The following is a 54,162-nucleotide window of genomic DNA, read 5'->3' as shown; positions in this document are numbered from 1 at the left end:
CCACGGTTGATCGGGTTTATCACCGCCTACGCCTCCGGGACACAGCGGCCCGGTTCGTCCAACGTGAACTTCCTCGCCGGCCAGACAGTCGCGAACTCCGTCACCGTACCGGTCGGCGCCGACGGCAAGGTCACCTTGTTCAACCGCTCYTACGGCACCACGCATCTCATTGCCGACGTCTCCGGCTATTACCTGCCCGGGGCATCCAGAAACTCGGCTCTCACCTGGGGCGACAACCGCTTCAGCCAGCTCGGCAACGGCACGACGCCCTACCGTTCCACCCCGGCTGCCGTGAGCGGGCTGAGGGGAGTCAAAGTCCTTGCAGGGGCCGGGGGTACGAGTTACGCGCTGCTGTCCGACGGGACCCTGCGTGCGTGGGGCTCGAACGAGTACGGCCAGCTCGGCAACGGCACCACCAGCAGCAGCACAACGCCTGTCCAGGTCAGCGGCCTCACCGGCGTAACGTCCATCGCCGCCGACTGGTCCACGGCCTATGCGCTTCTGAAGGACGGGACCGTTCGATCCTGGGGTTCCAACACGAGTGGCGAGCTCGGCAACGGCTCGGTCTACGCGAGCAGCAGTCCCGTCCAGGTCAAGGGCCTCACCGGCGTTACCGCCCTCACCGCAGGCTCCGGCGCCGCCTACGCGCTGCTAAAGGACGGGACCGTCCGGTCCTGGGGCTACAACTGGGGCGGCCAGCTCGGCAACGGCACCACCGCCAACAGCTACGTGCCCGTCCAGGTCAAAGGGCTCACCGGTGTAAGGTCCATCGCTGTCGGGTCGTCCACGGCCTACGCGCTGCTGAACGACGGAACCGTTCGCGCCTGGGGGTTCGACAACGGGGGCCAGCTCGGCAACGGCGGCGGCGCAGACGACGGCCGCACTCCGGTCCAGGTCCAGGGCCTCACCGGGGTCACGACGCTCACGGCTGACGGTGGAGTCACCTACGCGCTGCTGAAAGACGGGACCGTCCGTGCCTGGGGCTATGGCTCGAGCGGCCAGCTCGGCAACGGCACCACCGGCAACAGCAACGTTCCCGTCCAAGTCAAAGGACTCAACGCGGTCGCTTCCATCACGGCCGGAGGAGGTACTGCCTACGCGCGGCTGTTGGACGGGACGGTCCGTGCCTGGGGCGGCAACTGGTACGGCCAGCTCGGCAACGGCACCACCGGCGACAGCAACGTGCCAGTCCAGGTCGACGGGCTCACCGGCGTTAGCGCCGTCACTGCCGCCATCGGCACCGCATACGCGCTGCTAAACGACGGGACAATCCGCGCCTGGGGCGGTAACCGAGTCGGCCAGCTCGGCAACGGCACCCACGCCGACCGCAACATCCCCGGCCCGGTCAAGACGATCTCCGGCGCCACCTCCATCACCGCCACTGCGTTCTCGGTCTTCACTCTGCTCGCGGACGGGACTGTCCGTGCCTGGGGCGACAACTACGACCGGCAGCTCGGCGTCAGTGGCACAGCGCCGTTTAGCAGCTTGCCTGTGGGCATTTCGGGGTTGTCGGGTGTGGCCATGGCCGCACAGGGCGCCGCTACCAAATATGCACTGCTGGCTGACGGCACAGTCTGGGCGTGGGGCAGCAACTCGTACGGCCAGCTCGGCAGCGGCATGGCCATCTACGACTCGAGCGTTCCGGTCCGGGTCCGGGGCATCACCGGAGCCGTGTCGGTCATGGCGGACGGCGGCACTGCCTATGCGCTGCTGGCGGACGGGACCGTCCTGGCGTGGGGAGAGAACTCCAGGGGCCAGCTCGGCAACGGCACAACGACCGACAGCAGCACGCCCGTCCCGGTCCAGGGCCTGGCCGGCGTCAGCTCCATCACGGCGAGCAACGGCACCGCCTACGCGCGGCTGTTGGACGGAACCGTCCGCGCGTGGGGCGGCAATCAATTCGGCCAGCTCGGCGACGGCACGACGGAGCGCCGCAGCATCCCCGTCCAGGCCAAGGGTCTCAGCGGGGTGACGTCGTTGAAGGTCAGCCTGTCAGAGTATGTGGTGGTCTATGCGGTGCTGCGCGACGGTACCGTCCGCGCCTGGGGGAGCGGCACTTCCGGTGAGCTCGGCACCGGCACGATGACCGACAGCACAGTGCCGGTCCAGGTCGCCGGCCTCGCCGGCGTGGCCTCCATCGCGACGGGCAAAGGCACCGCCTACGCACTGCTGAAGGACGGAACGGTCCGCGTCTGGGGCAGCGGCGGGTACGGCCAGCTCGGCAACGGCACCAACGACGACGCCGGCACGCCTATCCCGGTCAAGGGCATTATTGGGGCCGCCTCCATCGCGGCAGGCGAGTCCGCCGCCTACGCGCTGCTGCGCGACGGCACCGTCCGCGCCTGGGGCAACAATAGGCTCGGCGAGCTCGGTGACGGCACCACCAGCTACACCGGTGCCCCCGTCCAGGTCAAAGGACTTACGGGCGTCACATCCATCACGGTCAACGGACGCGCAATATTCGCTTTGATGAGCGACAAATCCGTCCGGGCCTGGGGTGCAAGCCCCCATGGGCAGCTCGGCAACGGCACCACTGCCGGCACGAGCACCCCCGTCGAGGTCCCCGGTCTCGCTGGTGTTGCGAGCCTCTGGCCCTAGGTGAAGCCGCGACGGACGTTGTCAACGGCCGGCCCGCCATAGGCGGTCTGGTGACCGATTCGCGCAGAGCCTAGAATCGGGCTAGGCGCACCGGGCCAAGGCACCGGCCGGACACGCCCGCCGGAGATCATGTCCATGTTCCAGCGGTGCCGATAGGGGAGGCCCGCCATGGCGGTCATCAACAGGCCCATCAGTTCGCTGCCGCGGGAACGCGCGTCCCGCGGGGAGTCCTGACCGCCATGGACACCACGGGAAAACTTGAAACGGAACAAAAGTACGACGCCGGGACCTCTGCGGCGCTGCCGGATCTGCAGGAAATCGAGAGTGTGGACCACGTCGCGGAGCCTGTGACGGATCAGCTTGAGGCTGCGTACTTCGATACTCCGGCCCTGGTCCTCGCGGCACGGCGCATCACCCTGCGGCGCCGCACGGGCGGGGCGGACGAGGGCTGGCACCTCAAGCTTCCCGCCGGGGCGGACCAGCGGGAGGAGATCCATGCGCCGCTGGGGCAGCCGGAGACCGTTCCGGAAGAACTGTCCGACCATCTGCAGGTCCTCATGCGGGGCGACGAACTCGTGCCCGTCGCCCGGCTGAGTACGCGGCGCACCACCTACCGGCTTTACGGGCCGGGCGGTGAGCATTTGGCCGACTTCGCCGACGACCACGTTCATGCCGAGGCCCTGCGGCCGCCGGGGCCGGCCGTCGACTGGCGTGAATGGGAGCTCGAACTCGTCCACGGCACAGCGGGGCTCTTTGAGGCTGCCGCCGCAACTCTGACGGCTACCGGAGCCGGCCACTCCGCTTATCCTTCCAAGATCGCCCGTGCCCTGGGCGATGCCTGGCCGGCCGAGTTCAGTCCCCGGACTCCAAAGCCCCGGAAGAAGGGACCGGCGGTCGACGTCGTGACCGCCTATTTAGACGCGCGGATTGGCGACTTCATCGCCAATGATCCGGGTGTGCGGACGGGCACACCGGATTCCGTCCACAAGATGCGCTCCGCGACCCGCCGGGCGCGCTCCGCCCTGGCCACCTACCGCAAACTCTTCAAACGCTCAGCGGTGCGGGAACTCCAGGCTGAACTGAAGTGGCTGGGCCAGGTCCTGGGTCCGGCCCGCGATGCCGAAGTCATGCTGGAGCGGCTTCGCCAGCACATCCTGGAGCTCCCGGAAGAACAGAGGTCCGGCCTCTTGGCCCAGATGATCGATCAGGAGCTGGTCGCAGCCCACGACGCAGGCTACAGAAACGTCCTGGAGACCCTCCGGACCGGCCGCTACTTCCGTCTCCTGGGCTCCCTGGAGGACTTCCGGGACCACCCGCCTGCCAAGCCACGCGCCTTCCGGCCCGCGCGCAAGGTGACGGCCAAGCTGGTCAACAAGGCCGCAAAGCGGGTGGAGCGTGCCCGGAAGGCCGTCAAAGGCTCGGCCGACACGGCCGCGCGCGACACAGCGCTGCATGAGGTCCGAAAAGACGCCAAGCGCCTCCGCCACGCGGGTGAGTCGGTCTTGGAGATCCACGGCAAGCGCGCCGCCAAACTCACCAAAGCGGCCGGACGGCTCCAGACAGTGCTCGGCGACCATCAGGACAGTGTCATGGCGACCGCCCTCCTGCGCGGACTCGCGGCCACCCCGGACCGGCCCGCCGATACCGACCTCGGCTTCGAGGGTTTGCTGGAGATGGAAGAACGCATTGCCCGGAAGACGGAGAACAAAGCCCGCAAGGCAGGGAAGAAGCTTCGCCGCTTGCGGCTGCGACCCTGATCCTGGACGCGTCGAGTGCTGCATCGCCGTCGATGAAGCTGAGGACCTCGCGGCCGTGTTCGTTCATGCCCAGTGCCTGGGGGACCTCAGCGACGCCAGCATTACTTTGTGCCCTCCGAAGATGGACCGTGACGTTCCACCGCCAGCGGGCGCATCCGTGTCAGGATCAGTCATGACCGACCGCCTGATGCTCCTCGACACCGCGTCGCTGTACTTTCGCGCGTTCTACGGCGTGCCCGACACGATCCGCCGCGCCGACGGCACCCCGGTAAACGCTGTTCGCGGGCTGCTCGACATGATCGCACGGCTCACCACCGACTACGGTGCGACGCATCTCGTCGCGTGCTGGGACGACGATTGGCGCCCGCAGTGGCGGGTAGACCTCATCCCGAGCTACAAGGCGCATCGGGTCGCCGAGGAGGTGGCAGGCGCCCCCGATGTGGAGGTGGTGCCGGACGCGCTCGAGGCGCAGATTCCGATGATCCGCCGCGTGCTCGAGCTCGCCGGCATCGCCGTCGTCGGGGCTGCCGACCACGAGGCCGACGACGTCATCGGCACCTACGCCAGCCACGCCGAGCTTCCGGTCGACGTGGTGACGGGCGACCGCGACCTCTTCCAGATCGTCGACGACGCCCGTCAGGTGCGGGTGGTCTACACCGCGCGCGGCATGAAGAACCTCGAAGTCCTGACCGACGCCGACGTCGTCGGCAAGTACCGTGTGCTGCCCGTGCAGTATGCCGACTACGCGACCCTGCGCGGCGACACCTCCGACGGGCTGCCAGGCGTCGCCGGCATCGGGGAGAAGACGGCCGCGTCGCTGCTCGGCGAGTACGGCACGCTCGACGGGCTGCTCGCGGCTGCCGCGGACGCAGCGAGTGGGCTGTCCACCGCAGTGCGGTCCAAACTCGCCGCGGCGGCGGACTACCTCACGGTCGCGCCCACCGTCGTGAAGATCGTGCGAGACCTGGAACTGCCGACGCTTGAGGAGGCAGGCGCGCAGTTGCACCCTGTCTCCGGCGGTTCGCGGGCCGAGCTTGAGCGTCTCGCCAAAGAATGGAACCTCGGCGGTTCGGTCAGCCGGCTCCTTGAGGCATTCGACCTGCGTCGCTAGGGAAGTCCCTGGGGTGTGTGGGCGAATGCCGGGGCGAAGGCGCGATCCGGACCGCACCTCCGCCCTCCGGCGGCCTGTTTTCAGTGTTTCTTGAAAGCGTCCTTGACCTTTTCGCCGGCCTGCTTCAGGTCTGCTTTGACCTGATGGCTCTTGCCCTCGGCCTTCATCTTGTCGTCGCCGGTGGCTTTGCCGGCCGCCTCTTTGCCTTTGCCGTGGAGTTTCTCGGCGGCATTGTGGATCTTGTCACTCAGGCCCATGATGAACCTCCTTATTTGTGTCGCCCCCGCGACGTGAATGCCATGGAGGCCACACTTAATTGTAGGGACGGAACCGTGGAAAGCGGGGGCCGTTTGGGTTGGTCCGGGCCATTCCCGGCGTCGGGACAGCAATCCAGGTCAGGCGATCACGGTTCCAGAGTACAAATGCCGAGATCCGGAGTTATTCGGGCACGGACCATTGGCAGCGGTGGCAGTGCGCCGGCAGAAGCGGCGGTGTTAGTCGGCAAGAATGCGGTAGAGCGCGCGGCGGGTGTCATCGATTACCGTCATTGCGGCACTGCGTTGTTCCTCGGTTGCCGAGAAGCGGAATTGGTGGATGACTCCCATGAGTTTTCCGACGCTTTGGTGAAACGCCGGCCCGGATCCCTCCGGGTCGGTGTTCCAGGCGTTCCCCAGCTCCTCGGCGTGATCGGCCACGTAGGCCTTGCCCGCATCGGTGAGGGTGAACTCGGTGCGCCGGCCATCGCCTACGGGCGCAATGAGCTCTTCATCGACGAGCTGCTGGAGCGTCGGGTAGACGGACCCCGGGCTCGGACGCCAGGCGCCCGAGGTTTTTTCCGCAATGGTCTTGATCAGCCCGTAGCCGTTGGACGGTGATTCGGCCAAGAGGGACAGAATCGCCGAACGAACATCGCCCCTGCTGGCCCGCCGCGACCCGCCGGGGCCAAAACCCGGGCCAAAACCCGGTCCGAAGCCCGGTCCAAACCCGCGGCCCGGTCCGAAACCACCGTGTCCGTGGGGGCCGCGGCGGCTCCTGCCGCGCCCGAAGCGTGCCTGGGCGGGTCCGCCGTCCGTGAATTTTTCGTCATGCATGCCTTTCATAGCGGCATCGACCTTCCCAATCAGTTGAAATCAATAATGGTCGCCGATTGTTCGGCGATAATTAACGATATATCGGTGAGTATCGGCGGTCAAGAGTCGATTCACCCCGGCGTCCGTTGACGCCCGGACGCTGCCAGCCGCTGCCAGCCGCTGCCGTACAGGTCACGGATACAGCAGGTCATCGAGCAGCCGTTGCACATGCTCGGGCCGTTCGATGTTCGCGAAGTGGCCGCAATGCGGGAGTGTCACCATCTGGACGCGTGGGATTATCGCGGCCAGCCGGAGCAGGTCAGAGGGTGGAGTGAACACATCGCTGTCCCCGCGAGTCGCGAGCACTGGACACAAAATGCCCCGCCACTGGCCAAAATCGTAGTGCGCCGCGGCCCGGGCTGCCGCGGAGAAACCGGCCGGCCGGGCGTCCTCGCCAAGCCCTCGAAGCACCCCCGCGGAGATGGATGCGGGTTCTGCGAAAAACGGGGACAACAGCGGCCGCATCACGGCGGTGGACCCGATTGCACGGACCAGTGCGGGCCCTGCCGGGCCGAGGGCTGCCGCGGCGCGCATGGCCAGCAGCATGCCCAGAAACATCGGGAACCGGAACAGGCTGCGCAGTGGCTTGCCGGCCGCTTCGGACACGCCGAACGTGGTCGCCGAAATCGCGGTCACGCTGGCGGTCCGCCCGGGCCACGCCGCGGCGATGTGCAATGCCAGGAAGCCTCCCATGGAGTGGCCCACCAGGTTCCACCGCCGGTAGCCGAGCGAGGTCAAAGTACCGGTGACGGCGCGTGCCATGGCTTCGATGCTCAAATTCGCCATCCGGGCGTCCTGCGTGGACTCGCCCCAGCCCGGCAGGTCTATCAGCACCCGGTCATGTGCCACTGCCGGGTGAAGAAGCTCCCGGAAGGACGTCCAGGAGCCCGCGGCGCCGTGGAGGTAGACATCCGCCGTCCCGGATACGGCGTGCGGGCCCCCGGTGCCTTCCTGGACATGCACCGTGCAGGGGCCCAGCTCGGTGGCAAGGGTGCGCCGCCGCAGCGTGGCAGCCCCCGTACTTGCGGTTTCCTGCTGAACACCCATGGTCACCTTCTGTTCGTGGTCTTTGAAGGTGATTCGGAGCGGCGGGGGTGCAGGACCGGACGCGAGGCTCGAGGCGGTGGAGGCCGGTGCGGATCAGGGCCTCCGAGGCCGCCGTTATCCGTGGCTCGGGGGAGGCGGTGGTCCGGCCGTCGCGGCCTGGCCGAACGTGGGGACCGTTGTCACGGATCCCAAGTTCGGGAGTGCGTGGCGGGTGGCGTGCTCGATTTCGTCGTGGATTGTGGCAAGTTCGCCCAGGTCGGTGATCGTGGTCAGGGGGATGGAGACCTCGACGTGAAGCCGGTGGCCGGACCAGCGCAGCCGGGATGTTGCGCCCGCGGGGGCGTGGGCAGTGACAACCGCCGCCAGGCGTTCCGTAAGGTTCGGGTCCACGCCGTCCATGAGCCTGCGCCCGATGTCGCGAATGGTTCCCCAGAGGAGCACGGCGATGGCTGCGGAGATGAGCAGGCCCACGATCGGATCTGCAAGCGGAAATCCGAGCCATATGCCGATGACTCCGGCGACGACGGCCAGCGAGGTGAAGCCGTCGGTGCGGGCATGAATGCCATCGGCGACGAGCGCGGCGGACCCGATCCGCCGTCCCACGCGGATCCTGTAGATCGCGACCAGTTCGTTGCCGGCAAAGCCCACGAGGCCGGCGGCGAGCACCCAGCCCAGGTTCTGGACGGGTTGGGGTTCGAAGAAGCGCCGGATGGATTCGACGGCGGCCACCACGGCGGAGAGCGCGATCATCGCCACAATGAACAGCCCTGCGAGGTCCTCGGCGCGGCCGAAACCGTAGGTGTACGTCCGGGTCGCGCGGCGGCGTCCGAGCAGAAAGGCGATCCACAGCGGAACGGCGGTCAGGGCATCGGAAAAATTGTGGACCGTGTCCGCCAGCAACGCCACGGAGCCACTGATGAGGACGATGACCAGCTGGAACAGCGACGTGGCCCCCAGTCCGAGCAGGGAGACCTTGACGGCGCGAATGCCCTGGGAACTTGTCTCCAGGACGGAGTCGATCGAGTCGGCCGAGTCATGGGAGTGGGGCACGAAGAGCTCCTGCAGCCACCCCCTGAAACCGGTCGCGTGGACATGGCCGTGCGGGGCGTGGTCGTGGTGATGGCCGTCGTCGTGGGCATGTCCGTGCGCGTGCGGGTGGACATCGTGGCCGGGGTGCGGGGGCCGGTTCATGCGCCGGCCTCCCTTGTGGGGCTGTGCGGGGCTGTGCTGTGATGCGGGGCCGTGCCGAGGGTGTGTTCGGCCTGGTGGATGGCGTCGGCCACGAGCTGCCAGGCGTGCCCGTCCTGCAGGCGGTAGTAGACCTTGGTGCCTTCCTGGCGGGTGGCTACCATGCGCGCCAGCCGCATCTTGGCCAGATGCTGGGAGACCGCAGCCGCCGATTTCCCGGCCTTTTCGGCCAGCACGTTGACGGGCAGTTCACCGTGGCGCAGAGCCAGGATGAGCCTGACCCGGGTGGCGTCGGCCAGCATGGCAAACACCTCCACGGCCAGCTCGACGTACTGGCTGTCCGCGGTGAGCGCGCAAGCCTTATTATCTGCATTCATACGCAGATACTTACATATAACCCCGCTCCACTCAAGACGATCGAATCAACGGGATACCGTTAGTGGCCATCAGGACGATTCCGGCGCGTCCGGATGCCGAAGGCTCAACTGCTTGGCGTGGAAGTCGAAATGAAGCGTGGGGTAGGCGTAAACATCGTTGAGCGTCATCAGCGGCGTGAAGAACGGGTCCCACCTGTCGGGGAACGGCATCGACCTGGCGAGGGACTGCGGGTTCTCATGGTCGAGCCGGCGGGAGAGCGCGGCGATGGTTTTATCCAGTTTCCGGCTCATCCTGCGCCTGTTGTAGACGAGGGCGGCGGCCCGGGAGCCCCAGTAGTTCACCACATCAAAAGGACCGGTGCCCGCGTTGAGGACAGCAGCGAATGCCCGGCCCGCCGGGCGGGGGAGCCGGCTGACGACGTGGACCAGCGGAAGCAGGGCACGGACCACCATGTAGCCGAAGACCATGTGGAAGAGCAGTTCCTCGTTGGTCCAGCGGGTGCCCGTACTTTTGCGGCCGAGGTCCTTGGGCGCCGCGTCCTGCAGCAGGGCGTCGAGGTGGCGGCGGGCGCGGCTGTACCCGGCCAGGATTTCGTCCATCGTCGGCTCCACAATGTGCCCTTCGCAGTCTCACGCCTTCAGTCGTGCCCTCATTATGTCCCGCGTCGATCAGCCTCACGGGCAGCGGGTCTCTCAGCTGGTTCTGGAGGGCCTGAGCCTCCGAATGCCTCCGGCAGCGGCGAGGATGGCGGCCGTGGCGGCTGCAGCGGTCATGGCGTACGCCATGCTCGTGTATGTCCCGAGCCAGGCAGCCAGCACGGGTCCCGCCGCCGGGGCGACGGCCGTGACAGCTGTGAGGGGTGCCGCGAACAGTCCCTGCAAAGTGCCAAGATTCTGGGTTCCCCAGCGGTCAGCCATGATGGTGGCCTGCAGCACCAGGCACGGCCTGCCACACCATCCAAGCGCCGCCTATCTCAGCGACAGCGGCCAGGATGAACAGCGGCACCGACTTTGCAATGGTCATGATCCTCATCATGCCGCACGTTTGTAGACAGCCCACGACAGCCCAGACCCTGGAATCGCATACGCCTCTCCGAGGAGGTCGCTCAGCCAGCGTGGAATATTCACCAGTCCCGCGTGATCCCCTCCACACCGCTGAAAACGGGCTCAACTACGGCGCCAAGAAGTCACGGCGTTCACCGCAGCAGACGTTAACATCATGCAGCTGTCGCCGCCGTCGAGCTACAGCGGGCAAGCCGGCCACTCCCAATTTTCGACCCCCACGGCGCGGAGACGCCCCTGGACCGCTGAAACTGACTTCAGGGTCCTTCTACGGGCCGGGCAGTGGACTCCCGGTTGATTCTGTTCCCGGCCCCGCGTTCGAGCAGAGTCGGGATACAGGTCCGGATCCGGCCGGAAGCCAGCTGGTCATACTCTTCCGTCGCGACTCTGGCGACCAGGGTACGGGGTGCGTCGGGGTGCCGGGCGATTATCCGGGCTGTGATGGCCTCGATGGTGTCCTGCTTTTCCGCGTCGTCTATGAAATCAGTCTGACGCCGGGCATCGGAGGCGTCTATCAGCTCGCTTACAACGATGTGTATGGCACGGTGTGTCGCCCCGTAGCGACTCGACCCTTCCTCGAAAACTGTCGATCGTCGTCAACGTCACCTCCTCCACTCTTTTGTGTATCGATGATTGTCGATATACTGAGAAGAGAGTCGCAATCTCGCTGGTGGTGTCCGTGTCGGATGAGCGCCTGAATGAGTGGGGCTCCGTGTTTCGGTATCGCATCGAACCACCCCGAAAGCCGAGGAGAACAACATGCCTGCTATCCGAATCTACGAATCCGCTCTCTGCTGTGACACCGGGGTCTGCGGGCCTGACGTGGACCAGTCCCTGGTGGATGTGACCGCGGATGTGCGACACCTCCAGGGCCTCGGTGCAGACATTGCCCGCCACAACCTGGCCAGCGAACCTTCTGCTTTCGCGGAGGACGAAACGGTCCGCGGGTTCATGCACCTGGTCGGATCCAAGGGCCTTCCGCTCACTATCGTCGACGGCGTGACGGTCGCCACCGGAACCTACCCCAGCAGGGGACAGTTGTTGACTTTCGCCGGACTGGGCGAAGCCGCCGTTGAACCGCAGTCCCGCCCGGAACTTGGCCTGAGTGAAAAGTCCGGCGGCTGCTGCGGCGGCTCAGCGAGCTGCGGCTAGGCCACGGCGTGAAGTTTCTTGAGAACGCCCCCCGTTTCCTGTTCTTCACCGGCAAGGGCGGAGTGGGCAAGACCTCCGTGGCGTGCGCGACAGCGCTCACACTCGCCAAGTCCGGTAAGAAGGTCTTGCTGGTCAGTACCGACCCCGCATCCAATGTCGGGCAGGTCTTCGGCGTGACCATCGGGAACACCGTCACGCCCATCCAGGATGCGCCCGGCCTATCGGCCCTGGAAATTGACCCGGAGCAGGCCGCCGAGGCGTACCGGGAGCGGATCATCGCGCCCGTCCGGGGCCTCCTGCCCGAGTCTGAGCTGGTCGGCATCGCCGAGAGTCTCTCGGGCTCATGCACCACGGAGATCGCCTCCTTCGATGAGTTCACCAACCTGCTCGCCGACGACAGTTCCTATGGGGAGTATGACCACATCGTCTTCGACACGGCGCCGACGGGCCACACCATCCGGCTTCTTCAGCTGCCCGGTTCGTGGACCGATTTCCTGGCCGCCGGCAAGGGAGACCCGTCCTGCCTGGGCCCGTTGTCCGGACTGGAGAAGCACAAGCAGGTTTACGCCAAGGCGGTCGATGCCCTCACCGACCCGGCGAGGACCCGGCTTGTCCTGGTCAGCCGCGCGCAGACATCGTCACTGAGCGAAATTGAGCGGACGTATCTCGAACTCAACCAGATCGGGATCGGTGGAGGTTACGTCGTCGTCAACGGCGTCCTCCCGCCCGCCGCCGGCGACGAGGACCTGGCACAGGCGTTGCGGGCCCGGGAGGCCGCCGCCATCGCGGCCATTCCCGAGGCGGTCGCCTCACTTCCGCGCGACATCTTGGATCTGAAGCCGGGCAATATGGTCGGCATTCCGGCTCTCGAGTCCCTGTTCACGGCCACTTCCGGCGCCGACATCACTGATGACGCCGCGCTGGCCGCCGAGGTTGAAGACGCCCCGCTGGCCGCCCTGGTGAACGAAGTGGAGCCCGACGGCCACGGCCTGGTGATGTGCATGGGCAAGGGCGGCGTCGGGAAGACCACCGTCGCTGCCGCCATTGCGGTTGCCCTGGCCAAACGCGGGCATGCGGTCCACCTCACCACGACCGATCCCGCAGCGCACCTCACCGAGACACTCCACGGCTCGATCCCGGGTCTGACGGTCTCCCGTATCGATCCTGAAGCGGCCATCGAGGAATATCGAAGCCACGTGATGGAGACCAAGGGCCGGAACCTGGACGATGACGGTCGCGCGGCCCTGGCCGAGGACCTGTTGTCGCCCTGCACCGACGAGGTGGCCGTGTTCCGGCAGTTCTCCAAGGTGGTCCAGGAATCCCGCCGGCACTTTGTCGTGATCGATACGGCACCGACCGGCCATACGCTGCTGCTCCTGGACGCCACCGGTTCGTACCACCGGGAGATCTCCCGTCAGGTCGGCGACACCATGGGATTCGTGACGCCGCTGATGCGGCTTCAGGACCCGGCACAGACCAAGGTCGTTCTCGTCACGCTGGCCGAAACGACGCCCGTGCTCGAAGCCGAAGAGCTGCAGGGTGACCTGAAGAGGGCCGGCATCCATCCGTGGGCCTGGGTCATCAACAATTCGATCGCCGCCGCGCACCCGCAGACGCCGTTTCTGCAGGCCCGCGCCGCGAGCGAAATCGAACAGATCGCGAAGGTGCACACCCTGGCGGACAGGGTGGCCCTCATTCCGCTCCTGCCCGAAGAACCCACCGGTGAAGAGAAGTTGTCTGCCCTGACCGCACTCAGCACCCAGCCCGCCTGACCCGCCTCAGCGGCCCCGCTGCACCGTGTGCGGCGGGGCCGTTGCCCTCCCGGCTAGCCGCCCAGGCGCTGAGCCAGCAGGGCTTCGATGTCCCGGGCGGTAGCGTCCAGCCTGGCGATCGTGTCGCGCTGGATCGATCGCAGGTACTCGGCATCCGACTCGCCGTCCTGCACCCAGTCCTCGTCGCCCGGAGAGTCCATCGCCTGGCGCGTGTTGGCAGTTGCCGTCCTGATGTTCTCCAGCATCGCGCGCAACCGGGCCTCGGTGGCGGGGGTCTCGGCATTCATGATGTCCTCCTTGGTTGCGGTCGCGTAGTCAGCTCCCACGGACTACTTTCGCCGCCGCCGCCCTGGCAGCACAAGAACTAAAGGACCCGCGTGCGCCGTTCGATCAGCACGGTGTCCTTCCATTGGCCGGCAGCAGGGCCGTGGGCCATCCGGGCAATCTTCTCCCGCCGTCCCACCACCCTGAAGCCGTGGGCAAGGTGCAGCCTCATGCTCGGCTCGTTCTCCGGAAAAACGCTCGCCTGGATCGTCCAGATGCCCCCGCTTTCCGTCGAGTCGACCAACGCCTCGAGCAGGAGTGTCCCTATCCGCCCACCGCGGGCTGCCTCGGAAACGTAGATGGAGTGTTCCACGACACCGGAGTACGCCGGGCGCCCGGAAACGGCGGAGACCGCCGCCCAGCCGAGGACCCCGCCGGTGAGCGCCTCCGCCACGATCCGGTGGGTGGGGAGGCGGGATTCGTCGAAACGGCGCCAATCCGGTGCCTCAACCTCGAACGTGGCCTGACCCGTCGCGATTCCCTCAACGTAGATCCGCCGGACCTCGGGCCAATCGGATTCCCGCAACGGCCGGACAATGACGTCAGGCGCCGAACCCTGATTCACAGAGACGCCAGCAGGCCGGCCGTCTGCTCCAACGCCCCCGGGACCAGGGAGTAGTAGGCCCATGTGCCGCGCTTCTCGCGATGCAGCAGGCCCGCATCAACCAGGATCTTCAAGTGATGAGAAACGGTAGGCTGGCCCAGATCCAGCGGCTCGGTCAGGTCGCACACACAGGATTCACCGGAGGCTTCGGCCTTGACGATGGAGAGCAGCCGCAGCCGGTTCGGATCAGCCAGCGCCTTAAAAACCAGGGCCTTCTGCTTCGCCTCCTCAGCGCCCAGGGCAGGCGTTCCCGCCGGGGCGCAGCAGGTTTCATCCGTGGCCGGTTCGAGGATAGACAGCGGGTTCATATACCCATTATGCCCCGATATTGACAGTCATCAATATAAAGCTGCACCGGGCCTTGTTCGGGTGCGGGCGCAGATGGTCACTCCTCCAACTTCACGCGGATGCTACGAGTTGGCCGGTTCGGAGCTGTGCGCCAGGGCGATGTCATCCGCGGCGCGGCCCGCGGAGGGAAACAAGACGAGGAGGATGCCCACGCCTGCCGCCGCGCCGACCAGCTGCGCTACGACGAAGCCGGGAACTGACGCCGGTGCAATTCCGGCGAAGGTGTCGCTGAAGATGCGGCCGACTGTCACGGCCGGGTTCGCGAACGACGTCGAGGACGTGAACCAGTATGCGGCGCCGATGTAGGCGCCCACCGCGGGAGCTGCGAGGACGCCCCGGTTGGTGGCGGCCAGGGCGAAAATCAGCAGAACGAGACCTGCGGTAGCGACGACCTCGCCGAGGAGATGCCCGGGGGTTGCCCGGTCCTTGCCCGAAATGGAGGTGCCCACGTCAAACATGGCGTTCGCCACAACGCTGCCGCTGATCGCACCCACTGTCTGCGCAACGATGTACGTGCCAAGTTCCGGCAGAGGCAGGCCGGCACCGCTGCGCCGGCCCAGCACAAAGTCCACCAGCGAGACAACGGGGTTGAAGTGGGCGCCGCTGACGGGACCGAATACGAGGATAAGGACCGTCAGGCCCAGCACCGTGGCGGTGCTGTTCTGGAGCAGCTGCAGGCCGACGTCATTGGGAGAAAGCTGCTGGGCAGCGATCCCGGAGCCGACGACGATCATCACGAGCAAACTGGTGCCGAGCAGCTCGGCGACGGCACGGCGCCACAGCGGCGGTTGTTGAGAAGTCATGCCAACAGCTTGACTCAAGATATTTGCTCAGTCAAAATTGAACCAATGAATACTGACTCAGTTGAAGTCTTTCGGGCGCGGGTCGCCAAGCACGCGGCCCTCGCCGACCCCGCGCGACTGCGCATCGTTGACCTGCTGACCCTGGGAGACCTTTCCCCCACGGAGCTGCAGGCTGAACTCGGAATGCCGTCAAACCTACTGTCCCACCACCTGCGCACGCTGGAAGGCGCGGGCTTGGCCATCCGCCACCGCTCGGAGGCAGATAAGCGCCGCAGCTACATCCGGCTCGCCGCCGGGGCTCTGGAGGGCCTGGTGCCCGGCCGCGAACACGGGGCCCGCCGCGTCCTCTTCGTCTGCACCCGGAACAGCGCACGGTCCCAGCTGGCCGTCGCACTCTGGAACCAGGTCAGCGAAATCCCCTCGACCTCGGCAGGTACGCACCCCGCGGACCGCATCGCCTCAGGCGCCATTGACGTCGCCCGCCGCCACGGCGTCGCTCTCGCAGACCTTCCCCCGCGCCGACTGGATGAAGTGGCGGACGATGAAGACTTCGTCGTGACCGTGTGCGATAACGCCCACGAGGAAATCCCCAACCTCCGCGGGATCCACTGGTCCGTCCCGGATCCGCTCCGGCTGAACACCGAGGACGCCTTCGAGTGCGCCTTCGCTGACATCGCCCGCCGCATCAGCGACCTCGCACCCCGACTGCACGCCGCCTAACCCAAAACCCGTCTATATTGACAAGTATCGATCTATTGTTCGATACTTCATGCATCGACAAACATCAATGTCTAGTCAGTAAACGGGTGCGGGACACGACCTCATCAAAAACCGATCCACACCCAACTGATACCAGGAGAAACCCCGTGAGCACCGAAACCGCCAAGAAGCCCTCCGTCCTGTTCGTCTGCGTCCACAACGCCGGCCGCTCCCAGATGGCCGCAGCCTTCCTCACCACCCTGTCCCAGGGCGCCATCGAGGTCCGCTCCGCCGGCTCCCAGCCCGCCGATAAGGTCAACCCCGCAGCCGTCGAGGCCATGGCGGAACTTGGCATCGACATGTCCGCCGAGATCCCCAAGGTCCTCACCACCGAAGCCGTCAAGGAGTCCGACGTCGTGATCACCATGGGCTGCGGCGACACCTGCCCGATCTTCCCCGGCAAGCGCTACGAGGACTGGGAACTCGAAGACCCCGCCGGCCAGGGCGTAGATTCCGTCCGCCCGATCCGCGACGAGATCAAGACCCGCATCGAGGATCTGATCGTATCCCTGACCCCCGCCGGAAAGTAGAAGCAGCCATGCCTAAGCAACTCGTCATTATCGGGTCCGGCCCCGCCGGTTACACCGCGGCCATCTACGCCGCCCGCGCCGGCCTCAAGCCGCTGGTCATCGCCGGAGCCGTCACCGCGGGAGGCGCCCTGATGAACACCACCGAGGTCGAGAACTTCCCAGGCTTCCCCGGCGGTATCCAGGGCCCCGAACTCATGGACGGGCTCCAGCAGCAGGCCGAACGCTTCGGTGCGGAGATTATCTTTGACGATGTCACCGAGGTCGACCTTGCCGGCCACATCAAGCGAGTGACAACCGCCAGCAGGGAGACGTTCGAGGCTAAAGCGGTCATCCTCGCCACGGGCTCCGCCTACAAGGAACTCGGTCTGCCGGAGGAGAAGAAGTTCAGCGGCCACGGGCTCTCCTGGTGCGCCACCTGCGACGGCTTCTTCTTCCGCGACCAGGACATCATCGTCGTCGGCGGCGGCGACTCCGCCATGGAGGAAGCGACCTTCCTGACCCGCTTCGGCAAGTCCGTGACCGTGGTGGTTCGCAAGGGCGAACTGCGGGCCTCCCGCATCATGGCCCAGCGCGCCAAGGACAACCCCAAAATCAGCTTCGCCTGGAACTCCACCATCACCAAGATCCACGGCAACGGAAAGGTCACCGGCGTCACCCTGACCGACACCCGCACCGGCGAAACCCGTGAGCAGGCGGCCACCGGGATCTTCGTCGCGATCGGCCACGTGCCGCGCACCGAACTCGTGACCGGGCAGGTGGAGCTCGATGACGAGGGCTACATCAAGGTCGACGCGCCCACCACCGTCACCAACCTGACCGGGGTTTTCGCGTGCGGGGACGCAGTGGACCACCGCTACCGCCAGGCCATCACAGCCGCCGGCACCGGCTGCGCCGCCGCCCTCGACGCCGAGCGCTACCTCGCCGCGTTAGAGGACGCCGACAGCATCGCCACGGCACTGGTGGAAGAACCCACCCACGCCTGACCACGAACGGAGAGGGGGTGAGGTGAATGAAGACAGGATGCTGCAGTGACTCCGGTTGCTGCGACGACTGCCCTGACGACATGCAGGGCTGCTGCTAACACCCTCCCGCCTGCCGGGCCCACAAGGGACCGGCAGGCACCCCCAGCAAGAACCGCCACACCTACGGATGAAACAGAGGAAACCATGGATTCAGCGAAGAACCTTCCCGTTGCCGTGATCGGCGCCGGCCCCGTGGGCCTGGCCGCCGCGGCCCACCTGATCGAACGCGGACTCGAACCGCTGATCCTCGAAGCCGGGCCGACCCCGGCCGCGTCCATCGAGCAGTGGCGCCACATCCGGCTGTTCTCCCCGTGGCAGTACAACACCGACGCCGCCGCCGTCCGCCTGCTCGCCGCGACCGGCTGGGAAGCGCCTGAACCGACGGCGCTGCCCACCGGAGGGGACCTCATCGACGGCTACCTCACCCCACTCACGTCCCTGCCAGCGATCGCGTCCCGCCTGCACACCGGCGCCCGCGTCATCGCGGTAACCCGTCTCGGGATGGACAAGACGCACAGCCGGAACCGCGACACCACCCCCTTCGTCGTCCGGGTCGAGCACACCGACGGCGAAGTCCGCGACTACCAGGCCGCCGCCGTCATCGACGCCTCCGGCACCTGGTCCACCCGCAACCCGCTCGGAACCTTGGGGCTGCCCGCCGTGGGCGAAGCCGCCGCGGCTAAGAGGATTTCCTCACCGCTGCCGGACGTCCTGGGTCGCGACCGTGAAGCGTTCGCCGGCCGCACCGCCGTCGTGGTCGGCGCGGGCCACTCGGCCGCCAACACCCTGCTTAACCTCTCCGAGCTCGCAGCCCAGGTGCCCGGGACCACGATCGTCTGGGCCATCCGCGGCGCGTCGGCTGCCAAGGTCTACGGCGGCGGCGACGCCGACGGTCTCGCCGCCCGCGGCCAGCTCGGCAGCCGGCTCCGCAGCCTCGTCGAGTCCGGCGCCGTGGAACTCCACACCGGCTTCGGGATCGCGGCCCTCGCAGCTTCCGACGGAGCCGTCACCCTGACCTCCACGGACGGCCGCACCCTCGAGGCCGACGTCGTCGTTCCGGCCACCGGTTTCCGCCCCGACCTGGACATCCTCCGGGAACTCCGGCTGGAACTGGACCCCGGCGTTGAGGCCCCGCGTGAACTCGGCCCGCTGATCGACCCCGAATTCCACTCCTGCGGCACCGTCGAACCGCACGGTGCCAGGATGCTCGCCCACCCCGAGCAGGACTTCTACATCGTCGGCATGAAGTCCTACGGCCGGGCCCCGACCTTCCTGCTCGCCACCGGCTACGAGCAGGTCCGCTCCGTCACCGCCGCCCTGGCCGGGGACCGGCAGGCGGCCGACACCGTCCAGCTCGAACTCCCCGAAACCGGCGTCTGCTCCTCGGACATCGGCCCCAGCTGCGACGTCCCCGCGACGGTCCCCGCAGGGTTTGTGGCCGAAAGCTCCGGCGGCTGCTGCGGAGCACCCGAACCTGTCCTCGTCGGGTTCCCCACCGGGCTGGCCCACGGCCGCTCCGGCGAAAACTGACCACGTTCACCTGGCTTCGTCACCCAACTACATTGGAGTGCTGACATGACTGACCACCCTGAACACGGCCTGGGCCTGCAGGACAACACCGAACTCCTGCACCGGATCAGCACGCGGCTGGCCGACCGGTTCGCCGGCATTTTTGCCGCAGAGACGGTCGAACGCTACGTCTTCGAGTCCTACACCGCCCTGGCCCGGACCGCGAAGATCAAAACGTACCTGCCCTCCACCACCGAGCACTTCGCCAACGACCGGCTCAACGCCCTGGCCAAATCCAAGGACGCCGTCACCAGCGACGTCCCGGAGGTGCTGTTCGTCTGCGTGCAGAACGCCGGCCGCTCCCAGATGGCCGCAGCACTCCTGAATGTCGAGGCCAAGGGCAGGATCCGCGTCCGTTCCGCTGGCTCCCTCCCCGTCGCCGAACTCGACCCCGCCGTCGTCGCGGCAATGTCCGAAATGGGCCTGGACCTGACCCGGGACTACCCCAAACCCCTCACCGACGACGTTGTGCGCGCCTCGGACGTGGTGATCACGATGGGGTGCGGGGACTCCTGCCCGATCTACCCCGGCAAACGCTACGAGGACTGGGAACTGGCAGACCCGGCCGGCCTGCCCGTGGCGGCCGTGCGGATCATCCGGGACGAGATCCACGACCGGGTCAAGGCACTCGCCGCATCACTGCTCCACGACCCCAGCTCAGACAAGGAAGAATCCAACGCATGACCGAGACCACGAAAACACCCGGCGTCCTGTTTGTCTGCAGCAAGAACGGCGGGAAGTCCCAGCTCGCCGCCGGACTGATGAACCAGCTCGCAGACGGGACCGTCACCGTGTACTCCGCCGGAACCAAACCCGGGAAGTCACTGAACCCCCAGGCTGTGGAGTCCCTGGCAGAACTGGGCATCGACATCACCGGCGAACACCCCAAACCCGTTGCCGACGATGTGTTGGACGCGGTCGACGTTGTGATCGTCCTGGGCAACGAGGCAAAAGTCGAAGCCCCCGAGGGCAAGCGGCTCGAGGTCTGGGCTACGGACGAGCCCTCCGAGCGCGGCATCGAAGGCATGGAACGCATGCGCCTGGTCCGGGATGACATCAAGGCCCGGGTCCGGAAGCTGCATGCGGAGCTCACCGGGAACTAGACCGTGCCTAGCCCGGCGCTATCCCGGACCCTGGTCGCGGAGGGTGCACCGCGCGGCGGCCTCGCCGCGCTGTGCATCACCCAGACGACCGGGTGGGGCGTGCTCTACTACGCATTGATCGCGGCGGTCCGCCCCATCAGCGAGGACACCGGCTGGGACCAAGCCCTCGTGACCGGAGCCTTTTCGGCCGGCCTGCTGGTCTCCGCAGTAGCCGGGATCTTCGTGGGCAGGGTCCTCGACAGGACCGGCCCGCGCACGCTGATGATCGGCGGGTCCCTCGTCGGAATACTGGCCCTGGTCATGGTGGCGACGGCACCAAACCTGCCCGCGTTCTTTGCGGCCTGGCTGGTCGCCGGCACCGCGCAGGCCGCCGTGCTGTACCAGCCGGCCTTCACGGTGATCAGCCGCTGGTACGGACCCGCCCGCATCCGGCCCCTGACCGTCCTGACCCTCGTCGCCGGGTTCGCATCAACCATCTTCGCCCCGCTCACCGCAACCCTGACATCCGTGGTCGGCTGGCGAGGCGCCTTCCTCATCCTCGCCGGAGCCACGGGGCTGATCACCCTGCCCCTGCACGCCCACTACCTGAACCGGACCTGGGGCCAGGCCGCCCCCGGCGCTCCCGCGACGGACCACCGGGTGATGGTGCGGGCCGTGCGGCGCAGTCCGGAATTCCTCGGCCTGCAGGCGCTCATGGTCCTGCTCTGCCTGGGGCTCTACACCGTGACGCTGAACATCATCCCCCTGCTCATGGAAAAGGGAGCCGACTACACCACCGCCGCGCTCGGCCTCGGACTCGTGGGCGCAGGACAGGTCGGCGGCCGTCTGCTGTTCGCAGCTATCCCGCCCGGCACCCGGCTGCCGGTCATCGCCGGAACCGCAGCCTGTGCCGTCCTTTTACTGGCGGCCCTGCCCGGCCCGGTCCCGCTGCTTATCGCGGCAGGAATGCTCGCCGGGGCGGTCCGCGGGTGCCAGACCCTGCTGCAGGCCACGATCGTAGGCGACCGGTGGGGAAGCCAGAACCTGGGTACGCTGCAGGGAGTCTTCGCAGCTCCGCTGACAGCTGTTACCGCCGTTGCCCCGGCGGCCGGCCCGGTAATCGCAGCCTGGCTCGGCAGTTACACTTCCATGGCCTACGCCGCGGCGGCCGCCACCGGGACCGCCGCATTCATCGCCGTCGTCGTGCGCTTCTCCAGAGGCCACCATGCCGGATGAAGGATGGCCGGACGGACCAGTCGTGCTCGGAGTCGGGTGGACGTTTTCAGAGCACCTGATCCGTACCGCCGCCGGCCTCGCGGCAGTCCTGGGACAGCATCTCGTCTGCGCATTCGTGGATCCAGCCAGTTACCTGACGGAATGGGAGCCGGAGGGCCAACGGACAGCTCTTTCACTGGACCCGATAGTCAATGAAGAGGCCGAATTCCCATCCAGGCAACTGCAACGGAAGCTGGAATCCATCCTCGGACAGCCCGGGGAGACGTGGTCGTTCCGCGTGCTCAACGGCGACATCCCCAAAGCCCTCAGCCGACTGGCAGAGAACATAGATGCACCCTTGCTCGTTGTCGGCGCCGACCGGCCAGGGCCCCTGGCACGGTTGGACAGGTTCCTCGAAGGATCCGTTTCCGGGTCCCTGATCCACCATCAGCAGCGCCCGGTCCTCGTTGTCCCCGACAACAGATAACGGGGCTAGGCGGGCGGCCGATCTGCGGCCCAAAATGCCCCCGTCTGCCCCTCGGCCGCCTCCGGACCGGGCCCGCCCGAACCTACAGGACCTCCAGCGCCTCTACCTCGGCGGCGTCCAGCAGCGCTGTTGAGTCTGCGCCGGTGGCCCGGGCCAGGTCGTCCAAGGCCCTGAAATGGACGCGTGCGAGGGCGATGGCCACCAGTTCCACGTAGGCCGACCCGTTGCGTTGTTCCAGGTCGCCTAGATAGTCGCGCATGCGCCCTTCCAGGGCGCCGGGTCCCTCGGACTCTTCCGCGGCGAGCCGCGTCAGCGTGAGCGCTGCCAGGTCCGGGTTGTCGTAAATCAGTCCCATGGGCCAACGCTAAGCACCTGACCGCTTCGGTCAAGAGGCTGCATACCGCCAGCGAACGGCCTCCAGTGCGCGGAGCAGGGGAGAGGGATTGGTCTTGAGCAGGTCAACGGGGCGGGCTCCGGCCAGTTCCCGGGACGGGGTGGCCATCGAGGCCGTGAAGTAGTTGTGCGGGATCTGCAGCATGTATGTTTCTATGCCTACCGAAGGTCTCGCGCAGGCCACAGAGCTTCTGCCCGTGGGGCCCGGAAGCCAGCAGGCGAAGGACCGGCTGTCCAACCCGGGCTGAGATGACCGGTGCCTTTCCGGATCATGGTTTGGTCGGGGAATCCGGCATCCGGCAGCGGGCCGCGAGCCCCGAGAGCAGGATGGTGATTCCCTCATCCAGTTCGGCCATCCCGTCGTAGTCGGCGAGGACCGGGGCGAGGGCGCGGAGGCGGGGGAATTCCTTCGGTGGCAGGCGGTGCAGGCCCAGCCGGAGAAGGGCCTCATTCTCCTCGGGGTCGACGACGAATTCCTGCAGTTCGTTGAGGATGTGCCCGTAGAGGTATCCGTAGTAGGCGCGGTAGACGTGCAATGCGTCAACGGGGGCGAATCCGGCGTCGATCAGCAGGGACAGGATCTGCTCCAGCGGACGCAATGTTCCCAGCGGCCGCAGGCCCAGGGGCGTTGACAGGGGGCGGGTCACGAGGAGGGGCACGACGTTGGGGTGCCGGAGCGCCAGGAGCCGCAGGTCGTGGGCAATGCGCCGGAGCTGCGACTGCCAGTCGGGATCATCGGGAATGATGGCCAGTTCATTCAGCACGAGTTCTGAGACGCCGTCCAGCAGGGCTGCGCGGTTGGCGGCGTAGCGGTACAGGCTCATGGGATCCCGCCCGAGTTCCTGCCCGAGCCTGCGCATGGTGAGGGCGTCGAGTCCCTCGGCGTCCACCAGTGCCAGTGCCGTCGACAGGACAATCTCCCGGCTGAGGCGAGCCTTCTTGCCGGGAGCCGCAGGGGGCGCCGGGTGCTCTTCGGGCGACATGGTTTTCCGTTCGGGTCGATACAGAGTGGTTATAGTTCCGGGATGAAAAGCCGGTTGCTTAATGTGTAGTCTACGCCTAAAGTCTACATCGTAGAGAAGTTGCATTGGCTGGTTTCCGCAGGATGTGGACCGCCAGCCCAGTAACGCTTTATTCCCGGATCTGCGGTGACGCAGCAGTGCGGGATCTTGCTTCATCGCCCCGTGCATGGCCTTGACGCTCAGCTGCTGTAGCCACACGGCGGCACACAATGCACCGCGAAGAAACGAGCCACTCATGGCAACTTCCCAATACGACCAATTCCTGCAGGAAGCCACAACCCGGGACCCTGCATCCGACCACGCCCTGGGCCGGGACTGCCTCTACGGGCTCTACACCAGCTGGTGCTTCCTGAGCCAGACCGCGCCCCGCCCTGAAGATGCCTTCTGGGCGGCCATGAAAGAAAAGCAGATCCATCCCAAGCGCAACGGCCTCCGCATGAAAGGACCAGCCGCGGCGGACTACATCCTGGCCAGCTACCCGGGCCTGGTCTGACCCGGATGACAATCACGTCAAGCACGTACTTGCCACGGGATGCCCACCAGCCCCGAGGGCGCCGGCCTTGGTGTGCGACATGTGAGACCGACCGGCACCTGCTCCTGGACTCTGTCGCCACCTTGAATCCGCAGCAGGAAACCCTCGCGGCCGCCATCAGCTGCACCAACTGCGGCAGCTCGCACGTGGTAGCTACGACTGCGGCGTTTCTCGCAATCATCCCGGCGCGGAACGGGAACAGCGGCGGTGCCATGCACCGGGAGGACGCCTACCGCCACTGCCAGGAGCCGATGTCCGCAGTGGACCCCGAGCGGCGAAGTGCCCACCGGGCGGTTTCCACACACGCCGGGAGCCCGGATGTTCTGGGCGACTATCTCCGGACGCGTGTTCTCCGGTGCCGGTGCGGGTTCCAGATGGAAATACCCCGCCCGTGACAGGCAGCACCCTCCCGGGTCTGTAACCAACAAAGAATTAGGGGCACACCGTTTCCAACCACAGCACTGCCACCACCGGAGCCTCCGCGGCCCACTATCAACGACCCGCGCTGATGGACATGGATCTGTCCCCGCAGGGACTCGCGGATGCCCCGGCGAACGAAGTCGACCCGGAAAGCCTCGTCTACACCGGCAACAGCTAAGGGCGCCGCACCTTGGGGCCCCTCCGGCCGTAACCCCGGGGCGGGCTCACTTCGACGCACTTTCACCGGCCGCAGCCAAAACCGCTGAGGCCCACGTAGGAGAAAACATGAAGATCCCTGACGCGCGCGGACCCATAAGCCGTGGCCTTTTCCGGCTTCTGGCCGACGGGACCGGAGATGATTCCGCAGCCCAGGGCACGCTGCGCGATCTCACCGAACTCATCAACGGGCAGCTGGCACTCGCCGATGACATCATCGACGACGGCGATGTGCAATTGACCCTGTTCTGCCTCTACGAGCTGCATTACGGCGGCTTGGATGGGGTGGACGATCGCTGGGAATGGAACCCCGGGCTGATCGCACTCCGGCAGCTGCTGGAGGGACCGTTCGAGCTGGCGCTGCGGTCCGTGGCCCGCTCGTCCGCCGGATCAGTCCAGCCTGCTCCTGCCGCCGGCCTGGACAGCGACGCGGTGGCGGACATTCTGTTCGGGCTCGCGGGCCAGGACGGTGGACCGGGCATGTCCCGCCATGTGGCGAAGCTGGCCACCCTCGGGCAGCTCCGTGAATTCCTGGTCCACAAATCGATCTATCAGCTCAAGGAAGCCGATCCGCACACCTGGGCGATCCCGAGGCTGACCGGGCGGGCCAAGGCTGCGCTGGTGGAGATACAGGCTGACGAGTACGGCGGAGGGCGCCCGGACCGCATGCACAGTGCACTTTTCGCCCGGACCATGCGAGGGCTGGGGCTGAACTATGTCTACGGCGGCTATGTGGACGCCGTCCCGGCCATCTCTCTCGCCGCGGTCAACATGATGTCCCTTTTCGGCCTGAACCGCAGACTGCGGGGAGCCATCGCAGGGCATCTGGCGATCTATGAGATGACGTCCTCCCGGCCGAACCAGCTGTACGGCAACGGTTTCCGGCGTCTCGGATTCGGGGCCGATGTGACCGCGTACTTCGACGAGCACGTCGAAGCGGACGCCGTCCACGAACAGATCGCGGGCCGGGATCTCGCCGGAGGGCTCGTGGAGGCAGAGCCGGATCTCTTTCCGGACGTCCTGTTCGGCGCGACGGCGGTGCTCGCCATCGACGCCCGACTCACTGCGCACATCATGGGGGCGTGGGAGAGCGGCACGTCGTCGCTGAAGCCGCCTGTCCCCGCCGGGGTCTGACCCGGGCACGAACCCAGTCAGGGAGCATCTATGAACCAGAACCCGCAGGAATCGTCCAACGACGCCGCCATTGTTATTTGTCCCGACGGACCGATCCTGGTCCGCGGCGAGTTTGAGATCGTCACCCCGTCCGGGGGAGCAGTGCCGCGGTCGCGCAAAACAGTCGCCCTGTGCCGCTGCGGCGCGTCCGCGATCAAACCCTACTGCGACGGCACCCACAAATTGATCGGGTTCCGAACCGAATTCCCTGCCACCCCGGGGACGAGAGAAGCGACGTGAGGCACCCGGGAATGGTTGGGGATCTGTGGCACTTATCGCCGGATTCGTGGCCTCCGGTGACCGGAGTACGAACGCTTTGGCACCCGGCCCCTTACTCAAGGCGCCGGCGTCGTGCTCCGCAGTGTGGGCTGGGTGAGGGCGGCCGCGGCGCAACGAACAGGTAAACAGCGGGCGACTTGAAAAAGAAAGCATATTTTTTAGGAAATATTTGACTCAATCTTTGAGTCGTGGCACGCGCGCGGAGAGTTTGTGTAAGCGCTTACATCGACCGGGGTATGAGCCGTTTTGGTGTCTGAAATGTGGTTTTGAATCCTCGCCGGCACTGTCTACGGTGATGAACGTCCAGGAGGTCAGCACCCTCCCGGGCCACCGACGGGGCCCTACCGAGGTCCCGTCCCCTCGACACGATGGCGTCCTCGATGACGCCTGCGGTGTCATCGGGGCTGCCGGAGTTTCGGGGAATGAGGGCATACGCCCGTCTTCCACGAATGGTCTCAACTCCGCGAGAAGAGCAAAAATGCACGAGCACCCCAATACACACCGGAAGCTGCGGTGGCGTTCTGTCGCCGCGGCACTGGCGGCGGCCGTGGCGGCCTCCGTCTTCCTTGCCGTTCCGTCAGCCCAGGCAAACACGCCCTCGGATCCGCCGAGCGGCGGGCAGATGCCGGCTCCGACACCCGGCTTCCCCCTGCCCACGAAGCACACCCAGCAGGCGTTCGATCCGGCCGCGGCCTTCACCTCCAAGTGGACGCGTGCCGATGCCAAGCAGATTATGGCCCAAAGCAGCACAAGCGTAACCCCGGGCCAGAACTCCATGAGCCCGAACGTCACCATGCCGGAAATCCCCCAGGACTTCCCGGCCATGAACGACGACGTCTGGGTTTGGGACACGTGGTCCCTGACCGACGAGAACGCAAACCAGATCAGCTACAAGGGCTGGGACGTGATCTTCTCACTCGTTGCCGACCGCCACGCCGGCTACGGCTTCGACCAGCGGCACTGGAACGCCCGGATCGGCTATTTCTTCCGCAAGACCAACGCCGATCCGGCCAAGGACAAGTGGAACTACGGCGGACACCTGTTCCTGGACAACACCTCCGTCGGCAACACCGAATGGTCCGGTTCAACCCGCCTCATGCAGGGGAACCACGTCAACGTCTTCTACACCGCAACGACGTTCTACGACGTTGCCGAGCGCAACGCCGGCGGCGGCGGAATCGCCCCGGATGCCGTGATCGCCAAGGCACTGGGCAACATCCACGCTGACAAGAACGGCGTGAGCTTCGACGGCTTCGAGCACACCAAACTCCTTGAGCCGGACGGCGTCATGTACCAGAACAAGGCCCAGAACCCAGGGTTCGCCTTCCGGGACCCCTACACGTTCGTAGACCCGGCGCACCCGGGCAAGACCTTCATGGTCTTCGAAGGCAACACCGGCGGCCAGCGGGGCGACTACAAGTGCACGGAGCAGGACCTGGGCTACCAGCCCGGGGACCCCCGCGCCGAATCCGCGAACACCGTCAACGCCACCACCGGTGCATGGTTCCAGACGGCCAACGTGGGCCTGGCCGTGGCGGACAACAAAGACCTGACCAAATGGCACTTCCTGCCGCCGATCCTGTCCGCCAACTGCGTCAACGACCAGACCGAGCGTCCGCAGATCTTCATCCAGAGCGAGGGCGGCAAGAACAAGTACTACCTGTTCACCATCAGCCACCAGTTCACCTATGCGGATGGAATGCGCGGCCCCGACGGAGTTTACGGCTTTGTGGGCGACGGCGTCCGTTCCGACTACCAGCCCATGAACAACAGCGGCCTGACGCTGGCATCCCCCACGGACCTGAATATGCCAGCCAATGCGCCCGAAGGGCCGGATCCCCGCCAGAACGGCCGCCAGTTCCAGGCCTACTCGCACTACGTGCAGCCGGGCGGGCTGGTGCAGTCCTTTATCGACAACGTGGACGGCGTCCGCGGCGGGTCCCTCTCGCCCACCGTGAAGATCAACTTCCGCAACGGAGTTTCGGCCGTTGACCGCACCTTCGGCCAGAACGGCCTGGGCCCGTTCGGGTACCTGCCCACGAACCTCAACGTCGGCGGTGCCGGGCTGTACAAGTAGTGCAGTAGGCAGTCATGAGACGGAAGCACCCGGATTTCCGGGTGCTTCCGTCCCACTGCAGGCCCTGGACCGACGGGCCATAGATGGGCAGGCCATAGATGGGCGGGATGGCTTCCACCAAGACCAGGAATGTTAAATCATGAAAAACCATTGGACGATCTGGATGGTGGCCGCCGTGGCCGCCGCCGCGGCCGTTCTGATCGCGGTGGCGCTGGTCCCTTCGCCGGGATCAAGCCCGGGTTCCCAGAGCCACGCCGGGCAGGCGCAGCCAGCTTTCGACCGGCCCGAGGGGGCATCCGAGTTCCGGCCGAGCTATCACATAACGCCCGGGAAGAACTGGATGAATGATCCGCAGCGTCCCATCCTGCTCGACGGCGTGTGGCACTACTACTACCTCTACAACGCCGGGTACCCGAAGGAGAACGGCACCGAGTGGTACCACCTGACCAGCACGGATCTTGTGCACTGGAAGGAGGAGGGAGTGGCGATCACCAAGTACAAAAACGGGCTGGGCGACATCGAAACCGGAAGCGCCGTGGTGGACCAGGACAATTCGGCCGGCTTTGGCAAGGGGGCTGTCATTGCGGTCATGACGCAGCAGGACCAGGGAATCCAGCGGCAGTCCCTGTTCTATTCCACTGACCACGGATACTCCTTCACCGCCTATGCGCAGAACCCGGTCATGGAAAACCCGGGCGAACCGGACTGGCGGGATCCCAAAATCATCCGGGATGCGGCCCACGGCCAATGGGTGATGGCCCTGGCCGAAGGCGACAAGATCGGCATGTATACGTCGTCGAACCTGTTGGACTGGCACTACGCCTCAGGCATCGAACGCAAAGGTCTGGGCGTCCTAGAGTGCCCGGACCTTTTCCAGTTGGATCTCGACGGTGATCCATCCAAACGGACCTGGGTCCTGGCCGCCAGCGCCAACGGGAGCGAAGAGGGCTTCACCACGGGCGTTGCCTACTGGACTGGCGAATGGGACGGAACCCGATTCACCCCGTCTGACGGGCCGCACCAGTGGCTCGACGCCGGCTCCGACTTCTACGCCGCCGTGACGTGGGATGATCCCAGGCTCACCGAAAGCCAGCGGATGTCCTCGCGGCACGCCATCGGGTGGATGAACAACTGGCAGTACGCCCGGCAGCTGCCCACTCAGGACTGGCACGGCGGCGCCGACTCCATAGTGAGGGACATACGGCTGCAAACAATCGCCGGAAAGCCAACGCTGGTGTCGAGCCCCACGACTGCCATGAAGTCCCTTGAAGGCCCGGCGGCAACCACCGGGGAACGTCGACTGACACCGGATGGCGCAGGACAACTGCCGGTCCCGGAAGGCGGGGCGTACCGGCTCGATGTAACTCTAGAGCGGACAGCGCAGGACGACGGTTCCGTTGCCAGGATCGAACTCGAAAGCGGCGGGGGCACGTTCGCCACCGTCGGATACGACTTCGCCACCGAGTCAGCATTCATCTCCCGGGAGTCCGATGTTGCCGCCACCGGCAAGGCAGAACTCAGCCCCGACTATCGGGCATCGCGGCGCGCAGCCAGCCCAGCGCGGAACGGGACGGTGGAGCTAACGATTTTCGTCGACTATTGCTCGGTGGAGGTTTTCATCAACGGCGGGGAAAAGACCATGACGTCACTCGTTTTCCCCGCTGCGGGGACGCCGGGGGTCAAAGCCGTCACGGCAGGGGGCACGCTGACGCTGAAGTCCTTCAGCTACCGGCGCTTAGCCTCCACCCAGTGATCAGCTGTTGCCCGCAGCGGCGGGGATCCGGACGGCCCTGCCGCTGACCACTATTCCGCCGGCAGCGGGAATGTCCACGGTGAGCAGGCCCGGACGGCCGACGTGCCGTCCCTGGTGGATGAGGACTCTCGACGGGGGATCGACCAGGCCCAGGATGCGCAGGTAGGCGCCAACGGCCGCCGCGGCCGCCCCGGTTGCGGGGTCCTCCGTGATGGCACCCACCGGGAACAGGTTCCGGGCTTCGAATTCGCCATCTGCAATCGGGTGCAGGACGGTCACCGTCGCGGCCCAGCCCTGTGCGTCCATCAGCCGGCGCACGGCCTCCGGATCGAAGGAAAAGGAGTCGAAAAGATAGCGGTCCGCGACGACCAGCACCGGATGCCAGTTCCCCGAATACGCGATCCGCGGCGGATAGGCCGGATCGAGATCGTCCAGACCGAAACCGAGCAATCCAAGAAGTTCAGCCAGGACGCCGTCGTCGAAGGCGGCCAGTTGCGGTTCAACGCCCGTGAACGATGCCGTGATCTCGGCACCGTCCCCCGCCGTTTCAATGCGGACGGGGCCGACGGGGGTCTCGAAGGTGAAGGCGCCCGCCCCGTCGCGTGCGCTCAGCGCAACGGCCAGCGCAATCGTCGCATGCCCGCAGAATGGCACCTCGGCGATCGGCGAGAAGTACCGAACCCGGCTCCGGCGCGGGTCGCCGTCGACACCCGGCTCCGTCACGAAAGCCGTCTCTGCGTACCCGATGGCGGCCGCCACCGCCAGCATCCCGGCATCATCCAGATCACGGGCATCCAGCACCAGGCCTGCAGGATTTCCGCCGTTGGGCGTCGTGGAAAAGGCCGCATAGCGCAGGACCTCCGGGGTGGTTTCCATACACCGATCCTCCCATGCCGGGCCACCGCGTCTGTGGGAGCCGCCGGCGGACCGGCCCATGAACTCACTACCGAAAGCCTTGACCGGGCAAACCTGCGGCGGCCATGCTGTGCTAACTGCTCAGCAGCATCGACGGGAAGGCCCACCATGTCCCTTGCACCCTTTTCCTCGCGTTGCCGGGTGATCCTTGCGGCCGCCGCAAGCTTCGCGCTGATGCTGGCCGGAACGCCGGCCCACGCAGCCGGGGCTGCGGGCCCGGGCAACGATGTGTCGTGGCCCCAATGCGGCAAAACGCTGCCCCGGGGCCAGACGTTCGCCGTCGTCGGCGTGAACAATGGGCTGGCCAACACCACCAACCCGTGTCTGGCGACGCAGCTGTCCTGGGCCGGGACGTCCACCGGCGGGACTGGCCAGCCCCTGGTCGCGCTCTACGTGAACACCGCCAACCCCGGTACTTCAGGATCCTGGTGGCCTACCAGCAACAACTACGGAGGAACCACCGTCGCCAACCCCTACGGACAGTGCACCGAGGGTTCAGTCGAGGAAGCCTGCTCCTACATGTACGGCTATGCCAAGGCCTACGACGATGCCAACATCCGGGGGATAAGCAACGCGGCGGCCTACACGTGGTGGCTCGATGTCGAGACCGGCAACAGCTGGTCAACCCGCCCGGCGGCGAACCGTGCCGATCTGGAGGGGATGGCGGCCTACTTCGCGAGTGTCGGAGCCCGAACGGGCCTTTACTCCGCCAAGACGCAGTGGACCCAAATTGTGGGAACGGTGCCGTCCTCGAGCAACCTTTACACGCTGCCCAGCTGGCTGGCCGGGGCGAAGTCACTCGCCGTGGCAAAACGCAAATGCTCCGAGGCGCCACTGACGGCCGGCGGGAAAGTCACCATTGCCCAGTACGTGTCGGGAGGATTCGACTACGACCATTCCTGTATCTGAGGGCCCAACGGGCACCGATTGGGACAAGACATGTCAGACCGCTAACACTTGACCTCAGTCCGGAGGTCGCGGATCGCGGCCTCGACGTTGGAGGCTTCGTCCCGGAGGGAATCAGCTGCTTGAGTCAACGTGGCATTGTCAGGCACCGCGGCGACTGCGGCATTGAACTTGGCTTCGGCGGCCATAACCGCCTCCGCCCGTTGCTGGGCGAGGTTCTCGCTTGCCTTGGCCAGCTCTTCATAGGTCTTGGAGACTTGGTCTTGGGCCGCGCGCACCTGCTCGATGGTGGCGTCCGGCTTGAGCGTGGCCTTGAAATTCGCCAGGGCCGCGGCATGGGCATCGGCAGCAGCGCAGATTTCCGACACGCTCGCGGGCGGGCTCGAGATGGCCGCGGTGGGGCTTGGGGTGGCAGCCGGCGGACTCGTGGGGCTGCATCCGGTGAGCAGTACGACGGCGGTCGCAAGCGCGATGGATCCCACGGTGATTGCGTGCGGTCTTGACATTTGGAGGCTCCTCTCCCAGCTGGGATCGCCCCCGAGCAGTGGGGCATCGAAGGGCATATCCATCGTCTGCCCGGACGCGCGTGCGGACCTCATCCGCCGGGGGTGAAATGGGCGGTAGTGCGCTGCCGGCCGGCACGGGCCCAAAGGCCCTTTTGGGACCTGCGGAACGCGGGTATTAATGGTTGTGCCACGGCGGGACGGGTCCTCCGCGACTGGTGTTGAAGCCGGGGCGGGCGGTCCAGGGCGGATGTTAAAAGCCTCCCTGGGCCGCCGCGGCGCTGAAGCAGATTTCCCGCTGTCACGCGAACAGCTCAGCGGAACAGCTGCCGGAATAGCTGAGGAACAGTTCATCGAAACAGGTCGCCGGGACAGCCCGGAACCATACCAAAACGACAGAGGCCCTGGCTCTGACAAATGGGAGGCGCGGCGGTGTCCGCCCGGACGTATGCTGTTTTCATCGGTTCAGCAGTGAGCTGCGTGCTTTGATCTCGAGCGTGGAACATGACCCAAGGAATTGCAGGAGACGGCCGGCAGGATCGTTATGCCTCCTTCTGGGAGCTGCACTTCAACGACCCGGATGTCGGTGCCTTCCTCAGCGAAGCGGTGAGCGAGTTTGTTGACGACATCGGTGGTCCCGGCCGTGGGATCAGCTGGGCAGTGACACTGGTCGGGTCCGCGGAGGCCCTCACGCTGACTGCGGGCAGCGCACCGGCACGGGCCGCCGACGAGGCGCAGCGTTCCTTCGATGACGGGCCCGCCCGCACGGCGGTCCGAACCGGCGAATATGTGTTCGTGGGCGACACTTCCCTGGAGCGGCGCTGGCCCGGGTACGCCAGCGCTGCCGCAGCCTTCGGGGTCCGGTCCCTCGTATCCGTTCCACTGGCACCACAAGCGGTCTTCCATGCCGCCGTGAACCTGTACGCCGCGTGGCCGCACGTCTTCACCAGCGCAGACATCATCGCAGCGGCTCGGCTGGCCCGCTACATCTCCCGTGCACTGCGTTTGGTCCAGGAGTTGGCGCTGAGGTCCGGGGGCGGCGCAGATCTCTCTTCGGCGCAGCTCTCCCGGGCACTGGCAGGGCTGGCGCTGCGGACGCTGGTGCGGGAGTACGGGTTCAGTGAAGAAGGGGCGCTTGACTACCTGCGCAGCGTCGCGGGCGGAGCCGCGCGGGAATCATCCGGCGCCACGGTCCACGTCCTGGTGCCCGATTCCGTTCCGGGCCAGAACGTGCCCCTGCCCAGTCCCTATGCCGCGGCGCCACACGGCGGAGACACGCCCCCCGTCCGGCGGCGGCGGCGCAGGACGGGGACTCCGGCGTAGGCGGACACCGGCACGCGGCCCGCGGGACGGCAAACCGGGCCCAGCCAGGGCAGGGGTCACGCCGCGCTGGCGTCTTCTGTTCCGTGGGCATGGCCCGGCCGGAGGACCTTCAGCGCGCCGGCCCACGCGATCACCTGGTCAAACAGGATCTGCAGGCTCTTTTCCGCGGCCGCCGTCGGGATGAATGTGCGGTAATTCGCGAACTCCGTGGCCAGGGGCAGCGCCACCTGGGCCCGGACGTCGGCCATCTGCAGCTCCGCGGACACTCCGCGGAAGTGTTCGACGGCGCGGATGCCGCCGCTGCTTCCGTAGCTGACAAACCCGGCCGCCTTGTTGTTCCACTCCTTGTAGAGGTAGTCCACAGCGTTCTTCAGTGCGCCGGGAATCGAGTGGTTGTACTCGCCCGTGACGAAGATGTAGCCGTCGAATCCGTCGACAGCTTCGGACCAGGCCTTGGTGTAGGGCTGGCTGTACCGGCCGAAGGAGGGTGGCAGCGGCTCGTCCAGCAGCGGAAGATCAAAATCGGCGACGTCGAGGACGTCAAAGGTGGCATCGCCGCGTTCTGATGCCCGGGCACTTACCCAGTCGGCGACGGCCTTTCCGAGGCGACCGGGCCGGGTGCTCCCGAGCACGATAGCGATGCGGATCATGGCGGGCTCCTTTCCGGAAGTAATGTTTGCCCACACTCAGAACAACAAAACGAAGGGCTCGAAACTTCCGCAACCGCCGTGGGCCCCGCGGGTTCAGGGGCTAACGCGCGGCACGTCGATGGTCCGCCAGGATCCGTCCGCCGCGCAGCACGGCCACGATGTCGAAGCCCGGGTCAACGGCGATGATATCGGCGCGCATTCCAGCCCGGAGGGCGCCGATCTCCGTCTCCAGGCCCAGGACCCGGGCCGGGACCAGGGTGGCCGCCGCGACAGCGTCGGCCGGACTCACCCCCGCCGCGATGGCCATGCGGACAACCTCCAACAGGGTCGCCGTGCCCCCGGCAAGGGCGCCGTTGCTCCGCAGGGTGGCCACGCCGTCGTGCACCACCACTTCCACGGGGCCGAGTTCGTAGTCGCCGTCGGGCAGCCCGGTTGCCGCCATGGAGTCCGTCACCAGCGCGATGCCCCCGGCTCCGACCAGGTCAAAGACCATCCGGACCGTCTCCGGGTCGAGGTGGACGCCGTCGCCGACGAGCTCGACCACGACCGTGCCGGCGGCCGCCAGCCGCAGGCACGCGGCCGCCGGTCCGGGACTCCGGTGATGCAGGGGAGGCATGCCGTTGAACAGATGGGTCACCGTGGGCCGGGCCCGCGGCCCGAAGACCCCGGAAGCCGCGCCCCCGCGGATGAGGTCCGCGGCTTCCGCCAGTGAGGCCGCGGCAACGGGGGCAGCGGCATCGGTATGGCCCAGTGAGGGGATCACCCCGTGGTCCGTGAGGATCCGTAGGAGCTCACTCGCGCCGGGCAGTTCGGGGGCGTACGTCATGGTCCGCAGGGCTCCGCCGGCCGCCGCCACCAGCCGCCGGAGCAGCGCAGGGTCGGGGGCGCGGAGCCAGCGCGGGTCCTGCGCGCCGCACCGGGCGGCGGAGAGGAAGGGCCCCTCGGAGTGCACGCCGGCGATCAGTCCCTCGGCCGCCAGGACGTTGAGTACGCCGAGCGACCCCACCAGCTCATCTTCCGGGGCGGTGACGAGGCTCGCCAGGAGGGTGGTGGTCCCGTTGCGGTGCAGGAAGTCCACGGCCGCCCGGCAGCCCCGGTCATTGCCGGCCGGGAATCCGCCGCCCGCGGCGCCGTGGCAATGGAGGTCGACAAGCCCGGGAAGCAGGGAGCTGCCGGGCGGCAGCGGGAGCTCCTCCGCATCCGGGAAATGTGCGGCGTCAAAGCCGTCGCCGGGTCCCGCGTAGGCGATCCGGCCGCCGTTCACCGCCACCACGCAGCCCGGTGTGCAGGCGCCGTCCGTGATGAGGGCACCCCGCAGGATGTAGGCAGGGGCGGCGGCTTCGCGGTCCTCGAGGGGCAGGATCATGGTGCCAAACCTAGCGCAGCACGACGGTCCTGTTGCCCTGGAGGATGACGCGTCCCTCGCAGTGCCAGCGGACGGCATTGGAGAGTGCCCTGCATTCGGTATCGCGCCCGGCGGCCACGAGATCGTCCGGACTGAAAGTGTGGTCCACCTCCACCACTTGCTGGGAGATGATGGGCCCTTCGTCCAGTTCCGCGTTGACATAGTGGGCGGTGGCGCCGACCGTCTTCACGCCCCGGGCGTGCGCCTGGTGGTAGGGCTTCGCGCCCTTGAAGCTGGGCAGGAAGGAGTGGTGGATGTTGATGGCGCGGCCATCCAGCTGGCGGGTGAGGTTGTCGCTGAGGACCTGCATGTAACGGGCCAGGACCACCAGTTCGACGTCCATCCGGTCGATCAGTTCCAGAAGCCGCTGTTCGGCCGCGGGCTTGGTGTCCGGCGTGATCGGCACATGGAAGAACGGGATTCCGTGCCACTCGACGGTCCGCCGGTGGTCGGGGTGGTTGGAGACGACGCCGACGATCTCGATGGGCAGTTCTCCGGTGCGTGCCCGGTACAGCAGATCGTTGAGGCAGTGCTCGAATTTCGAGACCATGATCAGCACGCGCCGTTTGGTCCCGTGCCGCCGAAGCTCCCAGCGCATGCCGAATTTTTCGGCGACCGGCACAAATGCGTCCCGCAGCAAAGCCAGGGTGGTTTGGTCTCCGGCCGACGCGAAATGGACCCGCATGAAGAAGTGGCCGTCGAGCTGTGAGTCGAACTGCTTGCTTTCCAGGATGTCGCAGCCCTGGTCCAGCAGGAAACCGGACACGGCGTGGACTATCCCGCGCGTTTCCGGGCAGTCCAGTGTCAGGACGTGCTCAACGGTGTCGGGTGTCTGGTCCGGGACCATGGTCAGCACTCCACGACGTTCACGGCGAGGCCCCCGCGGGAGGTTTCCTTGTACTTGGTTTTCATGTCTGCTCCTGTTTCGCGCATGGTCTTGATTGCTTTGTCCAGCGAGACTTTGTGGCTGCCGTCGCCGTGGAGGCACAGGCGGGCGGCGTTTATGGCTTTGACGCTGGCGATCGCGTTGCGTTCGATGCAGGGGATCTGCACGAGCCCGCCGACGGGGTCACAGGTCAGCCCGAGGTTGTGCTCGATCCCGACTTCGGCGGCGTTTTCCACCTGCTCCGGGGTCCCGCCCAGCACTTCGCAGAGTCCCGCCGCCGCCATGGAGCAGGCGGATCCGACTTCGCCCTGGCAGCCGACCTCTGCCCCGGAGATGGAAGCGTTGATCTTGAACAGGATCCCGACGGCGGCCGCCGCCAGCAGGAAGCGGATGACGCCGTCGTCGTTGGCGCCGGGGACGAACTTGACGTAATAGTGCAGCACGGCCGGCACAATGCCGGCGGCACCGTTGGTGGGCGCGGTGACGATCCGGCCCCCCGCGGCGTTTTCCTCGTTGACGGCCAGCGCGAAGAGGTTCACCCATTCCATGGCGAGCAGCGGGTCGGCCGGGACCTGGACCGGCGATGGGTTCCGGGCGTCCGCCTCGGCGCTGACGGCGGATGCTGCCAGCGTCCGAAACAACGACGGGGCGCGCCGTTTGACGTTCAACCCGCCGGGCAGGATGCCCTCGGCAGCGCAGCCGTTGTCCACGCACTGGCGCATGACCGCCCACAGGGCCAAGAGCTTCTCCCGGAGGTCGGCTTCGGTACGCCAGACGAGTTCGTTGGCCAGCATCACGTCGGAGACGGACATATTCTCTCGGTGGCATATTTCAAGGAGTTCGTCAGCTGTTGTGAACGGGTAGGGCAGCACCGTGTCGTCGGCCACCACGTGGTCGGCGCCTTGTGCATTGCCATCGACGACGAAGCCGCCCCCAACCGAATAGAAGCTCCGTTCGCTGAGGACGTCGCCGGCGTGGTCGAGGGCCCGGAAGGTCATGCCGTTCGGATGGGCGGGCAGCGACTTGCGGCGGTGCAGGACCACGTCCTCATCCCAGTTGAAATCCACCCGGTGATGGCCGGCGAGCTGCAGTTCCGCATCCAGGGCAGCGGCTGCCACCTGGTCATCCGCCGTAGCGGTGTCCACTGTCTCGGGGTCCTGGCCCTGGAGGCCCAGGACGACGGCCTTGTCCGAACCGTGGCCCCGGCCGGTGGCGCCGAGGGAACCGAACAGCTCGGCCTGCACCCTCGCCGTGGAACTCAGCTGCCCGTCGCTCTTGAGCCCGTCGGCGAACCGCTTGGCCGCCCGCATCGGGCCGACCGTGTGGGAGGAGGACGGCCCGATGCCAACAGAAAACAGGTCGAGGACGCTGAGCGCCATCAGGGGACCTCGGTGGAGGCATATTCGCGCATGGCGTCGAGGAGCCAGCGGCCGAGGAACTCCGCGAAGGATGCCCGCGGGAAGATCCGGTAGGTCTCGTCCCCGGTCTTCCACAGAACGACGGGGATGCCGCCGATTTCCGTGGACAGGGCCGTTCCGGGCTGGAAGACGCGGGGGTGCAGGTCCAGGGCGCAGCCCTTCTCCAGCACAGCACTGGCCCGGGGTCCGGAGAGCTCGAGCGTGGTGCGGTTGGCGGAGAGATCCACCACCTGGCCCTGGCCGTCGCCCAGTGCTGCGATGAGCGCCCGGGGGAGCTCACCGCCCAGGCTTTCGTGGGATTCGGCGGGGGCCACGAGCAGGAATTCTGCCGGGCCCAGCCACAGCACTGCGGTGTCGCCGCTGCCGCGGACTTCCCCGGAAGCGGAGGGCAGGCCACCTGTGAGGGCGCCCAGCCGCTTCCCTGCGTCGCCGGCAGGATCGACCCGGAGCCCTGCCATGGTCAGAAACGGCACCTCGCGCAGCTCCACGGTGCCCGCAACGGATCCCGCTTCAAAAGCCGTTCTCAGGAGTGACGCCGGACTCTTCCTGAGGGTCTGGATCTTCTTGGAATTTTCGAGTGCTGCGGTGTCAGCCATCTTTGCGGGCCCCTTCAGAGTCAAATAGTACGGTTTCTGCGACGATTACGTCCACGAGTTGGTCGCCGGCGGCGGCCACCAGGGTCTCGCCAATGCGGTTGCGGCCGTTCTTGATCAGGGCCAGGGCAAACGACCTGCCCAGTGCCGCACTGTGGTAGCTCGAGGTCACGAATCCCTGCATGGGCACGGGGCCGTAGGCGGGGTTGACGGTGATGCCCTGTTCCACCAGTTGGGTGCCTTCGGGGAGCCGGATGGTGCCGTCCACGGGGAGGACGCTGACCAGGTGTTTCCGGTCGGTGCGGCCGGCGTCCTTGCGGGTGTAGGAGCGTTTGCCGATGAAGTCCTTGACCTTGGACACGACCCATTCCATGCCGGCGTCCTGCGGTGTCACGGTCCCGTCAGTGTCCTGGCCGACGACCGGATACCCCTTCTCCGCACGCAGCACGTGCATGGTCTCGGTACCGTACGGGGTGATGTTGAACTCCGCGCCGGCCGCCGCCACGGCTTCCCAGGTGCTCAGCCCGTACCAGGACGGGATGTTGATTTCGTAGGCCAGTTCGCCGGAGAACGAGATTCGGCAGACCCGGGCCTGGACACCGGATGCCAGGGTGGTTTCCTTGAACGTCATGAACGGGAAGGCCTCGGCGTCCAGGCCGCCGTCGGCTGCCAGTTCCGGAGCCACTTTGGCGAGAACGGCGCGGGATTTCGGACCGACGACGGCGATGGTGGACCACTGCTCCGTGACGGAGGTGCAGTGCACATCCAGTTCCGGCCATTCGGTCTGCAGCCATTCCTCCAGCCAGTCCAGCACCTTGGCCGCGCCGCCGGTGGTGGTGGTCATGAAGAACCGGTCCTCGTCCAGGCGCAGGGTGACGCCGTCGTCGAAGATCATTCCGTCCGGGGTGCACATGACGCCGTAGCGGGCCGAACCCGGAGCGAGTTTCTTGAACGCGTTGGTGTAGATGCGGTTCAGGAACTCGCCGGCGTCCTTGCCGCGGATCTCGATCTTGCCCAGGGTGGTGGCGTCCATGAAACCCACGGATTCCCGGACGGCGGCGCATTCACGGAGCACCGCGGTGTCCATGTCCTCGCCGTCCTGCGGGTAGTACCAGGGGCGCTTCCACTGGCCGACGTCTTCGAAGAGGGCTCCCTGGGCGACATGCCAGGGGTGGATGGAAGTGAGGCGTGCGGGGTCGAAGAGTTCGCCGCGCTGGCGTCCGGCCAGGGCGGCAAACGCCACGGGCGTGAAGGGGGCGCGGTAGGTGGTGGTGCCAATGTCGCCGATCCCGCGGGACGCTTCGCCGGCTGTCCGGAGCGCGGCGGCGATGACGCCGATCGCATTCACCCCGGAGGTCTTGCCCTGGTCGTTGGCGGTGCTGATCGAGGTGTAGCGCTTGATGTGCTCCACGGACCGCATGCCGGCACCGGTGGAGCGGAGGACATCGGCCACGGACTGGTCGCGCTGGAAATCCACGAAGTGGTGGTGCCAGTCATCCGGGCCGCCGTCCTGCCCGGGTACCAGCCAGAGCTGGCGGGTGGGGGCGGCGGCGCGCGGCGGCGTCGGCGCAGACGGTTCAGCATCGGACTCAAAGCCCGCGGCGATGACCGCCGCGGCCCCGGCGGAGATGCCTTCGGCCACGCAGTCGTCGAGGTCGAAGCTGCCGCGTCCGGAGCCGGCCACCTGCTGGTTGGGGACCACGCTGTTGGGGACGAAGGCGGCGAGGTCTTCGTCCCAGCGGAGCCTGCCCTGGCGCTGGGAGTGCAGGTGCACCACCGGTGACCAGCCGCCGGAGACGGCCAGCAGGTCGCAGGCGAGGTGTTCGATGCCCGAGGTGAGTTCGCCGGCGTCGTTGATGCTCCGGACGGTGACGCCGAGGAGCCGACCGTCGCCGGTCACAGCGGCGGTGGTGTTGGCGACGGCGCTGCCGATCAGCACCCGCGTTCCCGCGGCCGCAGCTACCGCGGCGGTTTCGCTCAGCTGTGGGCGGGCGTCCACGACGGCCTCGACCTTGATGCCGGCGGCGCGGAGGTCGGCGGCCAGGGCGTAGGCGCTGTCGTTGGTGGTGCTGATGACCACCCGGGAACCGGCGGCGACGGCGTATCGGTTGAGGTAGCTGCGCACCGCGGAGGCCAGCATGATGCCGGGGCGGTCGTTGTTTTCGAAAACGAGCGGGCGTTCGTGGGCGCCCGGGGCCAGGATGACCTGGGCGGCGCGGATGTGCCAGATCCGCTGGCGGGACACGCCGGGCGCGGCCGGGGTCAGGAGGTGGTCCGTCCGGTTCTGGGCCGCGATGATGTAGTTGGAGTCGTAGGAGCCGAAGGCCGTGGTGCGGTTCAGTACCGTGCACTCGGCCGCGGAGATCAGTTCGGCTTCAACATTGGCCACCCATTCCAGGGCGGGCTGCCCTTCGATGCTCTCGACGAGGGCCGGATCCGTGGAGCCGGACAACAGCGAGCCGCCCAGTTCGAGCTGGTCGTCGATAAGGATGACCCGGGCGCCGGAGCGGACGGCCTCGCGGGCCGCTGCCAGGCCTGCCGGGCCGCCACCGACCACCAGGACGTCGGTGTGGACATACTTCTTGTCGTATTCGGCGTGGTCCTCGGCCGGGTCCAGCTTGCCCAGTCCGCTGAGCAGTTCAGTGCTGAGGCCGTCCACGAGGGACACCGTGGTGGCCGGGAGCATGGATTCGGCCACGTGGCCCGGGAACCGGGCCGCGACCTTGACCAGGGCGTTGGATTCCTCGACGCCGGCGGACATGATGCCGCGGGGCCGGCCCTCATACAGGGAGTCACCCGCGCGGAGCCGGCCGTTGGCCAGCAGGGCGGAGGCGAGGGTGTCGCCGGGGTGGCCAGTGTACTCACGGCCGTCCAGGGTGAAGCGCCACGTGACGCTGCGGTCGATGCGTCCGCCGGTGCTAAGACGCGCGGGCTGCGGCTGAGCGGTCATTTGACTGCTCCTTCCGGGGAGACGGGGCTGGTGACGGTGGGGGCTGTGGGGCCCGTGGCTGCGTTTTCCTTGTCAGGGCGCGGCTGGCCCATCGGATATACGGCCTGGATGTCGTAGGTGACGGTGTCGCGGAGCATGTTGAACCACTGCCGGCAGCCGGTGCTGTGCAGCCAGCGTTCGGCGAAGGCGCCCTTGGTGTTGTCGCGGTAGAACAGGTACTCGGCCCATTCGCGGTCCGTGAGCTCTGCCGGGTTTTCGGGGTAGGCCACGTGGGCCTGTCCGCCGTAGTGGAATTCGGTCTCGTCGCGGGGACCGCAGTTGGGGCAGGGAATCAGGAGCATGTCCTTACCTCTTTCTAATGGGCCACGGCGGCGGCGCCGTGTTCGTCGATCAGGGCGCCGGTTTCGAAGCGCTCGAGTGCAAAGGGCTTGTTGAGTTTGTGCGGTTCTCCGGTGGCGATCGTGTGGGCGAACGTCAGCCCGGCCGCCGGTGTGCCCTTGAATCCGCCGGTGCCCCAGCCGCAGTTGACGAACATGTTTTCCACCGGGGTGGTGCCTACGATCGGAGAGGCGTCCAGGGTGGTGTCCACGATCCCGCCCCACGTCCGGAGCACGTGGGCCCTGGCGAAGATCGGGAAGAGTTCGACGGCGGCTGCCATCTGGTGCTCGATCACGTGGAAGGATCCGCGCTGGCCGTAGCCGTTGTAGGAGTCCACGCCGGCGCCCATGACCAGTTCGCCCTTGTGCGCCTGGGAGACGTAGACGTGGACGTGGTTGGACATGACGACGGTGGGGTGGACGGGTTCGTGCAGTTCGGACACGAGTGCCTGGAGGGGGTGGGACTGGATGGGGAGCCGGAATCCGGCCATTTCGGCAAGCACCGAGCTGTGCCCGGCGGCGCAGAGTCCGACCTTTTCGGTGTTGATGGTGCCGCGGGTAGTCTTGACCCCGGTGACGCGGTTGCCGTCCTTGATGAAGCCGGTGACCTCGCAGTTCTGGATGATGTCCACGCCGAGCTCGTCGCATTTGCGGGCGAACGCCCAGGCGACGTGGTCGTGCTTGGCGATGCCGGCGCGCGGCTGGTAGGTGGCGCCCATGACCGGATAGCGGATGTTGTCGTTGATGTTCAGGATGGGGCAGAGTTCCTTGACCTGCTGCGGGTCCAGCCACTCGGCGTCGACGCCGTTGAGTTTGTTGGCCCCGACGCGGCGGACGCTTTCGCGGACGTCACCCAGGGTGTGGGCCAGGTTCATGACCCCGCGCTGGCTGAACAGGAAGTCGTATTCGAGTTCCTCCGGCAGGATCTCCCAGAGTTTCAGGGCGTGCTCGTAGATCGCCGCACTCTCGTCCCAGAGGTAGTTGGAGCGGATGATGGTGGTGTTCCGGGCCATGTTGCCGCCGGCGAGCCAGCCCTTTTCCAGGATGGCGATGTTGGTCATCCCGTGGTTCTTGGCCAGGTAATACGCCGTCGCCAGTCCATGTCCGCCGCCGCCCACAATCACGGCGTCGTAGGAGGACTTGGGGTCCGGGTTGCGCCAGAGGAAGTCCGGGTGCTCCGGCAGGTGTTCGGTGGTCATTGTGCTGCTCCAATCAGTTCTGCCTCAAGCCCGGTCGCCGTCGTGCCGGTGCCGAGATGCGGGTAAAGGGGGAACCGGTCCGCGAGGGCGCTGACGCGTCCACGCAGTTCAGCGGCGGTTTGGTCGCTGAGTTCGTCCCCGGGCGCCTGCGAGATGAGGGCGGAGGCGATGATGTCCGCCACCTCGGTGAACTCCGCGGCACCGAAGCCGCGGGTGGCCAGGGCGGGGGTGCCGATCCGCAGCCCGGAGGACACCATGGGCGGGCGGGGATCGAAGGGGACGGCGTTGCGGTTGACGGTGATGCCGATCCGGTGGAGCCGGTCTTCGGCCTGCTGCCCGTCCAGTTCCGAGTCCCGCAGGTCCACCAGGACCAGGTGCACATCGGTGCCGCCGTTGACCACGGAGATCCCGGCCGCCGCGACGTCGTCCTTCAGGAGCCGGGACGCGAGGATCCCGGCGCCTTCGAGCGTGCGCTCCTGGCGTTCCTTGAACTCCGGTGACGCCGCGATCTTGAAGGCCACGGCCTTGGCCGCGATTACGTGTTCCAGCGGGCCGCCCTGCTGGCCGGGGAACACGGCGCTGTTGATCTTGCGTGCGTACTCCTCCTTGGCCAGGATCACGCCGCCGCGCGGTCCGCCGAGGGTCTTGTGCGTGGTGGTGGTGACGACGTCGGCGTAGGGGACCGGGTTCGGGTGAAGCCCGGCGGCCACGAGGCCGGCGAAGTGTGCCATGTCCACCATGAGGTAGGCGCCCACGCGGTCGGCGATGCGCCGGAACTCGGCAAAGTCCAGCTGCCGGGAGTAGGCGGACCAGCCGGCCACGATCATCTTGGGCCGGTGTTCAAGGGCCAGGGCCTCCACTTCGGCCATGTCCACCAGGTGGTTGTGCTCGCTCACGTGGTACGGGACCACGTTGTAGAGCTTGCCGGAGAAATTGATTTTCATCCCGTGGGTGAGGTGGCCGCCGTGGGCCAGGGCCAGTCCCATGATGGTGTCGCCCGGTTCCAGGAGGGCGAACATGGCGGCGGCGTTGGCCTGCGCGCCGGAGTGCGGCTGGACGTTGGCGTACTCGGCGCCGAACAGGGCCTTGACCCGGTCGATCGCGAGCTGTTCGATCACGTCAACGTGCTCGCAGCCGCCGTAGTAGCGCTTGCCCGGGTAGCCCTCGGCGTACTTGTTGGTCAGCACCGAACCCTGTGCCTCCATGACCCCGGCGGGGGCGAAGTTCTCGGACGCAATCATTTCCAGGGTGGACTGCTGGCGCTTCAGTTCGCGCGCCACGGCCTCTTCGACCTCGGGATCGACTACGGAAAGTCGCTCGTTCAACTGCTCAACCACGGTTGCTCCTTTGAAATACCACTATTGCTATGACTGATATATCAGTGTGAGAACAATGGTATGATTGAGATCACACCAGAGTCAATAGCCGGAAGCCAAGTGGAACCAGGCTTCGGGTTGAAATCCAGAAACGGAGCCGAGCTGTGAATGCACTCACCGTCCTGCCGCCCGCAGAGGACGAAGCCATCTCCCAGGCGGAGGCCGCGTACAGGCAGTTGCGCGACAAGCTGATCATGCTCGAAATCCGGCCGGGCGAACCCATCAATGACGGGCAGCTCGCCGCCGAGCTCGGGTTCGGCCGTACTCCCGTGCGCGAGGCGATCAAGCGGCTGGAAGTGGACCACCTGGTGGTTTCCTACCCGCGAAGGGGAACCTTTGCCACCACCGTGGACTTCACGGAGCTGGCCGACGTCTCGGAAATCCGGGAACTGCTGGAACCCCTGGCGGCGCGGCGGGCGGCAACGCGGGCCAACGCCGCCATGCGCCGCGAGCTGCTGGATGTCGCCAAGACCATTGCGGAACTGGCCCCGAGCCCAGCAGAGTCCCGGGAGCTGATGCGCTACGACCTGACGGTGCACCGCCTGATCTACCGGGCCGCGGCCAACCCGCATCTGGAAGACACGCTGATCCGCTACGACAACCTGGCCACGCGCATCTGGTGCCTGGTCCTGGACAAGGTCCCCTCGGTCAGCGGCCACATTAGCGAGCACGTGGAGCTGCTCAAGGCGGTGGCCGAGGGCGACGCGGACAGGGCCGGCGAACTCGCCCTGCACCACGTCACCAGCTTCGAGGAGACCATCCGCAAGGTCCTCTAGCCGCGGACGGGGGACCCTCCCGCCGAGGTCGCGGGAAGCGTGCGGGCTCGCCCTAAGCTTCCGGCGAGCCCGCACGTGACCGGCGACTTCGACCACGACGGGCGCCCGAGTCACCGCCGCAGTGGATTAGAGTTCCGGAACTTCAGCCGTTTTTCTTCCAGCGCTTCGGCCACTTCACGTTCATCAGAAGCAGCCCCAGCAGGAGCGAGTCGACGGTCATGATTCCGGCCATGAGATAGGCCCACCCGGCCATCATGGCTCGTCCGCCGTCCGGCGGCCGGAAGTGCACGTGCGTACCAGAATGCCCAAGACGATCTCCTGACCTGGCCCCCCAGTCGCTCGATAGTTCACCAAGTCTCGCACTGCGGCGCCCCGGAGGGAACCGCGCCGCTGCCCAGCCCAAGCTTTTCACAAGGCAGCAGTTCGGGGGCGCATTCTACGCAACCACGTCTCGTTGAATGCAACCTTGGGTTCCAAGGTGGGCCGCTCCCGAGGCTGGCGCGCCCGGGCATCTACATTGACTTAATCCACAAGCCTGAAACAAAAAAGCATTGACTGTGTCATGCGTCACGCCTATTCTGGTGCAACAGCGTTGCACTGAATGCAACTCCAAAACACTTTGGTGGACACATGAGTAACGAAACTTCCTCCCCCGCCACTCTTGCGGGGCAGACCAGCCCGGAGTCGAATAGCGGGCATGGCAGTACGTCCTCGGGACAGACCACGTTGAGCGGCCATGCGGCCCCTGGCGGCCACGATCCCGCAGTCAGTAAGGAAACCCGACGGCGGGTCGTCGCCGCCAGCTTCATCGGAAACTTCGTCGAATGGTTCGACTACGCCGTCTACGGTTACCTGGCTGCAACCATCGCCGCGGTCTTCTTCCCCGAGTCCAATCCCCAGACCGCGCTTCTACTGACTTTCGCCCTCTTCGCCATCTCGTTCCTGGTGCGGCCACTTGGCGGCTTTGTCTGGGGCCACATCGGTGACCGGGTGGGGCGCCGGACCGCCCTTTCCCTGTCTATCCTGATCATGTCCGGAGCGACCTTCTGCATCGCCCTGATCCCGGGGTACAACTCCATCGGCATCTGGGCCCCGATCCTGCTTCTGGTGGTGCGTGTCGTCCAGGGCTTCTCCGCCTCCGGCGAATACGCCGGTGCGTCCGCCTTCCTGGTCGAGTACGCCCCGGCCAACAAACGCGGCCTGTACGCGGCGGTGGTTCCGGCCAGCACGGCCGCGGGCCTGCTGCTCGGCTCCCTGCTCGCGGGCCTGCTGACCGTCCTGCTCAGCGCCGAGGCGATGCAGAGTTGGGGATGGCGCCTGCCGTTCCTGCTCGCAGCACCGATGGGCCTGATCGGACGCTACATCCGCACCAAGCTCGAAGACACGCCGGTGTTCCGCGAACTGGCAGAGGAGGACCAGGCCATCAAGGCCCCGGTATCCAGCCTCTTCCGGAAGCACTGGCGGTTGCTGCTGAAGGCCGTCGGAGCCGTGCTGCTCAACGCCGTCGGGTTCTACGTGATCCTGAGCTACATGCCCACATATCTGTCCTCGGAGCTCGGTCTCGGCGCGGCCGAATCCTTCCTGGCCACCACCATCGCCCTGGTGACGTACATCGGGTTCATCTTCCTGACCGGTATGCTCTCGGACCGCTACGGCCGCAAAAAGGTGCTGATCGCCGCATCCTTGAGCTTCATCCTGCTGACCGTGCCGGCCTTCGCCCTGCTGGGCACCGGGAACTTCCTGGTGATCGTCCTGGTCCAGATCCTGCTGGGCGGCATGCTGACGCTCAACGACGGTACGCTCCCGAGCTTCCTGGCGGAGATGTTCCCCACCCGCGTCCGCTACAGCGGCTTCGCCGTCAGCTTCAATCTCTCCAACGCGCTCTTCGGCGGCACGGCGCCGTTCGTGGCGACCCTCCTGATCGCCACGACGGCCAATAGCCTGGCGCCGGCCTGGTACCTGGCCGGCGCCGCGGCCATCTCCCTGATCGCCGTAGCGCTCTCCCGGGAAACCAGCAAAGAACCGCTGCGCCACGAGTAGCCCGCGCCGGCGCCCCCAAATTTTCCCCTCCAAAGAACAGCAATGCAGAAAGGCACCACCACCATGACCATCGCAACGTCCAACAACGCTTCGTCCATCGCCGAACTGGAGCGACTGAAAGTCCTGCACAACGGGCAGAAGGAAAAGCTGACTTTTTCCAACGCCGAATTTGAGCGCCGGCTCGGCGGACTGCGCCGCATCATGGCCGAAAAAGACCTGGACGCCGTCGTCCTGACCAGCTACCACTCCATCAAGTACTACTCGGACTTCCTCTTTACCTACTTCGGCCGGTCCTACGCCATGGTGGTCACGAAGGACGAGACCGTGACCGTCACGGCCAACATCGACGCCGGCATGCCGTGGCGGCGCAGCTATGGCGACAACGTGGTGTACACGGACTGGCGCCGGGACAACTACATCTTCGCCATCCAGGAGGCGCTGCGCACCCGCGGCATCAACCCCCGCCGGCTCGGCGTCGAAGACGATTCGCTCCCGCTGGACAACCGCAACAAGATCCAGGCGGCCTTTGCGGGGGCCACCCTGGTGGACGTGGCCCAGGCCGCGATGCGCCAGCGGATGATCAAATCGGCGGAAGAGATCGAGGTGATCAAGCACGGGGCCCGCATCGGTGACCTGGGCGGCGAAGCCATCCGCAACGCCATCACCGCCGGCATCACCGAATATGAGGTCGCCCTGATCGGCACCGAAGCCATGGTCCACGAAATCGCGCGGACGTTCCCGGACTCGGAAATCCGTGACACCTGGGTCTGGTTCCAGTCCGGCATCAACACCGACGGCGCCCACAACTGGGCCACCACGCGCAAGATCCAGGAACACGACATCCTGTCCCTGAACTGCTTCCCCATGACCTCCGGCTACTACACGGCACTGGAGCGCACCCTGTTCTACGGCGAACCCGACGCCCGCTCCCTCGAACTGTGGAACATCAACGTCGAGGTCCACAAGCGCGGCCTCGAGCTCATCAAGCCCGGAGCTGTCTGCAAGGACATCGCCGCCGAGCTGAACGAGATCTACGTGGGCCACGGGCTTCTCGCCAACCGGACGTTCGGCTACGGACACTCCTTCGGCGTCCTGAGCCACTACTACGGCCGCGAAGCCGGACTGGAACTCCGCGAGGACATCGACACGGTGCTCGAGCCCGGCATGGTGGTCTCCATGGAACCCATGATCACCGTCCTGGACGGCCAGCCCGGCGCAGGCGGCTACCGCGAGCACGACATCCTGGTGGTCGGCGAAGACGGAGCCGAGAACATCACGAAGTTCCCGTTCGGCCCCGAATACAACATCATCGGAGCCTGAGGCGCCCAGACCCCCTGAAGGCAAGACCCAGAAGCGGCGCCACGTCCACCGTGGCGCCGCTTTTGGGCCCTCATGCGGAATGATGGTAGACACCATGACCCCAGCAGAATCTCCCGGGACCACCGGAAACGGCGACACCAAGGGCACCTCCGTCATCGTCAACGCCATCGCCGTGCTGCGAACCTTCACGGCGGACGAACCGTTGCTCGGAGTCACCGAGATCGCCAACCGGGTGGGCCTGCACAAGAGCACGGTTTCCCGGATCCTGGCCACGTTCGAACAGGAACACCTGGTGGAACGCGATCCGGAAACCCGCCGCTTCCGGCTGGGGCTGGGACTGATCGCCGTCGCCGGGCCGTTGCTGGCCGAACTGGAAGAACGGCGGGTGGCGTATCCCGTCCTGCGTGAACTCACCGAACAGACCGGCGAAACCAGCGCCCTCATGGTGTGGAACGGCGCAGAGTCAATGTGCGTGGAGCAGATCGCCAGCCACCACCAGATCAAGCACACCACCCCGCTGGGAGCCCGGTACACCGACGCCATGAGCGCCTCCGTGCAGGTCTTCCTGGCCGCAGCGCCCGTCGAACGCGTCCGTGTGCTCCTGCGCAGCGGGGCGATCAGCTACCCGGGACTCGATGATGCGGGCCTGGATGGCTACCAGATCAAGCTCAAGGACGTGACGGCCCGGGGCTGGGCCATCAACTACGGCGAATCCTCCATCGATGAAGTGGGCGTCGCCGCTCCCGTCCACGACCACCGCGGCGACATCGTGGCGGCCGTCCTGATCTCGGCGCCCCGGTTCCGCGTCTCACGCGAGGCTCTGCAGAGCCTGGGCGAAGCGTGCGCCGCTGCGGCCGATAAAATCACCAGCCGGCTGGGCGGGCGCGCGTCCAGCAACGGCTAGCGCGGCCCGCGCCCGGACTAAGGCGCCGAGCGCACGTCAGCTGAGCCGGGCCAGCCGCGCGGCCAAATGCAACGCTGCGAGCCGGCCCGTCCGCCGGGGGTCGCCGCCGCACAGCTCGAAGATCCGCTGCAGCCGTTGATGCATCGATTGCCGCTCCACGTGCAGTTCCCTCGCCGCCTGGGCCGTGTTGCAGCCGGAATCCAGCCACATGGCCAGGGTGCCAAGCAGCCGGGAATTGCGTTGCGCATCATAATCCAAGAGAGCCCCCAGCTGCTGGCGCACGAAGTTCCGCCGTTGGCCAGGGTCCAGGCTTCCCACGGCAAGGCGTTCGACGGCGAATGCCTCGCAATCGATCACGGGACTGTGCGGACCTTGGGTTCCCGTATGTGGTTGCCCCAGCGCGCCCGCCAATTCCAGGGTCAGCCTGGCCTCCGACAAGGACCATGGGGCTTCCGAAATCCCGACGGCCACCGGGCCGACGGCAACCAGCGTGTCTGATGGGGCCGGTAGCGCCCGCAGGCCAGCCAGAAGTGCGTCCCTGCTGTCCAGCGGACTATCGCCCGGGAGGACCACCACCGCCAGCAGCTCGGCATTATCGACATAGGTTGCGCTGGGCTGCGCCCGCCGGGCCAAGAGCTGCTCCACAGAAGCGCGGAGGTGTTGGAGCATGCCGGAGCGGACCATGATGGCCACGATTGTGGCACCCGGCGGAATCCCGGCCGCGGAAGCCAATTGCTGGAGCCGCCAGGCCTGGCTGCCGGAATCAATCGCGCGAAGCAGGGCCGCCCCGGCGACTTCCTTGAGCCCGGGGGACATTCGCTGCAGCAATGCCAGGGCCAGGATGTCGACAGAACGATTTCCGGCCGTCCGGGCCAGGTTCTGGTCCTCGTCCGCCGGGACCCGCAGCAGCAGCTGAGCCGCAAGGATGCCGCGGATAGGCACGTCGATGTGAATCAGGCGTGCCTGCTCCTGCGGCCCAACGGTGGAGGCATCGACGTCGGCCGCCTCGGCCCGCCCCGGGCTTGCGCTGGCCAGGGTCGCGCCGGCTATGGACGTCAGCGTCACCTCGGCATTGATGATGCCGGCCAGCACGGCGAGGATCCGGTCCAGGCCACCGCCGTGCGCCAGTTCGACGGCCATCGCGTGACTGGCCTCATCGGCCCGCCGCAACTGCGATACCGAGTCGCTGACCAGCATCGAATTGATGGCCTGCGTGATTCCGACGAACGGCACCACCCCGCGAAGTTCGATCAGCGGAAGGCCGGCTGCTTCGGCGGCCGCCACCATTGAGGACGGCAGGGACGGCAGGGCGGACCCGGTTTCGATAGCTACGGCGGCAACGCCCCGCTCCGCCAGTTGGCGGATGTAGTTGACCTGCCGCTCCTCCGAGGCGAGGGCCAGGGCTTCTCCGCCCGTCAGCAGAAGTTCCCCGCCAGCCAGCAGGGGCGCGATATCAATGATTTCACTGGAGTGGATCCACCGCAGCTGCGCCCGGGCGGCGGCCCTGGCCGCGGCGCGGACAATGGGGTCGGCGGCCGCCATGGTCGGATGGTTCAGGACGTCTTGAAGAAGGATGGACATTACACTCCGTCGCGTTGCTCTGGGTATATTTAGACACATTGTATATAGTGGTATGTGGCCCACGACACATAATCTTGAGGAATCCCACACATCCTCGGAGGCTCCACATGCGTCAAAAATCCCCAGCGGCCCCTGCCGGCACCGCGCCGGAAGCGAGCGTAGACCACGAAGCGTGGCTCCAGCCCATCCCCGAATCACAACGGACCCGCAAGGTCTCCGGCCAGTTCTGGATCTGGGCCGGCGCCAATCTCGCCCCGATCAACTGGGTGCTCGGAGCGCTCGGCATCCAGCTTGGCCTGGGATTCGCGGACACCGTCACGGTTCTTGTCCTCGGAAACCTGATCGGGATGCTGCTCTTCGGCTGCTTCGTCCTGCTGGGCCAAAAGACCGGAGCGACCGGCATGGTGCTGGCCCGCGCCGCCTTCGGCCGGCGCGGCAACTACCTGCCCGCCGGCATCCAGGCTCTCCTGGTGATCGGCTGGTGTGCGGTCAACACCTGGATCATCCTGGATCTGGTCATGGCCTTGTTCGGAACGCTCGGCTGGGTTGACCCGGAGGCCAAGAACTACGCCTGGAAGATTGGCATCGCCACCTTCATCATGGCTGTACAGGTAGCCATCGCCTGGTTCGGCTATAAAGCCATCGCCGCCTTCGAGAAGTGGACCGTGCCGCCCACCATCATCATCTTGACCGTGATGTCGGCAGTGGCCTGGTTCGGCATGAAGATCAACTGGACCTACGCCGGCCCGGCGGGGCACATCCTGGAAGGCTCGGAACGCATCGCCGCGATGAGCGCAGTCATGACGGCCATCGGCATCGGCTGGGGCATCACCTGGTTCACCTACGCCGCGGATTACTCCCGCTTTGTCAGCACCTCGGTGCCCAAGCGCAAGGTCTACCTCGCCTCGGTGCTGGGCCAGTTCATCCCGGTCGTCTGGCTGGGCATCCTGGGGGCCAGCCTGGCGACCAACACGGGTGAAATTGATCCCGGCAAACTCATCGTCCAGAACTTCGGCGCGCTGGCCCTCCCGGTGCTGCTCATGGTCCTGCACGGCCCGATCGCGACCAACATCTTGAACATTTACACCTTTTCCGTCGCCACGCAGGCCCTGGACATCTCCATCAGCCGGCGCAAGTTGAACCTGTTCGTCGGCGTCTTCTCCCTCGCGGCCGTGATCTTCTTCATCTTCCAGGAGGATTTCGCCTCCGTGCTGGATGCCTGGCTGATTGGGCTGGTCGCCTGGGTGGCTGCCTGGGGCGGAGTCATGCTGGTCCATTACTTCTGGATCGAGAAGCGCTGGCCCGGCGACCCGTCCCGGCTCTTTGACGCCGTCGGCACCAAACGCCTGCCGGGCGTGAATCCGGCCGGTGTCGCTTCCCTGCTCATCGGCATCTTCGCCACCTGGCTGTTCATGTACGGACTGGTGCCGGCCATGCAGGGGCCCATCGCCGTCGCCCTGGGCGGATGGGACCTGTCCTGGCTCGCCGGGGGACTGGCCAGTGCCGCGGCTTACGCCGTCCTCGGTCCGCGGTTCCACAGGAAGTTCCTGGATGTCCCCACCCCCAGCGAACAGACCGCAGATTCACCTGACGCTACCGGCCTTGCGGTCACATCAACCACGCCCGCCGCCCTCTAGCAGGAGATCAACCCCGTGAACTTCCCCGCTTTCGCCGACACCGCCCATCCCATTACCTGGCCCGAAGGTCATCGTGCCGCGGCGTCCTTCACCTTCGACGTCGACGCCGAATCCTGCACCATCGCCCATGACCCGCAGAGCACCAGGCGCATGTCCCTCATGACGCACCAGTCCTACGGGCCCAAGGTCGCCGTCCCGCGGATTCTGCAGATCCTCGAGCGCCAGCAGATCCAGGCGACGTTCTTCGTCCCGGGTTTCACCGCCGAATGCTACCCGGACGTGGTCCGCCGGATAGCCGACGGCGGCCACGAGATTGCACACCACGGGTACCTGCACGAACCCATGCAAGGCATCGACGCCGCCACGGAGGCGCGGTACCTGGACCGGGGCCTGGATGCCCTGGCCAAGGCCGCCGGCGTCCGGCCGACCGGCTACAGGGCACCGTGGTGGGAGCTCAACTGGCATTCCCCGGCCCTCCTTGCCGACCGCGGGTTCCTGTATGACTCAAGCCTGCTCGACGGCGACGCGCCGTACCGCTTCAGCGTTGCCGAGGCAGACCCCCGCGATCTCGTGGAAATCCCTGTCGACTGGGCTTTGGACGACTGGGAGCAGTATGCCTTCTACCCGGGCGTCACCGGAAGCGGCGTCATCGAAAGCCCGGCCAAGGTCCTCGAAATGTGGACGCTGGAGGCCGAGGCCCACCACGCTGCCGGGAGCTGCTTCGTCCTGACCAACCACCCCTTCATTTCCGGCCGGCCGTCCAAGGCCGTGGCCCTGGAACAGCTGATGGACCGGGTCAAGACGATGGACGGCATGTGGGTCACCACCATGGAGAAGATCGCGCAGCACACGCGCGACTCCATCGAGGAGATCCACACCCACGCGCGCATTGCCGTGCCCGGATTCCCGGACACCGGCGCACAGTTCACACCGGCCGGCGTGCGGCAGCCCCAAGGAGCCACGGCGCGGCGCGGGGCCGGAATCTAGGGCACAAATTCGGCCCTGGCAAGCACAGGTCCCCGGCACGGCCCCTCGTCAGAAGGTGGCTGGGCCGGGGACCTTCCTGCGGGGCGGCCCGGAGCCGGCGGCGAAGCTGGTGTTTAGCCGGTCTTGGCCATCGCGTAGGCCACGGTGCCGTAGGCCAGGGCGCCGGACATTTCGGTGAGCAGTTCCGGGTTTGTGTTGGCGATCGTGTCGCAGGCCTCGTGGTAGCAGGGATCGAGGTCCTTGCCCGCCACCCCGCCATAGGCCTGCGCCTGGGCCTGGGTCTTCCTCTTCTCATCCCCGGTGAACAGCCCGCCGCCGGGAATGCCGGCCGAGAGGAAGGCGTCGTAGTCCGAGCCCCCGTCAAAGGGCGTGGTCTCGGCCGGCAGCGCGTTCTCCTGGAAGTAGCGGAAGAAGACGTCCTCGATCGCCTTGGACCCGGCCGGGCCGGCGTGGCCAAAGTCCGTGCCGTCCCCGTCATGGACCGAGCGGACCCCGTTGGGCGAGGCCACCATGTCCACGTTCAGGTTCGCCGCGGTCTGGCCGATCTCGGCCGCACTCAGTTCGTCGACGTAGTGCTGGGACCCGTACAGCCCGTCCTCCTCGCCGCCCCAGAA

General features: G+C 66.6%; 55 protein-coding genes and 2 pseudogenes. 27 read left to right on the top strand and 30 right to left on the bottom strand.

Annotation, left to right across the window (positions count from 1 at the left end):
* The 3 genes from AC1DNG_RS19810 to AC1DNG_RS19800 all read left to right on the top strand — a co-directional run.
* Positions 1–2,598 (top strand): RCC1-like domain-containing protein (locus AC1DNG_RS19810; protein WP_476888067.1); only part of this gene is annotated, 2,598 nt, incomplete at its 5' end.
* A gap of 239 nt (positions 2,599–2,837) precedes the next feature.
* Positions 2,838–4,355 (top strand): CYTH and CHAD domain-containing protein, encoded by a 1,518-nt coding sequence (locus AC1DNG_RS19805; protein ID WP_476888066.1) that lies wholly within the window; start codon positions 2,838–2,840, stop codon positions 4,353–4,355.
* Positions 4,356–4,527: 172 nt separating this feature from the next.
* Positions 4,528–5,466 (top strand): 5'-3' exonuclease, encoded by a 939-nt coding sequence (locus AC1DNG_RS19800; RefSeq protein WP_476873373.1) that lies wholly within the window; start codon positions 4,528–4,530, stop codon positions 5,464–5,466.
* A gap of 80 nt (positions 5,467–5,546) precedes the next feature.
* Here the strand turns inward: AC1DNG_RS19800 and AC1DNG_RS19795 are convergent, their stop codons facing one another.
* The 9 genes and pseudogenes from AC1DNG_RS19795 to AC1DNG_RS19755 form a co-directional block, all read right to left on the bottom strand.
* Complete coding sequence (locus tag AC1DNG_RS19795) at positions 5,547–5,723, bottom strand: CsbD family protein (protein ID WP_223914801.1); 177 nt, start codon at positions 5,721–5,723, stop codon at positions 5,547–5,549.
* 237 nt (positions 5,724–5,960) lie between these two features.
* The gene (locus tag AC1DNG_RS19790; RefSeq protein ID WP_476849999.1) at positions 5,961–6,566 is read right to left on the bottom strand and encodes a PadR family transcriptional regulator; all 606 of its coding nucleotides are present in this window, start codon (positions 6,564–6,566) and stop codon (positions 5,961–5,963) included.
* A gap of 162 nt (positions 6,567–6,728) precedes the next feature.
* Entirely contained in the window at positions 6,729–7,643 is a 915-nt protein-coding gene (locus AC1DNG_RS19785; protein ID WP_476870267.1) for an alpha/beta fold hydrolase, read from the bottom strand.
* 114 nt (positions 7,644–7,757) lie between these two features.
* Positions 7,758–8,834 carry a cation diffusion facilitator family transporter gene (locus AC1DNG_RS19780; RefSeq protein WP_476873372.1) on the bottom strand — a complete coding sequence of 359 codons (1,077 nt, stop codon included), beginning with the start codon at positions 8,832–8,834 and terminating at the stop codon, positions 7,758–7,760.
* Entirely contained in the window at positions 8,831–9,208 is a 378-nt protein-coding gene (locus AC1DNG_RS19775; RefSeq protein ID WP_223914797.1) for an ArsR/SmtB family transcription factor, read from the bottom strand. Before AC1DNG_RS19775 ends, AC1DNG_RS19780 begins: the two co-directional genes overlap by 4 nt.
* Positions 9,209–9,277: 69 nt before the next feature.
* Entirely contained in the window at positions 9,278–9,820 is a 543-nt protein-coding gene (locus AC1DNG_RS19770) for a DinB family protein (protein WP_476873371.1), read from the bottom strand.
* 81 nt (positions 9,821–9,901) lie between these two features.
* Entirely contained in the window at positions 9,902–10,126 is a 225-nt protein-coding gene (locus AC1DNG_RS19765; RefSeq protein ID WP_476873370.1) for a hypothetical protein, read from the bottom strand.
* A gap of 22 nt (positions 10,127–10,148) precedes the next feature.
* Positions 10,149–10,232: pseudogene (locus tag AC1DNG_RS19760) on the bottom strand (YnfA family protein); the annotation flags it as partial.
* Between the two features lie 295 nt (positions 10,233–10,527).
* The gene (locus AC1DNG_RS19755) at positions 10,528–10,722 is read right to left on the bottom strand and encodes a three-helix bundle dimerization domain-containing protein (protein WP_476873382.1); all 195 of its coding nucleotides are present in this window, start codon (positions 10,720–10,722) and stop codon (positions 10,528–10,530) included.
* Positions 10,723–11,029: 307 nt separating this feature from the next.
* On the opposite strand from AC1DNG_RS19755, the gene arsD reads away from it, so the two are divergent.
* The gene (gene arsD / locus AC1DNG_RS19750; protein ID WP_476873369.1) at positions 11,030–11,422 is read left to right on the top strand and encodes an arsenite efflux transporter metallochaperone ArsD; all 393 of its coding nucleotides are present in this window, start codon (positions 11,030–11,032) and stop codon (positions 11,420–11,422) included.
* Positions 11,423–11,430: 8 nt separating this feature from the next.
* Complete coding sequence (gene arsA / locus AC1DNG_RS19745; RefSeq protein WP_476873368.1) at positions 11,431–13,194, top strand: arsenical pump-driving ATPase; 1,764 nt, start codon at positions 11,431–11,433, stop codon at positions 13,192–13,194.
* A 53-nt stretch (positions 13,195–13,247) separates the two neighbouring features.
* On the opposite strand, the gene AC1DNG_RS19740 is transcribed toward arsA, so the two are convergent.
* The 4 genes from AC1DNG_RS19740 to AC1DNG_RS19725 form a co-directional block, all read right to left on the bottom strand.
* A complete protein-coding gene (locus AC1DNG_RS19740) occupies positions 13,248–13,481 on the bottom strand; it encodes a hypothetical protein (protein ID WP_476888065.1) in 234 nt (77 codons plus the stop codon).
* 77 nt (positions 13,482–13,558) lie between these two features.
* Entirely contained in the window at positions 13,559–14,083 is a 525-nt protein-coding gene (locus AC1DNG_RS19735; RefSeq protein ID WP_476873366.1) for an N-acetyltransferase family protein, read from the bottom strand.
* Entirely contained in the window at positions 14,080–14,430 is a 351-nt protein-coding gene (locus tag AC1DNG_RS19730) for an ArsR/SmtB family transcription factor (protein ID WP_476873365.1), read from the bottom strand. The genes AC1DNG_RS19735 and AC1DNG_RS19730 overlap by 4 nt, the downstream gene beginning before the upstream one ends.
* A gap of 102 nt (positions 14,431–14,532) precedes the next feature.
* The gene (locus AC1DNG_RS19725; protein WP_476888064.1) at positions 14,533–15,273 is read right to left on the bottom strand and encodes an aquaporin; all 741 of its coding nucleotides are present in this window, start codon (positions 15,271–15,273) and stop codon (positions 14,533–14,535) included.
* 45 nt (positions 15,274–15,318) lie between these two features.
* Between AC1DNG_RS19725 and AC1DNG_RS19720 the strand changes: the two genes are divergently transcribed.
* The 9 genes and pseudogenes from AC1DNG_RS19720 to AC1DNG_RS19680 all read left to right on the top strand — a co-directional run bounded on the left by AC1DNG_RS19720 (position 15,319) and on the right by AC1DNG_RS19680 (position 21,937).
* Complete coding sequence (locus tag AC1DNG_RS19720) at positions 15,319–15,993, top strand: arsenate reductase/protein-tyrosine-phosphatase family protein (RefSeq protein ID WP_476888063.1); 675 nt, start codon at positions 15,319–15,321, stop codon at positions 15,991–15,993.
* Between the two features lie 146 nt (positions 15,994–16,139).
* Positions 16,140–16,562 (top strand): arsenate reductase ArsC, encoded by a 423-nt coding sequence (locus AC1DNG_RS19715; RefSeq protein WP_476888062.1) that lies wholly within the window; start codon positions 16,140–16,142, stop codon positions 16,560–16,562.
* Between the two features lie 8 nt (positions 16,563–16,570).
* Positions 16,571–17,545 carry a thioredoxin-disulfide reductase gene (trxB, locus tag AC1DNG_RS19710; protein WP_476888061.1) on the top strand — a complete coding sequence of 325 codons (975 nt, stop codon included), beginning with the start codon at positions 16,571–16,573 and terminating at the stop codon, positions 17,543–17,545.
* Positions 17,546–17,728: 183 nt separating this feature from the next.
* Positions 17,729–17,878 (top strand): annotated as a pseudogene (locus AC1DNG_RS19705) (FAD-dependent oxidoreductase); the annotation flags it as partial.
* Between the two features lie 207 nt (positions 17,879–18,085).
* Positions 18,086–19,114, top strand: a complete 1,029-nt coding sequence (locus tag AC1DNG_RS19700) for an FAD-dependent oxidoreductase (RefSeq protein ID WP_476888069.1) — start codon at positions 18,086–18,088, stop codon at positions 19,112–19,114.
* A gap of 45 nt (positions 19,115–19,159) precedes the next feature.
* Positions 19,160–19,837 (top strand): arsenate reductase ArsC, encoded by a 678-nt coding sequence (locus tag AC1DNG_RS19695; protein ID WP_476888060.1) that lies wholly within the window; start codon positions 19,160–19,162, stop codon positions 19,835–19,837.
* On the top strand, positions 19,834–20,256 hold the full coding sequence (locus tag AC1DNG_RS19690; RefSeq protein ID WP_476873359.1) for an arsenate-mycothiol transferase ArsC: 423 nt from the start codon (positions 19,834–19,836) through the stop codon (positions 20,254–20,256). The genes AC1DNG_RS19695 and AC1DNG_RS19690 overlap by 4 nt, the downstream gene beginning before the upstream one ends.
* A gap of 3 nt (positions 20,257–20,259) precedes the next feature.
* Entirely contained in the window at positions 20,260–21,471 is a 1,212-nt protein-coding gene (locus tag AC1DNG_RS19685) for an MFS transporter (protein WP_476888059.1), read from the top strand.
* Positions 21,461–21,937: a universal stress protein gene (locus AC1DNG_RS19680; protein ID WP_476873357.1), complete on the top strand. Its 477-nt coding sequence runs from the start codon at positions 21,461–21,463 to the stop codon at positions 21,935–21,937. The genes AC1DNG_RS19685 and AC1DNG_RS19680 overlap by 11 nt, the downstream gene beginning before the upstream one ends.
* Before the next feature lie 82 nt (positions 21,938–22,019).
* On the opposite strand, the gene AC1DNG_RS19675 is transcribed toward AC1DNG_RS19680, so the two are convergent.
* The 3 genes from AC1DNG_RS19675 to AC1DNG_RS19665 form a co-directional block, all read right to left on the bottom strand.
* Positions 22,020–22,292, bottom strand: coding sequence for a hypothetical protein (locus AC1DNG_RS19675; RefSeq protein ID WP_476873356.1), 273 nt, complete (start codon positions 22,290–22,292; stop codon positions 22,020–22,022).
* Positions 22,293–22,322: 30 nt separating this feature from the next.
* Positions 22,323–22,475 carry a hypothetical protein gene (locus AC1DNG_RS19670; protein ID WP_476888058.1) on the bottom strand — a complete coding sequence of 51 codons (153 nt, stop codon included), beginning with the start codon at positions 22,473–22,475 and terminating at the stop codon, positions 22,323–22,325.
* A 124-nt stretch (positions 22,476–22,599) separates the two neighbouring features.
* A complete protein-coding gene (locus tag AC1DNG_RS19665; protein WP_476849988.1) occupies positions 22,600–23,313 on the bottom strand; it encodes a TetR/AcrR family transcriptional regulator C-terminal domain-containing protein in 714 nt (237 codons plus the stop codon).
* Between the two features lie 274 nt (positions 23,314–23,587).
* Between AC1DNG_RS19665 and AC1DNG_RS19660 the strand changes: the two genes are divergently transcribed.
* The 5 genes from AC1DNG_RS19660 to AC1DNG_RS19640 all read left to right on the top strand — a co-directional run bounded on the left by AC1DNG_RS19660 (position 23,588) and on the right by AC1DNG_RS19640 (position 29,802).
* The gene (locus AC1DNG_RS19660; RefSeq protein WP_230010808.1) at positions 23,588–23,845 is read left to right on the top strand and encodes a hypothetical protein; all 258 of its coding nucleotides are present in this window, start codon (positions 23,588–23,590) and stop codon (positions 23,843–23,845) included.
* A gap of 744 nt (positions 23,846–24,589) precedes the next feature.
* Positions 24,590–25,654, top strand: coding sequence for an iron-containing redox enzyme family protein (locus AC1DNG_RS19655; RefSeq protein WP_476888057.1), 1,065 nt, complete (start codon positions 24,590–24,592; stop codon positions 25,652–25,654).
* A 30-nt stretch (positions 25,655–25,684) separates the two neighbouring features.
* Positions 25,685–25,933 (top strand): CDGSH iron-sulfur domain-containing protein, encoded by a 249-nt coding sequence (locus AC1DNG_RS19650; RefSeq protein ID WP_476849986.1) that lies wholly within the window; start codon positions 25,685–25,687, stop codon positions 25,931–25,933.
* A 517-nt stretch (positions 25,934–26,450) separates the two neighbouring features.
* A complete protein-coding gene (locus tag AC1DNG_RS19645) occupies positions 26,451–28,049 on the top strand; it encodes a glycoside hydrolase family 68 protein (RefSeq protein ID WP_476856058.1) in 1,599 nt (532 codons plus the stop codon).
* A gap of 139 nt (positions 28,050–28,188) precedes the next feature.
* Positions 28,189–29,802 (top strand): glycoside hydrolase family 32 protein, encoded by a 1,614-nt coding sequence (locus tag AC1DNG_RS19640; RefSeq protein WP_476849984.1) that lies wholly within the window; start codon positions 28,189–28,191, stop codon positions 29,800–29,802.
* On the opposite strand, the gene AC1DNG_RS19635 is transcribed toward AC1DNG_RS19640, so the two are convergent.
* The gene (locus AC1DNG_RS19635; protein WP_476856059.1) at positions 29,803–30,678 is read right to left on the bottom strand and encodes a PhzF family phenazine biosynthesis protein; all 876 of its coding nucleotides are present in this window, start codon (positions 30,676–30,678) and stop codon (positions 29,803–29,805) included. It lies immediately after the preceding gene.
* 147 nt (positions 30,679–30,825) lie between these two features.
* Here AC1DNG_RS19635 and AC1DNG_RS19630 point away from each other — a divergent pair, with 147 nt between their 5' ends.
* Positions 30,826–31,626 carry a glycoside hydrolase family 25 domain-containing protein gene (locus AC1DNG_RS19630; protein WP_476856060.1) on the top strand — a complete coding sequence of 267 codons (801 nt, stop codon included), beginning with the start codon at positions 30,826–30,828 and terminating at the stop codon, positions 31,624–31,626.
* Positions 31,627–31,667: 41 nt separating this feature from the next.
* Here the strand turns inward: AC1DNG_RS19630 and AC1DNG_RS19625 are convergent, their stop codons facing one another.
* Positions 31,668–32,129: a hypothetical protein gene (locus AC1DNG_RS19625; protein WP_459383551.1), complete on the bottom strand. Its 462-nt coding sequence runs from the start codon at positions 32,127–32,129 to the stop codon at positions 31,668–31,670.
* 501 nt (positions 32,130–32,630) lie between these two features.
* Between AC1DNG_RS19625 and AC1DNG_RS19620 the strand changes: the two genes are divergently transcribed.
* Positions 32,631–33,449, top strand: coding sequence for a GAF domain-containing protein (locus AC1DNG_RS19620; protein WP_476859566.1), 819 nt, complete (start codon positions 32,631–32,633; stop codon positions 33,447–33,449).
* 56 nt (positions 33,450–33,505) lie between these two features.
* Here the strand turns inward: AC1DNG_RS19620 and AC1DNG_RS19615 are convergent, their stop codons facing one another.
* The 9 genes from AC1DNG_RS19615 to glyA all read right to left on the bottom strand — a co-directional run bounded on the left by AC1DNG_RS19615 (position 33,506) and on the right by glyA (position 44,264).
* Positions 33,506–34,099, bottom strand: coding sequence for an NADPH-dependent FMN reductase (locus AC1DNG_RS19615; protein ID WP_476856062.1), 594 nt, complete (start codon positions 34,097–34,099; stop codon positions 33,506–33,508).
* A 100-nt stretch (positions 34,100–34,199) separates the two neighbouring features.
* The gene (locus tag AC1DNG_RS19610) at positions 34,200–35,465 is read right to left on the bottom strand and encodes an N-acetylglucosamine-6-phosphate deacetylase (RefSeq protein ID WP_476849978.1); all 1,266 of its coding nucleotides are present in this window, start codon (positions 35,463–35,465) and stop codon (positions 34,200–34,202) included.
* Between the two features lie 10 nt (positions 35,466–35,475).
* Entirely contained in the window at positions 35,476–36,351 is an 876-nt protein-coding gene (gene purU / locus AC1DNG_RS19605; RefSeq protein ID WP_476850006.1) for a formyltetrahydrofolate deformylase, read from the bottom strand.
* A 2-nt stretch (positions 36,352–36,353) separates the two neighbouring features.
* Positions 36,354–37,769, bottom strand: a complete 1,416-nt coding sequence (locus AC1DNG_RS19600; protein WP_476849977.1) for an L-serine ammonia-lyase — start codon at positions 37,767–37,769, stop codon at positions 36,354–36,356.
* Positions 37,769–38,404 (bottom strand): sarcosine oxidase subunit gamma, encoded by a 636-nt coding sequence (locus tag AC1DNG_RS19595; protein ID WP_476870248.1) that lies wholly within the window; start codon positions 38,402–38,404, stop codon positions 37,769–37,771. The genes AC1DNG_RS19600 and AC1DNG_RS19595 overlap by 1 nt, the downstream gene beginning before the upstream one ends.
* Positions 38,397–41,351 (bottom strand): 2Fe-2S iron-sulfur cluster-binding protein, encoded by a 2,955-nt coding sequence (locus AC1DNG_RS19590; RefSeq protein ID WP_476888056.1) that lies wholly within the window; start codon positions 41,349–41,351, stop codon positions 38,397–38,399. The genes AC1DNG_RS19595 and AC1DNG_RS19590 overlap by 8 nt, the downstream gene beginning before the upstream one ends.
* Positions 41,348–41,692: a sarcosine oxidase subunit delta gene (locus AC1DNG_RS19585; protein ID WP_223914768.1), complete on the bottom strand. Its 345-nt coding sequence runs from the start codon at positions 41,690–41,692 to the stop codon at positions 41,348–41,350. Before AC1DNG_RS19585 ends, AC1DNG_RS19590 begins: the two co-directional genes overlap by 4 nt.
* A 14-nt stretch (positions 41,693–41,706) precedes the next feature.
* Positions 41,707–42,927: a sarcosine oxidase subunit beta family protein gene (locus AC1DNG_RS19580; RefSeq protein WP_026539064.1), complete on the bottom strand. Its 1,221-nt coding sequence runs from the start codon at positions 42,925–42,927 to the stop codon at positions 41,707–41,709.
* Complete coding sequence (gene glyA, locus AC1DNG_RS19575; RefSeq protein WP_476888055.1) at positions 42,924–44,264, bottom strand: serine hydroxymethyltransferase; 1,341 nt, start codon at positions 44,262–44,264, stop codon at positions 42,924–42,926. Before glyA ends, AC1DNG_RS19580 begins: the two co-directional genes overlap by 4 nt.
* A gap of 143 nt (positions 44,265–44,407) precedes the next feature.
* Between glyA and AC1DNG_RS19570 the strand changes: the two genes are divergently transcribed.
* Complete coding sequence (locus AC1DNG_RS19570; protein ID WP_223914767.1) at positions 44,408–45,079, top strand: GntR family transcriptional regulator; 672 nt, start codon at positions 44,408–44,410, stop codon at positions 45,077–45,079.
* A 142-nt stretch (positions 45,080–45,221) separates the two neighbouring features.
* Here AC1DNG_RS19570 and AC1DNG_RS19565 read toward each other — a convergent pair whose 3' ends face one another.
* Positions 45,222–45,368 carry a hypothetical protein gene (locus AC1DNG_RS19565; protein ID WP_476888054.1) on the bottom strand — a complete coding sequence of 49 codons (147 nt, stop codon included), beginning with the start codon at positions 45,366–45,368 and terminating at the stop codon, positions 45,222–45,224.
* A 341-nt stretch (positions 45,369–45,709) separates the two neighbouring features.
* Here AC1DNG_RS19565 and AC1DNG_RS19560 point away from each other — a divergent pair, with 341 nt between their 5' ends.
* From AC1DNG_RS19560 to AC1DNG_RS19550, 3 genes are all read left to right on the top strand, one after another.
* Entirely contained in the window at positions 45,710–47,119 is a 1,410-nt protein-coding gene (locus AC1DNG_RS19560; RefSeq protein WP_476873350.1) for an MFS transporter, read from the top strand.
* A gap of 63 nt (positions 47,120–47,182) precedes the next feature.
* Positions 47,183–48,439: an aminopeptidase P family protein gene (locus tag AC1DNG_RS19555; RefSeq protein WP_476888068.1), complete on the top strand. Its 1,257-nt coding sequence runs from the start codon at positions 47,183–47,185 to the stop codon at positions 48,437–48,439.
* A 94-nt stretch (positions 48,440–48,533) separates the two neighbouring features.
* The gene (locus tag AC1DNG_RS19550) at positions 48,534–49,343 is read left to right on the top strand and encodes an IclR family transcriptional regulator (protein WP_243178252.1); all 810 of its coding nucleotides are present in this window, start codon (positions 48,534–48,536) and stop codon (positions 49,341–49,343) included.
* 36 nt (positions 49,344–49,379) lie between these two features.
* On the opposite strand, the gene AC1DNG_RS19545 is transcribed toward AC1DNG_RS19550, so the two are convergent.
* Complete coding sequence (locus tag AC1DNG_RS19545) at positions 49,380–50,924, bottom strand: PucR family transcriptional regulator (RefSeq protein WP_230008773.1); 1,545 nt, start codon at positions 50,922–50,924, stop codon at positions 49,380–49,382.
* Between the two features lie 107 nt (positions 50,925–51,031).
* Between AC1DNG_RS19545 and AC1DNG_RS19540 the strand changes: the two genes are divergently transcribed.
* Both AC1DNG_RS19540 and AC1DNG_RS19535 read left to right on the top strand, forming a co-directional pair.
* The gene (locus tag AC1DNG_RS19540) at positions 51,032–52,561 is read left to right on the top strand and encodes a purine-cytosine permease family protein (protein WP_476849969.1); all 1,530 of its coding nucleotides are present in this window, start codon (positions 51,032–51,034) and stop codon (positions 52,559–52,561) included.
* 15 nt (positions 52,562–52,576) lie between these two features.
* The gene (locus AC1DNG_RS19535) at positions 52,577–53,548 is read left to right on the top strand and encodes a polysaccharide deacetylase family protein (RefSeq protein WP_476849968.1); all 972 of its coding nucleotides are present in this window, start codon (positions 52,577–52,579) and stop codon (positions 53,546–53,548) included.
* Positions 53,549–53,661: 113 nt separating this feature from the next.
* Here AC1DNG_RS19535 and AC1DNG_RS19530 read toward each other — a convergent pair.
* Positions 53,662–54,162, bottom strand: a 501-nt coding sequence (locus AC1DNG_RS19530; RefSeq protein WP_476888053.1) for a M28 family peptidase, incomplete at its 5' end; no start/stop codon positions are given.

Source organism: Arthrobacter sp. 01T425, from assembly GCF_056398725.1.
Note: the sequence above shows the minus strand (reverse complement) of the source record. Positions and strands in the feature narration are given on the sequence as shown.

Excerpts from the sequence above, each read along its gene's own strand:
- AC1DNG_RS19805 (WP_476888066.1), top strand. The coding sequence starts at position 2,838 with ATGGACACCACGGGAAAACTTGAAACGGAACAAAAGTACGACGCCGGG.
- AC1DNG_RS19800 (WP_476873373.1), top strand. The coding sequence starts at position 4,528 with ATGACCGACCGCCTGATGCTCCTCGACACCGCGTCGCTGTACTTTCGC.
- AC1DNG_RS19795 (WP_223914801.1), bottom strand. The coding sequence starts at position 5,723 with ATGGGCCTGAGTGACAAGATCCACAATGCCGCCGAGAAACTCCACGGC.
- AC1DNG_RS19790 (WP_476849999.1), bottom strand. The coding sequence starts at position 6,566 with ATGAAAGGCATGCATGACGAAAAATTCACGGACGGCGGACCCGCCCAG.
- AC1DNG_RS19785 (WP_476870267.1), bottom strand. The coding sequence starts at position 7,643 with ATGGGTGTTCAGCAGGAAACCGCAAGTACGGGGGCTGCCACGCTGCGG.
- AC1DNG_RS19780 (WP_476873372.1), bottom strand. The coding sequence starts at position 8,834 with ATGAACCGGCCCCCGCACCCCGGCCACGATGTCCACCCGCACGCGCAC.
- AC1DNG_RS19775 (WP_223914797.1), bottom strand. The coding sequence starts at position 9,208 with ATGAATGCAGATAATAAGGCTTGCGCGCTCACCGCGGACAGCCAGTAC.
- AC1DNG_RS19765 (WP_476873370.1), bottom strand. The coding sequence starts at position 10,126 with ATGGCTGACCGCTGGGGAACCCAGAATCTTGGCACTTTGCAGGGACTG.
- arsD (WP_476873369.1), top strand. The coding sequence starts at position 11,030 with ATGCCTGCTATCCGAATCTACGAATCCGCTCTCTGCTGTGACACCGGG.
- AC1DNG_RS19740 (WP_476888065.1), bottom strand. The coding sequence starts at position 13,481 with ATGAATGCCGAGACCCCCGCCACCGAGGCCCGGTTGCGCGCGATGCTG.
- AC1DNG_RS19730 (WP_476873365.1), bottom strand. The coding sequence starts at position 14,430 with ATGAACCCGCTGTCTATCCTCGAACCGGCCACGGATGAAACCTGCTGC.
- AC1DNG_RS19725 (WP_476888064.1), bottom strand. The coding sequence starts at position 15,273 with ATGACTTCTCAACAACCGCCGCTGTGGCGCCGTGCCGTCGCCGAGCTG.
- AC1DNG_RS19720 (WP_476888063.1), top strand. The coding sequence starts at position 15,319 with ATGAATACTGACTCAGTTGAAGTCTTTCGGGCGCGGGTCGCCAAGCAC.
- trxB (WP_476888061.1), top strand. The coding sequence starts at position 16,571 with ATGCCTAAGCAACTCGTCATTATCGGGTCCGGCCCCGCCGGTTACACC.
- AC1DNG_RS19700 (WP_476888069.1), top strand. The coding sequence starts at position 18,086 with ATGGACAAGACGCACAGCCGGAACCGCGACACCACCCCCTTCGTCGTC.
- AC1DNG_RS19695 (WP_476888060.1), top strand. The coding sequence starts at position 19,160 with ATGACTGACCACCCTGAACACGGCCTGGGCCTGCAGGACAACACCGAA.
- AC1DNG_RS19690 (WP_476873359.1), top strand. The coding sequence starts at position 19,834 with ATGACCGAGACCACGAAAACACCCGGCGTCCTGTTTGTCTGCAGCAAG.
- AC1DNG_RS19680 (WP_476873357.1), top strand. The coding sequence starts at position 21,461 with ATGCCGGATGAAGGATGGCCGGACGGACCAGTCGTGCTCGGAGTCGGG.
- AC1DNG_RS19675 (WP_476873356.1), bottom strand. The coding sequence starts at position 22,292 with ATGGGACTGATTTACGACAACCCGGACCTGGCAGCGCTCACGCTGACG.
- AC1DNG_RS19670 (WP_476888058.1), bottom strand. The coding sequence starts at position 22,475 with ATGCTGCAGATCCCGCACAACTACTTCACGGCCTCGATGGCCACCCCG.
- AC1DNG_RS19665 (WP_476849988.1), bottom strand. The coding sequence starts at position 23,313 with ATGTCGCCCGAAGAGCACCCGGCGCCCCCTGCGGCTCCCGGCAAGAAG.
- AC1DNG_RS19660 (WP_230010808.1), top strand. The coding sequence starts at position 23,588 with ATGGCAACTTCCCAATACGACCAATTCCTGCAGGAAGCCACAACCCGG.
- AC1DNG_RS19655 (WP_476888057.1), top strand. The coding sequence starts at position 24,590 with ATGAAGATCCCTGACGCGCGCGGACCCATAAGCCGTGGCCTTTTCCGG.
- AC1DNG_RS19650 (WP_476849986.1), top strand. The coding sequence starts at position 25,685 with ATGAACCAGAACCCGCAGGAATCGTCCAACGACGCCGCCATTGTTATT.
- AC1DNG_RS19645 (WP_476856058.1), top strand. The coding sequence starts at position 26,451 with ATGCACGAGCACCCCAATACACACCGGAAGCTGCGGTGGCGTTCTGTC.
- AC1DNG_RS19640 (WP_476849984.1), top strand. The coding sequence starts at position 28,189 with ATGAAAAACCATTGGACGATCTGGATGGTGGCCGCCGTGGCCGCCGCC.
- AC1DNG_RS19635 (WP_476856059.1), bottom strand. The coding sequence starts at position 30,678 with ATGGAAACCACCCCGGAGGTCCTGCGCTATGCGGCCTTTTCCACGACG.
- AC1DNG_RS19630 (WP_476856060.1), top strand. The coding sequence starts at position 30,826 with ATGTCCCTTGCACCCTTTTCCTCGCGTTGCCGGGTGATCCTTGCGGCC.
- AC1DNG_RS19625 (WP_459383551.1), bottom strand. The coding sequence starts at position 32,129 with ATGTCAAGACCGCACGCAATCACCGTGGGATCCATCGCGCTTGCGACC.
- AC1DNG_RS19620 (WP_476859566.1), top strand. The coding sequence starts at position 32,631 with ATGACCCAAGGAATTGCAGGAGACGGCCGGCAGGATCGTTATGCCTCC.
- AC1DNG_RS19615 (WP_476856062.1), bottom strand. The coding sequence starts at position 34,099 with ATGATCCGCATCGCTATCGTGCTCGGGAGCACCCGGCCCGGTCGCCTC.
- AC1DNG_RS19610 (WP_476849978.1), bottom strand. The coding sequence starts at position 35,465 with ATGATCCTGCCCCTCGAGGACCGCGAAGCCGCCGCCCCTGCCTACATC.
- purU (WP_476850006.1), bottom strand. The coding sequence starts at position 36,351 with ATGGTCCCGGACCAGACACCCGACACCGTTGAGCACGTCCTGACACTG.
- AC1DNG_RS19600 (WP_476849977.1), bottom strand. The coding sequence starts at position 37,769 with ATGGCGCTCAGCGTCCTCGACCTGTTTTCTGTTGGCATCGGGCCGTCC.
- AC1DNG_RS19595 (WP_476870248.1), bottom strand. The coding sequence starts at position 38,404 with ATGGCTGACACCGCAGCACTCGAAAATTCCAAGAAGATCCAGACCCTC.
- AC1DNG_RS19590 (WP_476888056.1), bottom strand. The coding sequence starts at position 41,351 with ATGACCGCTCAGCCGCAGCCCGCGCGTCTTAGCACCGGCGGACGCATC.
- AC1DNG_RS19585 (WP_223914768.1), bottom strand. The coding sequence starts at position 41,692 with ATGCTCCTGATTCCCTGCCCCAACTGCGGTCCCCGCGACGAGACCGAA.
- AC1DNG_RS19580 (WP_026539064.1), bottom strand. The coding sequence starts at position 42,927 with ATGACCACCGAACACCTGCCGGAGCACCCGGACTTCCTCTGGCGCAAC.
- AC1DNG_RS19560 (WP_476873350.1), top strand. The coding sequence starts at position 45,710 with ATGAGTAACGAAACTTCCTCCCCCGCCACTCTTGCGGGGCAGACCAGC.
- AC1DNG_RS19555 (WP_476888068.1), top strand. The coding sequence starts at position 47,183 with ATGACCATCGCAACGTCCAACAACGCTTCGTCCATCGCCGAACTGGAG.
- AC1DNG_RS19550 (WP_243178252.1), top strand. The coding sequence starts at position 48,534 with ATGACCCCAGCAGAATCTCCCGGGACCACCGGAAACGGCGACACCAAG.
- AC1DNG_RS19545 (WP_230008773.1), bottom strand. The coding sequence starts at position 50,924 with ATGTCCATCCTTCTTCAAGACGTCCTGAACCATCCGACCATGGCGGCC.
- AC1DNG_RS19540 (WP_476849969.1), top strand. The coding sequence starts at position 51,032 with ATGCGTCAAAAATCCCCAGCGGCCCCTGCCGGCACCGCGCCGGAAGCG.